53 protein-coding genes (1 of these 53 cut by a window edge) are annotated in these 57,427 nt (G+C 63.6%); 33 read left to right on the plus strand and 20 right to left on the minus strand.

From position 1 onward, the window contains the following. The 12 genes from E3T51_RS00105 to E3T51_RS00165 all read left to right on the plus strand — a co-directional run. The coding region (locus E3T51_RS00105; protein WP_134525905.1) for an STAS domain-containing protein at positions 1–590 on the plus strand (590 nt) is incomplete at its 5' end. A 312-nt stretch (positions 591–902) separates the two neighbouring features. Beyond that, on the plus strand, positions 903–2,282 hold the full coding sequence (locus E3T51_RS00110) for a heavy metal translocating P-type ATPase (protein WP_241989082.1): 1,380 nt from the start codon (positions 903–905) through the stop codon (positions 2,280–2,282). Further along, complete coding sequence (locus tag E3T51_RS00115; protein WP_134525907.1) at positions 2,275–3,567, plus strand: MFS transporter; 1,293 nt, start codon at positions 2,275–2,277, stop codon at positions 3,565–3,567. The genes E3T51_RS00110 and E3T51_RS00115 overlap by 8 nt, the downstream gene beginning before the upstream one ends. After that, positions 3,560–4,132, plus strand: coding sequence for a multicopper oxidase domain-containing protein (locus E3T51_RS16625; RefSeq protein WP_166806322.1), 573 nt, complete (start codon positions 3,560–3,562; stop codon positions 4,130–4,132). Before E3T51_RS00115 ends, E3T51_RS16625 begins: the two co-directional genes overlap by 8 nt. 52 nt (positions 4,133–4,184) lie before the next feature. Beyond that, on the plus strand, positions 4,185–4,466 hold the full coding sequence (locus E3T51_RS00125) for an SHOCT domain-containing protein (protein ID WP_241989083.1): 282 nt from the start codon (positions 4,185–4,187) through the stop codon (positions 4,464–4,466). Beyond that, entirely contained in the window at positions 4,466–5,932 is a 1,467-nt protein-coding gene (locus E3T51_RS00130) for a multicopper oxidase family protein (RefSeq protein ID WP_134525910.1), read from the plus strand. The genes E3T51_RS00125 and E3T51_RS00130 overlap by 1 nt, the downstream gene beginning before the upstream one ends. A 44-nt stretch (positions 5,933–5,976) precedes the next feature. Beyond that, positions 5,977–6,399, plus strand: a complete 423-nt coding sequence (locus tag E3T51_RS00135) for a DUF302 domain-containing protein (protein ID WP_134525913.1) — start codon at positions 5,977–5,979, stop codon at positions 6,397–6,399. 841 nt (positions 6,400–7,240) lie between these two features. Beyond that, on the plus strand, positions 7,241–7,621 hold the full coding sequence (locus tag E3T51_RS00140) for a rhodanese-like domain-containing protein (RefSeq protein ID WP_338145137.1): 381 nt from the start codon (positions 7,241–7,243) through the stop codon (positions 7,619–7,621). Between the two features lie 393 nt (positions 7,622–8,014). After that, complete coding sequence (locus E3T51_RS00150) at positions 8,015–8,587, plus strand: hypothetical protein (protein WP_241989084.1); 573 nt, start codon at positions 8,015–8,017, stop codon at positions 8,585–8,587. Beyond that, positions 8,577–9,107, plus strand: coding sequence for a hypothetical protein (locus E3T51_RS00155; protein WP_134525919.1), 531 nt, complete (start codon positions 8,577–8,579; stop codon positions 9,105–9,107). Before E3T51_RS00150 ends, E3T51_RS00155 begins: the two co-directional genes overlap by 11 nt. Beyond that, positions 9,104–9,478, plus strand: a complete 375-nt coding sequence (locus E3T51_RS00160; protein WP_134525922.1) for a rhodanese-like domain-containing protein — start codon at positions 9,104–9,106, stop codon at positions 9,476–9,478. The genes E3T51_RS00155 and E3T51_RS00160 overlap by 4 nt, the downstream gene beginning before the upstream one ends. 413 nt (positions 9,479–9,891) lie before the next feature. Continuing rightward, positions 9,892–10,794: a DUF808 domain-containing protein gene (locus E3T51_RS00165; RefSeq protein ID WP_134525925.1), complete on the plus strand. Its 903-nt coding sequence runs from the start codon at positions 9,892–9,894 to the stop codon at positions 10,792–10,794. A gap of 56 nt (positions 10,795–10,850) precedes the next feature. Here E3T51_RS00165 and E3T51_RS00170 read toward each other — a convergent pair whose 3' ends face one another. The 4 genes from E3T51_RS00170 to E3T51_RS00185 form a co-directional block, all read right to left on the minus strand. Beyond that, a complete protein-coding gene (locus E3T51_RS00170; RefSeq protein ID WP_134525928.1) occupies positions 10,851–12,467 on the minus strand; it encodes an isocitrate lyase in 1,617 nt (538 codons plus the stop codon). A 304-nt stretch (positions 12,468–12,771) separates the two neighbouring features. Continuing rightward, positions 12,772–13,926: a threonine synthase gene (locus E3T51_RS00175; RefSeq protein ID WP_134525931.1), complete on the minus strand. Its 1,155-nt coding sequence runs from the start codon at positions 13,924–13,926 to the stop codon at positions 12,772–12,774. Positions 13,927–13,951: 25 nt separating this feature from the next. Further along, positions 13,952–15,598, minus strand: coding sequence for an Ig-like domain-containing protein (locus E3T51_RS00180; protein WP_134525934.1), 1,647 nt, complete (start codon positions 15,596–15,598; stop codon positions 13,952–13,954). Positions 15,599–15,748: 150 nt separating this feature from the next. Next, a complete protein-coding gene (locus E3T51_RS00185; RefSeq protein WP_134525937.1) occupies positions 15,749–16,600 on the minus strand; it encodes an alpha/beta fold hydrolase in 852 nt (283 codons plus the stop codon). A 327-nt stretch (positions 16,601–16,927) separates the two neighbouring features. Here E3T51_RS00185 and E3T51_RS00190 point away from each other — a divergent pair, with 327 nt between their 5' ends. Then, positions 16,928–17,365 carry a hypothetical protein gene (locus tag E3T51_RS00190; RefSeq protein WP_134525940.1) on the plus strand — a complete coding sequence of 146 codons (438 nt, stop codon included), beginning with the start codon at positions 16,928–16,930 and terminating at the stop codon, positions 17,363–17,365. On the opposite strand, the gene E3T51_RS00195 is transcribed toward E3T51_RS00190, so the two are convergent. Then, positions 17,362–17,634, minus strand: coding sequence for a DUF2277 domain-containing protein (locus E3T51_RS00195; RefSeq protein WP_134525943.1), 273 nt, complete (start codon positions 17,632–17,634; stop codon positions 17,362–17,364). The genes E3T51_RS00190 and E3T51_RS00195 overlap by 4 nt on opposite strands. 85 nt (positions 17,635–17,719) lie before the next feature. On the opposite strand from E3T51_RS00195, the gene E3T51_RS00200 reads away from it, so the two are divergent. The 4 genes from E3T51_RS00200 to hutI are packed head-to-tail and all read left to right on the plus strand — an operon-like array spanning position 17,720 to position 22,699. After that, a complete protein-coding gene (locus E3T51_RS00200) occupies positions 17,720–18,526 on the plus strand; it encodes a putative protein N(5)-glutamine methyltransferase (RefSeq protein ID WP_134525946.1) in 807 nt (268 codons plus the stop codon). A gap of 15 nt (positions 18,527–18,541) precedes the next feature. After that, positions 18,542–20,212, plus strand: a complete 1,671-nt coding sequence (gene hutU / locus E3T51_RS00205) for a urocanate hydratase (protein ID WP_134525949.1) — start codon at positions 18,542–18,544, stop codon at positions 20,210–20,212. Between the two features lies 1 nt (position 20,213). Then, entirely contained in the window at positions 20,214–21,539 is a 1,326-nt protein-coding gene (locus E3T51_RS00210) for a formimidoylglutamate deiminase (protein WP_241989085.1), read from the plus strand. Continuing rightward, on the plus strand, positions 21,536–22,699 hold the full coding sequence (gene hutI, locus E3T51_RS00215) for an imidazolonepropionase (protein WP_134525954.1): 1,164 nt from the start codon (positions 21,536–21,538) through the stop codon (positions 22,697–22,699). Before E3T51_RS00210 ends, hutI begins: the two co-directional genes overlap by 4 nt. Before the next feature lie 40 nt (positions 22,700–22,739). On the opposite strand, the gene E3T51_RS00220 is transcribed toward hutI, so the two are convergent. After that, positions 22,740–24,272, minus strand: a complete 1,533-nt coding sequence (locus E3T51_RS00220) for an HNH endonuclease signature motif containing protein (protein WP_166806323.1) — start codon at positions 24,270–24,272, stop codon at positions 22,740–22,742. Between the two features lie 210 nt (positions 24,273–24,482). Here E3T51_RS00220 and E3T51_RS00225 point away from each other — a divergent pair, with 210 nt between their 5' ends. Both E3T51_RS00225 and E3T51_RS00230 read left to right on the plus strand, forming a co-directional pair. Next, complete coding sequence (locus E3T51_RS00225; protein WP_134525960.1) at positions 24,483–26,630, plus strand: S9 family peptidase; 2,148 nt, start codon at positions 24,483–24,485, stop codon at positions 26,628–26,630. 4 nt (positions 26,631–26,634) lie between these two features. After that, positions 26,635–29,322, plus strand: coding sequence for a DEAD/DEAH box helicase (locus E3T51_RS00230; protein ID WP_134525963.1), 2,688 nt, complete (start codon positions 26,635–26,637; stop codon positions 29,320–29,322). Here the strand turns inward: E3T51_RS00230 and mgrA are convergent, their stop codons facing one another. From mgrA to E3T51_RS00255, 5 genes are all read right to left on the minus strand, one after another. After that, a complete protein-coding gene (mgrA, locus tag E3T51_RS00235; protein WP_104190867.1) occupies positions 29,323–30,348 on the minus strand; it encodes an L-glyceraldehyde 3-phosphate reductase in 1,026 nt (341 codons plus the stop codon). A 401-nt stretch (positions 30,349–30,749) separates the two neighbouring features. After that, positions 30,750–32,150 carry a PIG-L family deacetylase gene (locus E3T51_RS00240; RefSeq protein WP_134525966.1) on the minus strand — a complete coding sequence of 467 codons (1,401 nt, stop codon included), beginning with the start codon at positions 32,148–32,150 and terminating at the stop codon, positions 30,750–30,752. Next, positions 32,144–32,512: a hypothetical protein gene (locus E3T51_RS00245; protein WP_134525969.1), complete on the minus strand. Its 369-nt coding sequence runs from the start codon at positions 32,510–32,512 to the stop codon at positions 32,144–32,146. Before E3T51_RS00245 ends, E3T51_RS00240 begins: the two co-directional genes overlap by 7 nt. 44 nt (positions 32,513–32,556) lie before the next feature. Then, the gene (locus E3T51_RS00250; protein WP_104190864.1) at positions 32,557–33,045 is read right to left on the minus strand and encodes a Dps family protein; all 489 of its coding nucleotides are present in this window, start codon (positions 33,043–33,045) and stop codon (positions 32,557–32,559) included. A 155-nt stretch (positions 33,046–33,200) separates the two neighbouring features. Further along, a complete protein-coding gene (locus tag E3T51_RS00255; protein WP_134525972.1) occupies positions 33,201–33,503 on the minus strand; it encodes a hypothetical protein in 303 nt (100 codons plus the stop codon). Between the two features lie 137 nt (positions 33,504–33,640). On the opposite strand from E3T51_RS00255, the gene E3T51_RS00260 reads away from it, so the two are divergent. Continuing rightward, entirely contained in the window at positions 33,641–34,198 is a 558-nt protein-coding gene (locus E3T51_RS00260; RefSeq protein ID WP_134525975.1) for an MOSC domain-containing protein, read from the plus strand. Between the two features lie 64 nt (positions 34,199–34,262). Here the strand turns inward: E3T51_RS00260 and E3T51_RS00265 are convergent, their stop codons facing one another. Next, a complete protein-coding gene (locus E3T51_RS00265; RefSeq protein WP_134525978.1) occupies positions 34,263–35,105 on the minus strand; it encodes a DarT ssDNA thymidine ADP-ribosyltransferase family protein in 843 nt (280 codons plus the stop codon). A 188-nt stretch (positions 35,106–35,293) separates the two neighbouring features. Next, entirely contained in the window at positions 35,294–35,974 is a 681-nt protein-coding gene (locus E3T51_RS00270; protein ID WP_134525981.1) for an HAD-IA family hydrolase, read from the minus strand. Between the two features lie 129 nt (positions 35,975–36,103). Between E3T51_RS00270 and E3T51_RS00275 the strand changes: the two genes are divergently transcribed. Beyond that, a complete protein-coding gene (locus tag E3T51_RS00275) occupies positions 36,104–36,847 on the plus strand; it encodes a sulfite exporter TauE/SafE family protein (RefSeq protein WP_134525984.1) in 744 nt (247 codons plus the stop codon). 25 nt (positions 36,848–36,872) lie between these two features. Here E3T51_RS00275 and E3T51_RS00280 read toward each other — a convergent pair whose 3' ends face one another. Further along, on the minus strand, positions 36,873–37,628 hold the full coding sequence (locus E3T51_RS00280; RefSeq protein WP_134525987.1) for an endonuclease/exonuclease/phosphatase family protein: 756 nt from the start codon (positions 37,626–37,628) through the stop codon (positions 36,873–36,875). Between the two features lie 223 nt (positions 37,629–37,851). Between E3T51_RS00280 and E3T51_RS00285 the strand changes: the two genes are divergently transcribed. Beyond that, positions 37,852–38,451, plus strand: a complete 600-nt coding sequence (locus tag E3T51_RS00285) for a histidine phosphatase family protein (protein ID WP_134525990.1) — start codon at positions 37,852–37,854, stop codon at positions 38,449–38,451. A 251-nt stretch (positions 38,452–38,702) separates the two neighbouring features. Further along, on the plus strand, positions 38,703–39,479 hold the full coding sequence (locus tag E3T51_RS00290; RefSeq protein ID WP_134525992.1) for an ice-binding family protein: 777 nt from the start codon (positions 38,703–38,705) through the stop codon (positions 39,477–39,479). 75 nt (positions 39,480–39,554) lie between these two features. On the opposite strand, the gene E3T51_RS00295 is transcribed toward E3T51_RS00290, so the two are convergent. Further along, positions 39,555–39,845 (minus strand): hypothetical protein, encoded by a 291-nt coding sequence (locus tag E3T51_RS00295; protein ID WP_134525995.1) that lies wholly within the window; start codon positions 39,843–39,845, stop codon positions 39,555–39,557. Positions 39,846–39,907: 62 nt separating this feature from the next. Between E3T51_RS00295 and E3T51_RS00300 the strand changes: the two genes are divergently transcribed. From E3T51_RS00300 to E3T51_RS16630, 3 genes are all read left to right on the plus strand, one after another. Beyond that, positions 39,908–40,180 (plus strand): glutaredoxin family protein, encoded by a 273-nt coding sequence (locus E3T51_RS00300; protein WP_104190854.1) that lies wholly within the window; start codon positions 39,908–39,910, stop codon positions 40,178–40,180. A 57-nt stretch (positions 40,181–40,237) separates the two neighbouring features. Further along, complete coding sequence (locus E3T51_RS00305; RefSeq protein ID WP_134525998.1) at positions 40,238–40,561, plus strand: hypothetical protein; 324 nt, start codon at positions 40,238–40,240, stop codon at positions 40,559–40,561. A 249-nt stretch (positions 40,562–40,810) separates the two neighbouring features. After that, positions 40,811–40,960 (plus strand): hypothetical protein, encoded by a 150-nt coding sequence (locus tag E3T51_RS16630; RefSeq protein ID WP_166806324.1) that lies wholly within the window; start codon positions 40,811–40,813, stop codon positions 40,958–40,960. Positions 40,961–41,037: 77 nt separating this feature from the next. On the opposite strand, the gene E3T51_RS00310 is transcribed toward E3T51_RS16630, so the two are convergent. The 3 genes from E3T51_RS00310 to E3T51_RS00320 form a co-directional block, all read right to left on the minus strand. Then, entirely contained in the window at positions 41,038–45,909 is a 4,872-nt protein-coding gene (locus tag E3T51_RS00310; protein WP_134526792.1) for an NAD-glutamate dehydrogenase, read from the minus strand. A 354-nt stretch (positions 45,910–46,263) separates the two neighbouring features. Then, positions 46,264–47,118 carry an aggregation-promoting factor C-terminal-like domain-containing protein gene (locus tag E3T51_RS00315; protein WP_134526001.1) on the minus strand — a complete coding sequence of 285 codons (855 nt, stop codon included), beginning with the start codon at positions 47,116–47,118 and terminating at the stop codon, positions 46,264–46,266. 346 nt (positions 47,119–47,464) lie between these two features. Then, positions 47,465–48,127, minus strand: a complete 663-nt coding sequence (locus E3T51_RS00320) for a M20/M25/M40 family metallo-hydrolase (protein WP_166806325.1) — start codon at positions 48,125–48,127, stop codon at positions 47,465–47,467. Between the two features lie 299 nt (positions 48,128–48,426). Between E3T51_RS00320 and E3T51_RS00325 the strand changes: the two genes are divergently transcribed. The 7 genes from E3T51_RS00325 (at position 48,427) to E3T51_RS00355 (ending at position 55,491) form a co-directional block, all read left to right on the plus strand. Then, positions 48,427–49,704, plus strand: coding sequence for a metal-dependent hydrolase family protein (locus tag E3T51_RS00325; RefSeq protein ID WP_134526007.1), 1,278 nt, complete (start codon positions 48,427–48,429; stop codon positions 49,702–49,704). Next, positions 49,701–50,525 (plus strand): IclR family transcriptional regulator, encoded by an 825-nt coding sequence (locus tag E3T51_RS00330; protein WP_134526010.1) that lies wholly within the window; start codon positions 49,701–49,703, stop codon positions 50,523–50,525. The genes E3T51_RS00325 and E3T51_RS00330 overlap by 4 nt, the downstream gene beginning before the upstream one ends. Before the next feature lie 115 nt (positions 50,526–50,640). Beyond that, the gene (locus E3T51_RS00335) at positions 50,641–51,573 is read left to right on the plus strand and encodes a transporter substrate-binding domain-containing protein (RefSeq protein WP_134526013.1); all 933 of its coding nucleotides are present in this window, start codon (positions 50,641–50,643) and stop codon (positions 51,571–51,573) included. Positions 51,574–51,632: 59 nt separating this feature from the next. Further along, a complete protein-coding gene (locus tag E3T51_RS00340) occupies positions 51,633–52,538 on the plus strand; it encodes an amino acid ABC transporter permease (protein ID WP_198417809.1) in 906 nt (301 codons plus the stop codon). Further along, positions 52,535–53,305, plus strand: a complete 771-nt coding sequence (locus E3T51_RS00345; RefSeq protein WP_134526017.1) for an amino acid ABC transporter ATP-binding protein — start codon at positions 52,535–52,537, stop codon at positions 53,303–53,305. Before E3T51_RS00340 ends, E3T51_RS00345 begins: the two co-directional genes overlap by 4 nt. A gap of 61 nt (positions 53,306–53,366) precedes the next feature. Beyond that, positions 53,367–54,578, plus strand: a complete 1,212-nt coding sequence (locus E3T51_RS00350) for a M20 metallopeptidase family protein (protein ID WP_134526020.1) — start codon at positions 53,367–53,369, stop codon at positions 54,576–54,578. Positions 54,579–54,945: 367 nt separating this feature from the next. After that, entirely contained in the window at positions 54,946–55,491 is a 546-nt protein-coding gene (locus E3T51_RS00355) for an HAD domain-containing protein (RefSeq protein WP_134526023.1), read from the plus strand. Between the two features lie 114 nt (positions 55,492–55,605). Here the strand turns inward: E3T51_RS00355 and E3T51_RS00360 are convergent, their stop codons facing one another. Next, on the minus strand, positions 55,606–57,171 hold the full coding sequence (locus E3T51_RS00360) for an HNH endonuclease signature motif containing protein (protein WP_134526026.1): 1,566 nt from the start codon (positions 57,169–57,171) through the stop codon (positions 55,606–55,608). Between the two features lie 204 nt (positions 57,172–57,375). Next, on the minus strand, positions 57,376–57,427 hold the final stretch of the coding sequence (locus tag E3T51_RS00365; RefSeq protein WP_134526029.1) for an ABC1 kinase family protein. 1,604 nt of this gene lie beyond the right edge of the window; the window shows 52 of its 1,656 coding nt (coding positions 1,605–1,656); its start codon lies off the right edge, out of view — the gene reads right to left on this strand; its stop codon occupies positions 57,376–57,378.

Genomic DNA, 57,427 nt, shown 5'->3' on the forward strand with positions numbered 1-57,427 from the left:
CCTTCCTCGCCGGCATCTTCCTACTCGTGCTCGTGCTCGGCCTCGGCGACGTGCTCGCCGTCGTGCCCATGGCCGCCCTGGTCGCCGTGATGATCATCGTGTCGTATCTGACCTTTGACTGGCACAGTATCCGCTTGTCCACGCTCAAGCGGATGCCGGGGAGCGAGACCACCGTCATGGTCGCCACGGTCGTCATCATCGTCCTTACCCACAACCTGGCCATCGGTGTCGTCGCCGGCGTGATCGTGGCGATGGTCGCCTTCGCGCGCCGTGTCGCCCACCTCGCCCGGGTCGAGCGCACCGTCGAACTCGACCAGCCTGTGCCGACCGCCTACTACACGGTGACCGGGGCGCTATTCTTCGCCTCCAGCAACGACCTGATGACACAGTTCGAGTATGCCGACGACCCCGACCGCATCGTCATCGATCTGTCGGCATCACACATCTGGGATGCCTCGACCGTCGCCACCCTCGACGCCATCAGCCACAAATACGAGCGGCTCAATAAACACGTAGTCATCGAGGGATTGAACGAGGCGAGCCACGAACTGCACGCCCGGCTCGCCGGCAACCTCGGCGGTGGGCACTAACCGGGGCAGCTGCGTCGTTACCGCGCACCGGTGCTGACGGTTCGACGGCCTGAAGACTCAGTGCGGGCCGCCGACGAGCTTCAGGCCGACATACAGCCGATCAGGCCAGGCAGCAACGCGATTTTCGGCCAAGTGCATCACCTGCAGACGGTCACCGCCCATTCAACGCTCCCCCTTCCCATGTCGAGCTTCGCACACCGCCGTAAGTTCGCCCGCGTCACGGCGGGCGAACGACGCAACCCCGCGTGTTCTGACGCTCAGGCGGACGACTCGAGTTCTGCCCACATTCTGCCCACAACTGGCAGGCAGTGTATGAGTAGTGGTGGACACCTGCGCCGCGAGCCCGGTCATCACGTGCTCTCCGGCACTGTCAATGGCACTGGCGCCCTGACTGTACAGATCACGAGCCCGGCAAGCGAGTCGGTTATTGCCCGGATGGTGTCTCTCGTTGCCGAAGCATCCGAGACGAAGTCGATCCGTGCGCTTTTCGTGGAGAAGGTCGAGCAGCGTTACTCGCTCGGCGTGGTCATCGCGACCCTTTTCATTTTCGCCCTGCCGTTGCTGTCCGGCGAGGACTTTCGCGATGCACTCCTGCGCGCGATTACGTTCATGATCGTTGCCTCCCCGTGCGCGGTCGTCCTGTCAACGATGCCTCCCCTGTTGGCTGCGATCGCCAACGCCGCCCGTCACGGCATCCTCGTGAAGTCCGCCACCGTAATGGAGGCGATGGGGCGTTCTCAGCTAGTTGCCTTCGACAAGACGGGAACCCTCACCGAAGGTGCTCCTATCCTCGTCGAGGTCACCCCCGCCGCTAGGCGTAGCGCACAGGCGGTCCTAAATTTCGCCGCTGCGGTCGAGCACCACAGCGAGCACCCCCTCGGTCGCGCCGTCGTGCGCGCTGCCGAAACAACGGTGACCCCGGCGAGTGATTTTCGGGCCATTCCCGGCCAGGGTGTTCCAGGCATTGTCGACGGACAAGTCGTGCGTGTCGTTCAAGCGCGTGGCGAGCGCGCCGACACGATCGGAACGGTCGTCGAAGTACAAGTCGACGGCCAACTCACGGGGATCCTGACCTTGCAGGACGCGCTCCGACCCGACGCCGCAATAGCGGTCGCTCGAACGGCGGCCATCACCCAGTACCCAGTGCACCTACTCACCGGCGACAACCAGCGCACCGCGGCCGATATCGCGGCCCGCACTGGTATTACCGACGTGCACTCCCGCCTGCTCCCCGAAGACAAAGCGGCCCTCGTCCGGAGGCTCGAGGGCGACGGCATCCCGGTGCTGATCGTCGGTGACGGCGTCAACGACGCCCCGGCCCTCGCGTCGGCCAGCGTAGGCATCGCGATGGGACGCCACGGCTCTGACCTCGCGCTCGAGACCGCCGACGCCGTCATCATTCGTGACGAACTCGCCGCGATCCCGAGCGTCATCGAACTCTCGCGGAAGGCGCACCGGTTTGTCGTGGCCAACCTCGTTATCGCGGGGACTTTCATAGCCGTTCTCGTGACCTGGGACCTCATCTCGACGCTGCCGCTCCCCCTCGCCGTGGCCGGCCACGAGGGTTCCACCGTGATCGTCGCCCTCAACGGTCTGCGACTACTGCGCACAAAGGCCTGGCGCCAGGGCAGCACTCCGAACCGCGCGCTAGAACAGGTGGCGACTGCCCCGGAGGAGATCCGTCATGCTTGAGGTCCTGCGCAACCGAACCTATCGCCGACTGTTCGGTGCGCAGATCGTGGCGCTCATCGGTACCGGAATGCTCACCGTTGCTTTGGGCCTGCTCGCGTTCGATTTGGCTGGCGGCGACGCCGGCATCGTGCTCGGTATCGCACTGACCATCAAGATGCTCGCCTATGTCGGCATCGCCCCGGTGATTTCCGCGCTCACCGCTCACGTGCCGCGAAAGACCCTGCTCGTTTCAGCGGATGTGCTCCGCGCGATCGTCGCACTTTCGCTACCGTTCGTCACCGAGGCCTGGCAAATTTACGTACTCATCTTCGCGCTGCAGGCCGCCTCGGCAACGTTCACCCCGGCATTCCAAGCTCTGATCCCCGAGGTTCTGCCGGAGGAAAGTGAGTACACCCGGGCCTTGTCGCTTTCCCGACTGGCGTATGACCTTGAGTCACTGCTGAGCCCGATTCTGGCGGCCGCGCTGTTGACCGTGATCAGCTACCATTCCCTTTTCGTGGGAACCGTAGTCGGATTCGTCGGTTCCGGCCTGCTCGTGCTCTCCGCCACGCTGCCGGCCCACCGACCATCCGTTCCGGCGCCCTTTTTGGATCGCCTCACCCGCGGCGTCCGCGTCTTTGGTCGCACGCCGGAACTGCGGGCCTTGCTCGCGATGAATATGGTCGTCGCCGCGTCGACCGGCATGGTCATCGTGAACACTGTCGTGCTCGTGCAGAGCCACTTTGGTCGCGCCCAGTCCGACTTTGCGATCGCCCTGGCGTGTTACGGATTCGGGTCGATGCTGGTCGCATTGGCATTACCTCGGGTACTCGACCGCTTCGCCGACCGGCGCGTCATGCTGCTCGGCTGCGCCGTTCTACCTATCGGACTCATCGCCCTGGCCCTCGTTGTTCTCGCTCCAGCGACAGTCGTGACATGGTCTGGTCTGCTCGTGATCTGGTCCGTGCTTGGCGCCGCCACCGCGCTGATCCTCACGCCGTCGGCCCGCCTGCTGCGCCGTTCCTCCGACGAGACCACTCGGCCCGCGGTCTTTGCCGCGCAGTTCTCGCTATCCCACGCCTGCTTCATTGTCACCTATCCCCTTGCCGGAGTACTGGGCGCCCAGCTCGGTCTCGCCCCGACGGCCCTTGTGCTGGCCGTGCTGGGAACGGCAGCAGCGGTTACTGCCGCCCGCGTCTGGACCCCGTCAGCACCCATTCGCGACACCGAATCACCGGCCGTGACAGCCGGACGCGACGGTCGACCCACGTTGCCCCACACAGAAGCTCAGCGCCGGGGTGTTTGACACGTCCGTCGCCGGTAGTGCGCTCAGCACTTGGGGGTACAACGGAGCCCTCAACGGGCCCGTTATCCGCGCGAAAACCGGGGACACGCTCGATGTCCTGGTCACCAATACGCTCGCGGAATCGACGAGTGTGCACTGGCACGGCCTGGCTCTGCGCAATGACGCCGACGGAGTTCTCGTTGTCAGCCAACCCGCGATCAAACCGGGTGCCAACTTTGACTATCAATTTCGCCTCAACCAGCCCGGCACCTATTGGTATCACTCACACGTCGACATGCAACGCGAACGCGGCCTCTCCGGCGCGCTCATCATCGAGGACCCGCGCGAGCCTTTGCTGTACGCACCTGCACGGACACAGCTTCCAACTGACCAACAACGGCGCATGCAAAGACACGTAATCGTCCGCCCGAAGGAAAAGGTCACCTTCGAATTCGACGCCGACAATCCGGGACAGTGGATTGCCCACTGCCACAACGCGTACCACGCTGACCGCGGCATGATCGGGCTGTTCTCTCGTACGTGCGTTAGCGTGGCGACCCCAACGCCGGTCGTCGAATCGATTTGAATGTGTGTCGCTGATATCCAGCTGAAAAAGATACCCCTAGAGGTATAATCAAATGGTCAACAATAACGAGAGGAACTACATCATGATGTGGGGCAACGGAACGATGGGGTGGTCCTGGGGATTCGGCCTGCTGGCTCTTGCAGGCGTCGCCGTGCTCATCTATGTCATTGTGCGTTTACTGTCGAACAAATCCGAGAGCGATGACACGCGATCCGCTCCGAGGCAAGCTGATTCGACCAGTGCCAGGCAAATTCTTGAGGAGCGTTTCGCTCGAGGGGAGCTCACAGCGGAGCAGCTCCGTGATCAGCTTCGGGTGCTCGAGGAGGGCCGGTAGTGCCCAATCTCAGTCGCCGCAGCGCCCTGATCCTCGGCGGGGTGGGAATTGCAGGCACAGCTGTAGGTGGAACGGGTTTCTTCGTCAATCAAAGGGTCTTATCAACTTCGTCACCGGCATCTCCGTCCGGGAGCGACCTCATGGAGCCCCCGGAGCTCCGAAGCGTCAACGGCACTCTCACCGTTGACCTCGCGTCTTCACCCCAACAGGTGACCATCGCTGGCCGTGACGTACGAGCGCTCAGTTACAACGGTGGCGTGCCCGGCCCCACACTGCGCATTCGAGCGGGAGACACCCTCAGCGTGAGCCTTCGCAATGGTCTGGCAGACCCCAGCAACCTGCACGTGCACGGACTCCACGTCTCGCCCGAGAATAACAGCGACAACATGTTCGTCACGGTCGCAGCCGGCGACTCCTTTGATTACCAATACGAGCTGCCCGCCAATCACCCGCCGGGCGTCTACTGGTACCACCCGCATCACCACGGTTTCGCGGCCGATCAGGTATTTGGCGGGCTTTACGGCGCCATCATCGTTGAAGACCCTGACCCCATCCCGGCCAGTCGGGAACGCGTCCTCGTCATTTCCGACATCACCCTCGATTCCATCGGAACAATTCCTGCGGCCACATCGATGGAGAAAATGTCTGGACGCGAGGGAGACCTCGTCCTCGTCAACGGTCAACTCTCCCCCAGCATGACTGCCCGCCCTGGCGAACAGGAACGATGGCGCATCATTAATGCCTGTGTGTCCCGCTACCTGCGGCTGCGCCTTGACGGTCAGCAAATGTCCCTTCTCGGAATCGACTCCGGACGTTTCGAAGCCGCGCGCGACGTCGACGAAGTCGTGCTGGCCCCTGGGAACCGGGCCGACCTCATCGTCACCGGCATAGCCGGCACCTCCGTACTGCGTGCCCACACCTACGACCGAGGCATGTCCGGCGGGATGATGATGGGTCGCGGAAGCTCCACTGCCGCCGCTGACATCGCGCTGGCGACTCTCACGGTAGCCGGTGACACCATCGCCACAGTCGCCGCTATACCCGGCCAACCCGTTCCACGTGACCTTCGCACGGCTACCGTAACCGCCCGACGCGAGTTCATCTTCGCGATGGGAATGGGCGGGAATATGGGCGGAGGAATGATGTCAGCCACGATCAACGGCCAGGTATTCGATGCCACCCGGATCGACACGACCGTGCAATTCGACAGCGTGGAGGACTGGTTGCTAACAAATACCAGCCGGCTCGATCACCCCATGCACCTGCACGTGTGGCCGATGCAGATCATCGAACAGTCAGGCCAACCCGTCAAAACCATCATGTGGCAGGACGTCGTGAACATCCCGGCACGCAGCACTGTACGCGTGCGCATCGCGTTTGACGACTTCAGCGGACGTACCGTGTACCACTGCCACATCCTCGACCACGAAGACAGCGGAATGATGGGAGTCATCACCGCAAACTGACCCGCCGCAACCACCAATTCAAGAAAATGAATCAGGAGAAACCAATGAACTATGCACACACCATCACGGTCTCGCTGCCCTACGAACAAGCAGTCTCCAGAGTGCGCGAAGAACTCGCCAACCAGGGCTTCGGCGTTCTGACCGAAATCGACGTTCACGCGACCTTCGAAACGAAACTCGGCGTGGAAAGCGCGCAGTCACTTGGCGAGTACCTGATCTTGGGCGCGTGCAACCCGGCCCTCGCCGAACAAGCACTCACCGCAGAGCCCGACATGGGACTGCTGCTTCCGTGCAACGTCGTCGTCCGACGCAGCCCCTCAGCGAATACGACCACGATTCAAGCTATCAACCCGCAAACCATGGTCCAGCTCAGCGATTCCTCAGGGATACAGAACGTTGCTGGTCAAGCCGATGAACGCCTTCTCGCCGCGCTAGCCGCTCTCCAAGGAGAAAGCAGCAGCAACTAGTGCGCGGTCTCGCCCGCCAGAGCACGGTGAGGACCGTGTCGCTGATGCTGCGCAAAACAATGCGCGGTGGCGCTCTTTCTGACATGAGCGCTGCGCACATACCCGACCGCGGAACGAGGATGTCCTCGCCCCCGGCCGTGCGCTGTCAAGCCTCGAGAGCAGGAGCGGTTACCACCGTTAGCGCCCGAGTAGCCGGGACCAGAAGGAGCCGGTCGACTTTTCTTTGACGTGCCCGGCACATTGCTGGTTGCGTGGCACGCCGCGCATGACCTGATCAATGTGCTGACCGCAGCCCGCCCACGTTGTTTTTTGGCACACTTTGCAGGTGACGGAACGACACATAATAAATCTCCATTCAATAAGGTGGACTGCTAAAATAAGTATACCCCGGGGAGTATTTTATCTACACGGAGTCAGGGATGTGTTCTTGTGACCCTGCCGTGAGCGGTCTTGCGGTTTCTTCAGAAGCGTGGGGTTTAGCTGGCGGCGATACTGGCGCGCACGTCGTCCATCGACGAATACCTCGCTGATGCCCAGGCGAACAACCTGACCATCGTCGGCGTAATCAACACGCGTTTCCACGCTGACTTGGGGCCTTGGCCATTCGGACGTCACCGACCTCATCGGCGGCTACAACGCATGGGCCGCCCGATATGCAGTGAAAGCCTGATAGAGATAACGCCGCGGCTGAGCACCTATTCAATGCTGGTTTCACGGCAGACACAATCGTCAGCGGCCTGCCTCAGTGGCGGGCCGCAAGGCTGCCCAGCATCGCTCCGCTCCCGCACCAAACTGAAACGAATCTACTATCTGTGATACCACGCGCACCGTCAGCCCAACTTTGCCACCGATCGGGGCAGACGAAGTCCACCGATGGGTTCTCAGTCATGACGACTTGATGATCATCGATGTGAGGGATGGCGCCGAGTTTGAAACCCGGCATATCCGGGGTTCGCATCACGTGCCGCTCCACCCGCTCAAAGAACTCACTGAAGAGTTTGCGGCGCAGATGGCCTCCCGGGTTGTGCTGGTGTGCCAGTCGGGTCGACGCGCTGAAGAAGCGCGAAAGAATCTTGACGCCGCTGGCCTGACCGGTGCTCGGGTGTTGACCGGTGGCGTCGCGAGCTATGCCGCGGCCGGCGGCGACATCGTCACCGGCCGCTTCGCGATCCTTGTGCCCTGCATTGCCGTGTACGTCGCGGTACGCGCCCTCGTGGGCTAGCAACCGCGAGCGGGATCAGGCGAGGGAGAGAAAAAGTTTTTCAAGCTCATTGACACTGAGCTGCTTTTTTCTCCATCGGCACCGTCGTCAATGAGACACTCCTTCATTGCCGACGAGATGATCGTGAACCCTGCCCGGTCAATGGCGCGGCACGACAATCAGCGCCGGACTCGACGGCGGTGATGACGGCGCCGAGTTGCCCCCGTGCATGCTTGAGTCGATTGGGGGTCTTGCGCAGGTCATCGCTGGCGTGGGTCGCGGGTTCGATAGTTCCCATACGCGTGTACTCCTGTTGATAGGCGGATGCGCGACTGGTTTCACTGGGGAGCAAGATACCCCTTAGGGTATCAGTGTACTTAGATGAGGCAGCAAGCGTTTCACCATGAAAAGTAAATGAGGGCTATTCAAATGCGTGACCAGCGCACCAGCAGGGACGAATCACGGCGTGCGCCGAGGCGCGGCACGCTGGCCGGGCTCGGCGCGGACCTGCGTCGCTGGCCCGCCCGTCGCTGGTGGGTTGCCCTGGCGACAGCATTATTTACGGTGGTCTTCATTGCCATCCCGACGGACTTGATTGACACGCCATTCTTCTCGAGAGAAATACCGCCGACCGTGTGGTCGTGGCCGGTGCTCACCCTCAGCGCGGTCTTAGCGGGCCTGGTCACCGCCACCTATGTGGCGCACCCGGAAGGCGCTTCCTTCGGCCGAGCGGCCGGACGGGCGGGCATGGCCGGCTGGCTGGTAACGTTTTTCGCGGTGGGATGCCCCGTCTGCAACAAATTAGTTCTCCTCGCTCTCGGGACAACCGGAGCGATGCAATTCTTCGAACCGGTCCAGCCGTATCTGGCCGCTGCGTCGATCGTCTTGCTCGGCTGGGCTCTCTATGCGCGCATGACTCGAGAAAATTCTTGCCGGCTCCCCGCTCGGGCCGACGCCGAGGCGGAAGCCCTGGATCGTGTTCACTGACCTCCGAGCCTGGCCCGCGCGACGCTGGATGATCGTGGCCGCCGTTGCCGCAGGCGCGTTCATGACTCTTGCCACCGGCTACGCACACAGTGCGGGCGGCGCAGGTGGAGCGCCCTGGTGGACGGTCGCGGCTACTGCCCTCGGAGCGGGTCTGATCGGCTTGATCGTTGCTAGTTATATCGGCACCCCCATCGGCGCCGACGCAACTCTCTGTGACGCGCGGTGGCCGGCTCTGGGTCTGATTGCGCTCTATCTGACCACCGAAGTCCGCTCCCTCGACCCGGTCGTGACCGGTGCTGCTCGCCCGGTCCTGGCCGCTGCCGCCATCACCCTGTTGATCTGGGCTCTGCGCGAACGACTGGCCAGCGAACGCCGAGCCACCACCCGCAGTAAATCGTCAGATTCCGACGGTGAAGTCTGCGCCACCTGCACGCCTTTGTTCCCTCGCTTCCCGAAAGTCACCCCCGAGCTGACTACACGGCCACCCTCGTCCCGCAGCGTTCAGGAGACCCAACCATGAAGAAAACACTCACCGCCATCACAATTGCCGTGGCGGCACTGCTCAGCATGGCGGCCTGCGCGAGCCCCGCGCAGGCGCCCTCCATCGCTGTCACCTCGAGCACGGTCATCATCGATGTGCGCACCGCACCAGAGTATGTCGGTGGACACCTTCAGGACGCCATCAATATCGACGTGCAATCTCCGGACTTCAACACGCTGATCGCGACACTGCCACTCGACGGGGACTACATCATTTACTGCGCTACCGGAAACCGATCCGCTGCAGCCGTCATTCGCATGGGTGACCTCGGGTTCACCACGCTTACCGATGCTGGCGGCGTCACGGACGCGTCTGCCGCCACCGGACTGGCCATCGTCGTCGACAAATAAGCTTCACCTGTACAGTGCTGAAATATACCCCATAGGGTATACTGAGGACTTCAGCTTGACCAGCTAAGGAGTCACTATGTGCAATCCCATACGATGCGACAATTGCGGAAAAACCACGTGGGCCGGCTGCGGAATGCACGTCGACGAGGTTATGGCCGACGTCCCAACGAGTCAGCGCTGCACCTGCACGCCCCGCTCAAATTTCTAACCATCCGCAGGCGTCGCCAAGTTCTTCGCTAACTAGCAATAGATCTTGTTGATCCGGCGTTAGACGCTGATGTGGGCGGCGCCCGAAATCGACCTTCCGTTGATCGTCCACGTGCACAGAAATCTCCCGCTCGCGCAGCGCAGTATTGTGAATACCATTGCCGTCGCCCTGAATCAGGACGACGCCCCGATCCAAGGAGAACCAGATGTCGGTCGGCCTGCTCGCCGTAGTCGATGACATACTCACCGCTGCCCTCAAAGCGAGCGTGAAAACGGCGGGAGTCGTCATCGACGATGCTGCCGTTACCCCGCAGTACGTCCAGGGGCTTTCACCGGCGCGCGAGCTTCACGTTGTCTGGCGGATCGCCCTAGGCAGCTTGTTCAACAAGTTCATCATCATCATCCCGCTGGCACTGCTCCTGTCAGCATTCGCGCCATGGGTGTTGCCGTGGTTACTGATCCTTGGCGGCACCTACCTGTGCTTCGAGGGTGCCGAGAAAGTCACCGAATGGTTCGGCGTTCACCGTAAGGCTGACGAGACTGAAGCGCGGGATGAGCGCAAGCTCATCTTCGGTGCTATTCGCACCGATCTTATCCTCAGCACAGAGATCATGCTCATCTCGCTGGCAGGCCTTAATCCTGATTTCGAGATCTGGATGACGCTCGGCGCTCTAGTGGTGATCGGCCTCGGCATGACGGTGCTGGTCTACGGCGCGGTCGCGTTGCTGGTCAAGATCGACGACGTCGGACTGACGTTGATGGAGAACTCAGCACGATGGCTGCGACGCACCGGCGCAAGCATCGTGCAATCAATGCCCACCGTGTTCCGGGTGATCGGCATCATCGGGACGGTCGCTATGTTGTGGGTCGGCGGCCACCTCGTGATCGCAAACCTGGCCGACACGTTCTGGCACGCGCCGTACGACGTGCTGCACGCAGCCACCCAGGCCGTCGAAGCTGCCGGACCCATCGTCATCTGGGTCATCGACACTGCCTTGTCGGCCGTGTTCGGCCTTGTTTTTGGTCTGATCATTGTCGCAATCGTTTTCGGAACATCGCGCCTGCTCAAGCAGAAGCGGCCAGAGCGCGATTTGTCCGAACTTATCTGACACGAAGAAGCCCCAGTCGATTGACTGGGGCTTCTTCGTTATTCACTCCGTTGGAGTCAGTGGCTGCTCAGAGCCGGTTCATCGAACTGGTTACTCGTGTTATTAACGCCGCCTGCCTTCAGCGCGGCATCGCCGGCGAAGTACTCCTTGTGGTTGTCACCCAGGTCAGAACCGGACATATTCTGGTGCTTGACCGTGGCGATTCCCTCGCGAATTTCGCGGCGCTGCACGCCCTTGACGTAGGCGAGCATGCCCTGGTCGGCGAAGTAGCCCTTGGCCAGGTCATCCGTTGAGAGAGCGGCTGTGTGATACGTCGGCAGGGTGATGAGGTGGTGGAAGATACCCGCCTCTTTCGAGCTGTCACGCTGGAAGGTACGAATCTTCTCGTCAGCGTTGAGGGCCAGTTCGGTCTCGTCGTAGTCGACGCTCATGAGCTTGGCGCGGTCGTATGCGGAGACGTCCTTGCCTTCGGAGAGGAGTGCGTCGTATGCCTGCTGACGGAAATTCAAGGTCCAGTTGAACGACGGGCTGTTGTTGTAGACCAGCTTGGCATTCGGGATGGCCTCGCGAACCTCGTTCATCATGGCCGCGATCTGGCCGATGTGCGGCTTCTCGGTCTCGATCCAGAGCAGGTCGGCACCGTTCTGCAGCGACGTGATGCTATCGAGCACGCAGCGCGCTTCGCCGGTTCCGGCTCGGAACTGGAACAGGTTACTGGCCAGGCGCTTCGGGCGCAAAAGCTTGCCGCCCCGCTTAATGACGACATCGCCGTTACCGAGGTCAGCCTCGGTGATTTCGTCCACGTCGAGGAAAGAGTTGTACTGGTCGCCGAGGTCCCCAGGCGTGTAGGTCACGGCGAGCTTCTGCGTGAGGCCGGCACCGAGCGAGTCGGTGCGGGACACGATGATGCCGTTTTCGATGCCGAGCTCGAGGAACGCGTACCGAACGGCGTTGATCTTGGCGATGAAGTCTTCGTGGGGAACCGTGACTTTGCCGTCCTGGTGACCGCATTGTTTTTCGTCGGAGACCTGGTTTTCGATCTGAATGGCGCAGGCGCCGGCCTCGATCATTTTCTTGGCCAGGAGGTAGGTGGCTTCGGGGTTTCCGAAACCAGCGTCAATGTCGGCGATGATCGGCACGACGTGGGTCTCGAAGGCGTTGATCTGTGCCAGGAGGCGGGTGATCTTCTCGTCGTCTCCGACGATGCGGGCGTTGTCGAGGGCGGTGAAGAGCAGGTCCAGTTCGCGGGCATCCGCCTGGCGAAGGAAGGTGTAGAGCTCCTCGACGAGCGCGGGAACGGCCGTCTTCTCGTGCATGGACTGGTCGGGGAGCGGACCGAATTCGCTGCGCAGCGCGGCAACCATCCAACCGGACAGGTATAGGTAGCGCTTATTGGTGGTCTTGAGGTGCTTCTTGATCGAGATCATCTTCTGCTGGCCGATGAACCCGTGCCAGACGCCGAGCGACTGGGTGTAGATCGAGGAGTCAGCGTCGTACTCCCCCATGTCCTTGCGCATGATGTCTGCGGTGTACTGAGCGATCTCCAGGCCGGTCTTAAACCGGTTCTGGGCCCGCATACGGGCGACCGACTCGGGGTTGATGGCGTCCCAGCTGCTTCCGACCTGCTGCTTGAGGGCTTCGATGCCCTCGATGTCTTTCTGGTACACAGTCATGTTAATTCCTTCGACGTCTGAGTTGGGCTGAGCCGGGACAACTGACTCAACTGGCCGGTATCGGCTGCTAAATCCAGATTGGCGCAAGAACAACTGGTCTTCTCGGGAAAGTGGCGCAGAAGAAACACGATTCTTCTGCAAATGAAAAGTTATTGCTAGGAATTCATCTATTCCGACCACAGGCCGGGTACCAGGATGACCAGCCGGCATCGTGGGCACCGATGACAGGATTCGAGACCTTCAGCGGTGTCGACGCCGTCCTCCATCATCTCGGTGCCGCAGGCGGGACACAGGGGGAACTCGTTCACCGTGCTGGCGATTTCAGGCCGGCACCGCACAGCGGCACGACCACCGATCCGGCCGTGAGCAGACTCGCGGCGACCGCCCAAGTGGGGCTGGCGGCGTCGAACGTCTGGTCGACCGCGGCTCGCACAGCGGCGTACGAGACCGCCGAGGTCGGCTCGACGAAGAGTCCTTCGTCTGCGAGCTCCTGGCGTGCAGCCGCGGTTTGCTGGTCGGTGACGGAGACGATGGTGCCGCCGGTGGCACGTACAGCCGCCAGGATCTGTTTGCCCCGCGGCGGGGCCGCGATGGCGATGCCCTCCGCGATCGTGTCGCCGTTCTGAGCGGCCACGGGCGCGTCAAGCCCCTGCGCCATGGCCTGTTCGAGCGGCGAACAAGCGGATGCCTGTACCGCGCAGAGCCGCGGCATCCGCTCGGCAAGACCCGCGGCCACCAGCTCGCTGAAGGCAAGGTAGCAGCCGAGCAGCATCGTTCCGTTGCCGACCGGGACCACCACCGTCTCGGGCAGCGAGCGCCCGCGTTGCTCCCAGATCTCGTAGCCGTACGTTTTCACGCCGTGCAGAAAGTACGGGTGGTAGACATGGCTCGCGTACATAACGCCGTCCTGCCCCGCCGCCTGCAGGGCCGCCGCGGAGGTGTCCGCCCGCGAACCGGGTACCAGCTCAACCGTCGCGCCGTGCGCGCGCATTTGCGCGAGTTTGCCAAGCGAGGTGGATTCGGGAACGTAGACCGTGCAGCTGATGCCGGCCCGACCGAAGTAGGCGGCCATCGCCGTGCCGGCGTTTCCGCTGCTGTCAACCATGGCCCGTGTGACGCCCAACCGTTTGGCGAGGGTCGCGAGCACGACCGCGCCGCGATCTTTAAACGAAAGCGTCGGCAGCAGAAAGTCGAGCTTGAGCTGCACGTGAGGGAGCGCGCGGGAGGGCACGAGGGGCGAGAAACCCTCTCCCAGGGTGACCGTCGGGTCTACCGCGATCGGCAGGGCTTCCGTGTAACGCCAGAGCGAAGCAGCGCGGCCGGGCAGAGCCGCGGCATCCATCGTCAGCGCGAAATTGACCACGTCGAGGATACCGCCGCAGCTGCACTTCCAGGTGAGGCTCTCTACCGGGTAGATTGCAGCGCACTCGGAGCAGACAAGGTCAGGTAAAGCTGGCATCGCTTCAGACTAACTTGCCCCGCCACTAACTTCCCGTGGTGAACTTCCAGGTGCTCGTCGAGACGGGGTTGCCAGCCAGGTCACGCACCATCGCGGTACCGCCAGTAACCGTGACGGTGAAACTGGTCCTGGCCGCGAGCGTGGAACTGGGGTTCAGGATCCACGTGTTGGTCGTGCCACTACGTGACACAACGCCGGCGATCGGAGCGCCGGTCACGGCATTCTTCAGCGTGAAAGTGGCTGCGGCGACTCCAGCCATCCCCTCACTAAACGTCGCCGAGACGCTCTCGGTACGGCTGGCGCCCGTGGCCCCGCTGGCCGGGGTCCGGGTGGTGATCGTGGGCGCCGGCCCGGTCGTGAAGCTCCACCCGGCCGACGCGAGCGGATTACCCGCTGCGTCACGGATCGCCAAGACTCCCCCGGTGAGGCTGACAGCATATTTCGTGTCGGGTGCATACGCTGTTGTGGAATAGAGCGTCGCGATCCGCGTACCTGTGCGGTAGCTCACCGTGCCCGGCAAAACCCTGCCGGCGGGATCCTTGATACGCATGGTCGTCGTCGATACTCCCTGCATATCCTCGCTGAACGTGACCGTCGGGTTTGCCGTCAGTGCCACCCGCGTAGCCAGACTCACCGGAAACTTCGTCACCACCGTGGGACGGATCGTATCGCTGGCAGTTCCGGTGACGATGAGGTCGTCGAGCTTGGCCGCATCGTTCTTGCTGCCAAAGCCGACCTTACCGCTGGCGAACGTAGAGTCCGTCGCCTTGGCAACCAGGGCTGTGCCGCGAAAAACACGAATGGCCGAACCTTGCCGTTCGATGCGAATGGAGTAGTAGGTTCCGGCCGTGATGGTCGTGGCGATGTCGGCGATCTGGGTAGCGGTGCCGTTCACGACGCGAAACAGACCGTTGCTCGCGGCATCCTGCCTTTCGCTGAAGTTCACAAAATAGTAGTTGGAGGCATTCTGGTAGTCAAAGATGACCGAGAAATCGTTCCGAGGCGACGAAGTTGCGACGGTCGATCCGGTGGCCATGACGGAGAAGCTTCCGGACATGACTGTCTTCTGGAGGGCGAGGTTGGCATTCGGCACGGCTGTAGATGACGGAGCGGTGAGCGAGTACCGGCCCGACGCGACAGTCCAGGTGCCGCCGTGGATTTCGGTGAAGTTCGCAGCCGTCGCGGTGAAGGATTCGCGAATGGTCGCTGCCTGCGGTGTCACCGTATTCGGTGGGGAAACCACGGCGCTGGTCCCACTCGCGGTGAACGCGCGCAGAGTGATGGCGTAGGTCTGGCCGTTGACCAGATTGCTGAACGTGGTGGTCGTATCCGTACCGCTCCAGTAAAATTCGTCGGCATTCACACCGCGCAAGACCACCTGGTAAGAGTCGGTCGGCCCCGTCCCCACCCACGATACAAACACCCGCGCGTCACCGGCGATTGCGCGGACTTCGGTGGGTACGGGTGGCGGGCTCACAGCAACGACCGGCGTCAGAAATCCACTGTTGGCCGTGTTCCAGTGGGTGGCGAGATAGCTCGACACGGGCGGCGTGCCCGGGTAATAGTAATCCTCGCTGTGACAGTCGACGGCCGAGGCGAGCCCCGCACAGGTGAAGGTCAGCCGGCCCCCGAGGGTGAAATAGGGGCCGCCGCCGTCGTCGTCGTAACACATGAGGTCGTCCTCGTCGAAGCAATGGCCCGAGTGTTCGACGAATGATGCGGGACGGCATCGGAGCACGAACGAATTTCATCCTCGTGTCCTTCCGATGCTGGCCGCGACGTGATCGTCACCATAATGCGGTTCATCCGACCCGATAAGGTTTCAGAAATCTGCGGAGTGCTCGCGCAGCCAATCCATCGCGACCGCGCAGGCATCCAGAACGGCAATGTGCCCGTCTCGAGGCCGCAGCCACAACTCCGCCTCCGGCGTGTTCTGCAGCAGCCAGGTAGCGTGCGCGGGCGGCACCACACGGTCCCGACCCCCCTGCGCGTAAAGCACAGGGGTCACGATGTCGGAAACGCTGAAACTCCACGGCTGGACGAAGGCCAGGTCGTCATCGACGAGACCCTCGGTTCCTGCGGCGGAAGCGAGGCCGACATCTACTCCCAAGGATGCCCACGTGCCCGCCAGCGCCGCATAATCCCGATCAACAAAGCTCTCGGGGTCGAATTCGGCCGTCAGTTCGTATTCTTCTCGCGCGGCCCGGCCGACCATCGCAGCGCGCAGCGACTCACCGTCGGACGCCATACCGTCGAACCAGTCGAGGCCGTCGGCTTGCAGCGGGGCCAGGCTCGCGAGGCACGCCGTGGCCGACACTCGCTCAGGCAGCAGCGCGGCGCAGGCCAGTGCGTGCGGTCCCCCGCCCGACGCTCCCATCACGGCGAACCGGTCAAGGCCGAGCTGATCGGCCAACTGCACCACGTCGGCCGCTGCCGAAGCGACGCTGCGCCCGCGTTGCCCGGTCGATCCGCCGTAGCTGGGCCTCCCATACGCCAACAGACGGATGCCCCGCGCGGCCGCCGCCACCACCAACGGCTCGAGCAGTGCCCCGGTCTGGGGCGAGCCGTGATGCCAAAGCACTGTGAAGGCATCCGCTGGACTGTGAGCATCGGCACTGTCGTGCACTCGCAGCGTGCGACCATCGAACAGAAGCAAATCGCGTGGGGATGCCATGTGACCAGAGTAGGCCGCTCGGACGCAGCATCGTCGGTGACACCCGCGCTGATCGCCGGCTCCGGTTCGGTCGGCGGCCTCGACCGGGCACCCCACGAAATCATCGGACACTCGCACGGTCCTGGCCGCTCTCGGTGCGGCCGGCGGCGGGATGAGTGAGGAGATCGTATGGCGATTGTGCAGGAGATGATTGGAAACGGCGGTTGGTCCTACCTGCTGGTCATATTCAGCGCGGTAGGGCTGAGCGACGCGGGCGCACCCGCCCGGAACGAGTTGAGCATGCGCTCCCCCGCGCCTGGGTGGACTTCTAGACCGTAGGGTGAGCACATGGTTATTCGGCGCTACTGGCGCATCGCGGTGTTTGCACCGTTCGTGGGGTTTCTCCTCGCGGCGGGCGTGGCGGTCGTGATGACCAACGCCGGCAGTGGAGAAACCGAATTTCGGTTCTGGTTCGTCGTGCGCTCCATGGCGAACTACGGGGCGATTGGCCTCGTCATCGGGGCTGTCGCGCTACTGGGCGGACTCGCCGCAGTGGCGATTGCCGATCGGCACCTGGCCAAATCGCGGCGCCTGCGCGTCACCGTGGCCGCATTGGGCGCGATGGGCGGTGTGGTGTTGCTGTCCGTGGCCATCGCGGCTGTGCTGTCGCTGATGGACGACGGACTGTATGCCGGCATCACCATTGCATTCGGCCTGGCGTTCGGTGCGGCGGCCAGCGTCGTCGCGGCCGTCATGGTGCTCTACGCAGAACGGCTAAGCCGCTAAGCCGCAGCGAAGCGCTTCTGCGAGCGCGCTTTGGCCTTCTCCGCTTCGATCTCCCTGTTTTTGGGGGGTGCGGCGCTCACGAGGTCTTGGAGCAGGTGCTGGGAGATGTGCGTGATCTCGTGCACCGCGCGGTCGAAAGCCTCCTCATTGGCCTTCGACGGGTGCGTCGCTCCGCTGATCTTGCGCACGTACTGCAGCGCGGCTGCGTACACCTCGTCGTCGGTCGCGGCGGGTTCAAAGTTGCTTAAGACATGAATGTTTCGGCACATGCCTTCAGGGTAATCAAGGCTTGTGCACCCTTCAAGACCCGGGCGTAGGATGCCCTTGCTTCGCCGGCTTCGACAGGAGACGTCCATGCCAGCACCCACGGCCGACCTGATCAGGCGGCTGCGCGCTGCCGGTTGTGTCTTCGCCGAGGAGGAGGCCGGGCTGTTGCTCTCAGTTCAGCAGTCGCCGGACGAGCTCAACGCCATGATCGACCGGCGCCTCGCCGGATTACCTCTCGAGCAGATTCTGGGCTGGGCCGAGTTTTGCGGCCTGCATGTTCTGCTCGATCCGGGTGTGTTCGTGCCGCGTCGGCGCACCGAGTTTCTGGTCACACAGGCACTGGAACTCTGCCGATCCGAGGCGGTCATTGTCGATCTTTGCTGCGGATCGGGCGCGGTGGCCATGGCGCTGGCCACCGCGTTGCCGGATGCGCGACTGTATGCAGTCGATATTGATCCGATCGCCGTTGCCTGCGCCCGCCGCAACGTGGCGAACCGCGGGGAGGTGTTCGAGGGGGACCTGTTTGCGCCGCTGCCCGCAATGCTTCTGGGTCGGGTTGACATCATCGTGGCGAACGCGCCCTACGTGCCGACCGATGAGATCAAGCTAATGCCCTTGGAAGCCCGCGCCCACGAGCCGCCCGCATCGGCCGATGGCGGCGACGACGGTCTCGATGTTCAGCGCCGCATTGCCGCCGCCGTAGCACCGTGGCTATCACCCGGCGGATGTTTGCTCATCGAAACCGGGCAACGCCAAGGCGCACAGACGGCCGGGATCTTCACCGAAAGCGGTCTGCTCCCCCGCGTTCTGCGAAACGAGGATCTGGACTCGACGCTGGTAATCGGCCTGCCGGTGTCGTGGGCGGATAATCTCAGTGATCGGGTAAGTCTGTAATCGAGGGAGATACGCATGACGACGAGCACCACCCACACCGCACGCCCCGTTCGCGCCGCACGCGGCACCGAACTCACCGCGAAGAGCTGGCAGACCGAGGGGCCACTGCGCATGCTCATGAACAACCTCGACCCGGAGGTCGCCGAGCGGCCCGATGACCTCGTCGTCTATGGCGGCACCGGCAAAGCCGCCCGCAACTGGGAGTGCTATGACGCGATCGTACGCACCCTGGAAACGTTGGAGAAGGACGAAACCCTGCTCGTGCAGTCCGGCAAACCGGTCGGCGTCTTTCGCACCCACGAGTGGGCGCCACGCGTACTCATCGCCAACTCCAACCTCGTCGGCGATTGGGCGACCTGGCCCGAGTTTCGCCGGCTCGAGCACCTCGGGCTCACCATGTACGGGCAGATGACCGCTGGATCGTGGATCTATATCGGTACCCAGGGCATTCTGCAGGGCACCTACGAAACCTTCGGCGCCGTCGCCACAAAAAGTTTCAAGGGTACCCTGGCCGGCACCCTCACGTTGACCGGCGGCGCGGGCGGTATGGGTGGCGCGCAGCCACTCGCCGTCACCATGAACGACGGTGTCGTGCTCATTGTCGACGTCGACCCGGCGCGACTGCAACGCCGGGTCGACCACGGCTATCTCGACGAGATGACCGACGATATCGACGAGGCGATCGACCGAGTGCTCGCAGCCAAGTCGGAACGCCGCGCCCTCTCCGTGGGCCTGATCGGCAATGCCGCGACCGTGTTTGCTGACTTGCTGGCCCGCCGGGTGCCGATTGACATCGTCACCGACCAGACCAGCGCGCACGATCCGCTGTCCTATCTGCCCGAGGGTGTCAGCGTCGAACAGTGGCACGCTTATGCGGCCGAGAACCCCGAAGAGTTCACCGTGCGCGCCCGGGCCGCGATGGCCAAGCAGGTGCAGGCCATGGTCGAATTTCAGGATGCCGGCGCCGAGGTGTTCGACTACGGCAACTCCATCCGCGCCGAGGCGAAGCTCGGCGGCTACGAGCGAGCTTTCGAGTTTCCGGGGTTTGTACCCGCCTATATTCGTCCGTTGTTCGCCGAGGGCAAAGGCCCCTTCCGGTGGGTGGCGCTGTCCGGTGACCCGGCCGACATTGCGGCCACCGACAGGGCCATTCTCAAGCTGTTTCCCAACGATAGAGGGCTGCACCGCTGGATCACCAAAGCCCAGCACAAGGTGCAGTTCGAAGGGCTGCCGGCGCGCATTTGCTGGCTCGGTTACCAGGAACGGCACCTCGCTGGGCTGAAGTTCAACGCGATGGTCGCCTCCGGTGAACTGAGCGCGCCGATCGTGATCGGCCGCGACCACCTCGACTCCGGCTCGGTTGCCTCGCCCTATCGCGAGACCGAGGACATGAAAGACGGTTCCGATGCGATCGCCGACTGGCCGCTGCTGAACGCGTTGCTCAACACCGCCTCGGGCGCGACCTGGGTCTCAATTCACCACGGCGGCGGCGTCGGAATTGGCCGAAGCATCCACGCCGGGCAGGTGATCGTCGCCGACGGTACCGCATTGGCCGCCGAAAAGATCGAACGCGTGCTCACCAACGATCCGGGCACCGGGGTCATGCGGCACGTCGATGCGGGCTACGAGCGGGCCGAGGAGGTGGCCCGCGAGCGCGGTCTGCGCGTACCCATGTGGGAAGACTGAGGTGTCGGCCGGGTACTGGTGCGAGTCCCTGCTGATCGACGGAACGGCCAACGCGGGGGTGCGGCTGGAGGTTGACGCGGCTGGGCGCATCGCTCGGGTTCAGCGCGGGGTCGCGGCGGAGGCTGCGGACATCCGCTTGGGAACGGTGCTTCCGGGGTTTGGCAACGCGCACTCGCACGCCTTTCACCGCGCTCTGCGCGGTCAGACTCAGGGTGACGGCGGTGATTTCTGGCTCTGGCGCGAGCGGATGTACCGGATTGCCACGCAGCTGGACCCGTCGAGGTACCAGGCCCTGGCGACGGCGGTCTTCGCCGAGATGCTCGTGAGTGGCTACACGACCGTTGGCGAGTTTCACTACGTGCATCACCGGCCGAGCGGTGAGCCGTACACGACCGAGCACGCGATGGAACTGGCGCTCGCGGCGGCGGCGCGGGAGGTCGGCATCCGTCTGGTGCTGCTCGACACCGTGTATCTGCAGGGCGGCATTGGGAGGGAGCTGTCGCCGGAGCAGCGCGGGTTCGGCGACGGTGGCGCGGCTGGTTGGCTAGCCCGGTGGCGGTCCCTGCGTGCACGGCTTGCCGGCGACGAGCTCGTGACGCTCGGCGCCGCCCTGCACTCGGTACGGGCCGTGCCGCCCGATGCGATGCGTGAGGTGTTACACGGGCTGCCGCCGGAGGTCCCCGTGCACATCCATCTATCGGAGCAGCCGCAGGAGAACGAGGATTGTCTAGCGGCGTACGGCCTGACGCCGACCGGGCTGCTCGATTCGCTAGGTGCTCTTTTGCCGCGGCTGAGCGTCGTGCACGCGACGCACGCGACGGACGACGACAGAAACCTACTCGGTGACGCCGGGGTGACCGTTGTGATGTGTCCGACCACCGAGGCGGACCTGGGTGACGGCATCGGCCCGGCGCTCGCGCTGGCGTCAGCGGGCGCTTCGATTGCGCTCGGTTCCGATCAAAACGCGGTTATCGATCCGTTTCTGGAGATGCGCGGCCTCGAAATGGGTGAGCGGCTCGCCGCCCAGAAACGCGGTCGCTTCGCCCCCGCCGCGCTGCTGGCCGCCGCATCGAGTGCGGGCTATGCCGCCCTGGGGCTTGGACGTCACCGTCTGCAGCCGGGCGACCCGTGCGATCTTGTCGAGATCAGCACGATCAGCATGCGCACAATCGGGTCCGTGCCGGGGCAGCTTGCGCTGACCGCGACGGCTTCCGACGTGGTGCGCGTCGTCGTTGGCGGGCGTCTGGTGGCCGAGTGCGGTCAGCTCGTCGGCGGTGCTCGGCCGGCAACACTGATCGCCGACGCTCTCGCTAGGCTCAGCACATGAACGGCACCGAACTGGTCACCGGAATCGGCGAACTGACCACGCACGATGAATCGGGTGAACGCCTGCACAACGCCGCCCTCGTGATCGGCGAGGGCCGAATCCTGTGGATCGGTCCGGCTGCCCGGGCGCCCGCTGCCGATCGTCGAACGGATGTCGACGGTCGCGCCGTTCTACCCGGCTGGGTCGACACACACACCCACCTCGTGTTCAGCGGGGACCGCTCGGCGGAGTTCGAAGCCCGGATGGCTGGCCAGGCCTACGCTGCTGGCGGCATCAACACGACCGTCACAGCTACCCGGGCAGCGCCCGAAGAGCAGCTCGTGGCCACGGCTCGGAATCTGCGCCATGAGGCAGAAACCCAGGGCACCACCTTTCTCGAAACGAAGACCGGGTATGGGCTCGATGTGGCGAGCGAAGAGCGTTCGGCGCGCGCGGCAGCCAACGTCGCCGATGTCGTGACCTATCTCGGTGCCCACATTGTGCCCGCCGGAATGGATCGTCGTGCCTACATCGACCTCGTGACCGGACCGATGCTCACTGCTGTGCTTCCCTATGTGCAGTTCATCGACGCATTTTGCGAGAAGGGCGCGTTCGACGTCGAGGAATCCCGCGAGGTGCTGTTGGCCGGTCGTGCCGCCGGTTTGGAATTGCGGGTGCACGGCAACCAACTCGGTTTTAGCGGCGGCGTGCGGCTGGCCGTCGAGCTCGGCGCCGCGAGCGTCGACCACTGCAACTACCTCGAACCCGCTGATATCGATGCGCTGGCAGTCGGGACGACGGTCGCCACCCTGCTGCCGGCTTGCGATCTGTCGACCCGGCAGCCCTTTGCGCCAGCCCGACGGTTGCTCGACGCCGGTGTGGTCATCGCTCTGGCGACCAATTGCAATCCGGGCACCTCCTATACAACGTCGATGCCATTGTGTGTGGCGACCGCAGTGCTGCAGATGGGCCTGACCGTGCGCGAAGCCGTCTGGGCCGCGACGCGCGGTGCCGCCCGGGCCCTTGGCCGCGATCGGGGAGCGGATGCCGTCGGCTCACTGTTTGTCGGCGGCCGCGCCGACCTGCAGGTTCTAAATGCTCCGTCGATTTCGCACCTGGCCTACCGCGTCGGGGTTCCGCTGACCGCTGCGGTCTGGCGGAGCGGTGTGCGCGTCGATTGATCTGCACCTCGACCCCCACGACGCTCCACGCGATATGAACCTACGTGCGCCAGGGTGGATCCGCGCTGGGGATGTTGGCGCGGTGGCTGTGGGCGGGTCGCCAGGTTTGGGTGGGGTCCCAGAGCAGTGGGCCGCGTATCTGGGGTCGTCCGCGGACCATGCGGATTTTCCATCCGGCGGTGTCGATGGTGTGGTGGTGGTACCAGCACAAAAGTGTTCCGTTGTCGATGTTGGTGGGCCCGTTCTGCTGCCACGGGATGACATGGTGTACTTCGCACCAGCGGGCCGGGATGGTGCAGCCGGGAATGACGCAACCCTCGTCACGGGCGGCGATCGCCGCGCGCTGCTTAGTGCTGAAGCAACGGACTTTGTCGCCGAGGCAGAGCACGTCGCCGTTCTCGCCGAGTAGTACCTGTTGGTACCCGCCGGCGCAGATGAGTTCGCTCACTCGGCGGAAGCTGATGGGGGCTTCGACGCCGTCGATCCAACCCACGCCACGGCCCTGTTCGAGGTCGACCGCATTGATGTGCACCATCACAGTGGGGGCGGCTCCGCCCATGGTCGGTGTGTGTGGGTCGCGTGCGGCGGATTCGAAGATGGAGCGGAGGATGTCAGCGCGTTTCTCCCCGCCCGTGCGGCGGTCGCCGTCGAACCGGGTGTCGCCGCTGAATGGTTCGTCGCTGAACGGCTCGGTGCCGGTGCCAAGGCCGGTGCCGGTGCCAGCCGTGCCGTCGAGCATCTCAGTCGGCACAAACCGCGGCGTGGTCGACCGGGCCGACAGGTGCGTGTCAAACAGGGTGTCCATGATGCCGCGGAGTTCTGGGGTGACGTCGGCGCGTAGTGGGTAGAGCCCGTTGCGGAGCAGCCCGAAGGTGAGAGTGCTTTTCGCTTCGACGGCGTCGTCGTTGGGGGCGACGCCGTCGGGGTCGAGCCGGCCCTGCCATTCCAGTGCCTGCGCCCGCAGCAGGTCGGGCGCGAAACGGATCCCCGCGCCGGGTAGCCCGGCCGTTTCCGCAGTGATGGCGCCGGTTGCCGACGCGACGAGGGCGCGTTCGACCCGGTCAAGGTCGTCTTGCCCGACCCGTCCCTGCAGCGCGGTGAGCGTGGTGGCGATGATCTCCGCCGACTCGAGACCGAGCTCACCGCTGCTGAGGCCGTCGGCGATGGTCGAGTAGCGGGCGGGCACAGGCAGTCCGAGGGGGGTGCGTTCCACGGCGGTCTCGCCGAGTTTGAGGCGGCGTTTGGCTTCGCGGGCGGAGATGCCGGCGAGTTGGGTGATGAAATCGACCCGGTTGCGGCATCCGTTTTTGTAAGCCAGCGACCCACTGCCGAGGTCGGTTTCGGCGCGGGCCCCGATGTCGGTGGTGGCTCGTAGCCTTGCACCATCAACCTTGCGACCGAGACCCTCAAGGGCCGCCAGCACCGCGACGGCTTCGGTGTCGTCAAGCTGACCAAACCGAACGCCGTCCACAACCGAGGCCAACAACGCACCGGCCTGAACAATGACCTCGACCCGGGAAAACGATGGCTCCGGCACAGAACCGGATGCGGCGGGCGGGGCGGTGAGGGTCATGGCGGCGGTGCCTCCTTCACCCATAATTTTACCCCGAATCACCTTCAAAAGCGAGAGAACCTCACAATTCAATTGAGATTCTTTAAGAGTTGTCTACGATTTTTGAAAGCAGGCAACCGGTCGATTCGACATACCCGGAGCAAGCGTGTGCCCGCCGCCACGGAGCAAACGGGCGCGTGGAGTGTCGGCCTCACAAACTACGCTGGAGCCATGACCTCTGGCCCGATCACTCCCCCCGTCGCAGCCCCGCACACCGCCCCCCTCGCGGCAAAGAAGCCGCACCGGCGCGAGCACCACAACGACGTCTACATTGACGACTACGAGTGGTTGCGCGATAAGGACAGCCCCGAGGTCCTCGCCCATCTCGAGGCCGAGAACAGCTATACGATGGCCCGCACGCAGAACCAGGAACCGCTCCGGCAGCAGATTTTCGACGAGATTAAATCCCGCACCCAGGAGACCGACCTAAGTGTTCCGGTGCGCCGCGGAAACTACTGGTACTACACCCGCACGGTCGAGGGCCAGGAGTACGGCATTCACTGTCGCGCGCCGATCAACGACCAGGGCGACTGGGCCGCGCCACTCATCAGCGGCGACCAGATCGGCCTGGCCGGCGAGCAGATCCTGCTCGATGACAACGTCGAAGCCGAAGGCCACGACTTCTTTTCGCTCGGCAGCTTCGACCTCAGCGACGACGGCACTCAACTGCTCTACGCCGTCGATATCGAGGGCGACGAACGCTATACGATCCGGATACGCACCATCGCGACCGGCGAGAACCTGCCAGACACTATTCCGAACACGAGCGCCGGCGCCCTGTTCGACCCGAGTGGACGCTACCTCTTCTACACCACCGTCGACGACGCCTGGCGCCCCGACACCGTGTGGCGGCACGAAATCGGCGCCGCACGAGACACCGACACCAGCATCTTTCACGAACCCGATGAACGGTTCTGGGTCGGCGTCGGCATCACTCGCAGCCGCAAATTCCTCGTGATTGAGGCCGGCTCGAGCGTCACCACCGAATCCTGGCTGCTCGATGCGAGCGACCCCACCGGTGACTTCACCGTGGTCTGGCCCCGGCACGACAACACCGAATACGATGTTGAGCACGCCATCATCGACGGTGAAGACCGCCTGCTGATCGTGCATAACGGCGGCGGCGCGGTCAATTTCGAGCTGGTCAGTGTTGCAGCACGAGATCCGCAGGGCACCCAGCGCATGCTGCTGCCGCACGACCCACAGATCCGCCTCGAAAGCGTCGACGCGTTCGCTGACTTTCTCGTCGTGGAGTACCGCAGGGACGGCCTTACCCGCCTCGCCATCGACCGGCACGACGCGAAAGGACTCACCGAGCTTGAATTCGACGAGCCATTGTTCGCCGTCGGCTCCGCCGGCAACCCGGAGTGGACGCAGCCGACCATTCGATTCGGTTTTACGAGCTTTGTCACCCCGTCAACGGTCTACGACCTCGTCGTGGCTACCGGCGAGCGCCGCCTGCTCAAGCAGCAGCCGGTGCTCGGCGGCTATGACCCGACACTGTACGAACAGCGCCGCGAGTGGGCGACCGCAAAAGACGGCACCCGGGTACCGATTTCACTGGTCTACCGCCGCGACCTCGTCACGCCCGGCACCCCGGCGCCGACGCTGCTCTACGGCTATGGATCGTACGAGCACAGCATCGACCCCGGATTCGGTATCGCCCGGCTCAGCCTGCTCGACCGCGGCATGATCTTCGCCATCGCGCACGTGCGCGGCGGCGGCGAACTCGGCCGAACCTGGTACGAAACCGGCAAAACCCTGACCAAGCGCAACACCTTCACCGACTTCGTGAGTTGCGCCCGGCACGTCATCGACGCGGGCTTCACGACCCCAGACCAACTGGTCGCCGAGGGTGGCAGCGCCGGCGGACTGCTCATGGGCGCCGTCGCGAACCTTGCGCCCGAGCTGTTCGCCGGCATTCTCGCCGAGGTTCCATTCGTCGACGCTCTTACCTCCATTCTTGACCCGTCACTGCCGCTAACCGTGATCGAATGGGACGAGTGGGGCGATCCCCTGCACGATGCCGAGGTGTACGCCTATATGAAGTCATATTCTCCGGTCGAGAATGTGCGCGCCGTCGCCTACCCGCTAATTCTCGCCGTGACCAGCCTGAACGACACCCGCGTTCTCTACGTCGAGCCGGCCAAGTGGGTGGCTAAGCTGCGCGAAGTCGGAGCGGATGCCCTCCTCAAGACCGAGATGTCGGCCGGCCACGGCGGAGTTTCCGGTCGCTACAGTGCGTGGCATGAGCGCGCGTTCAACTACGCCTGGGTGCTGGGCGCCGCTGGCCTGAATCCATCTGAGAGCGACAGCTAGGGGAATGCCGAACGGGCCAGACCTGACCCCGGCATGGAAGCGGCTGGTGCAGGCGCCGGAGCAGCCAGCATCCGCTCTGCCCCGGATCGGTAATTTCGGGCAACCGCGACCGCCGGCCACCGGCCCGAAAGTGCCGATGGGGCTGCAGTTTGAGCTGCGCGAGCAGACTCCGCGCACGAATGACCGCTGGCGTGGGCCGACCGCCAAACCGGTGAAAGCGCTCGAGTCCGGCCACGGCGAGTTTCGGCTCGGCGTGCGGCCGGTCATTCACAATGCGAACGGCAACTGGGTGCGCAGCAACGTCACCTGGAGCCACCTCACCTTTCAGCTGAACCGGTTCAACCTCGACCCCGAACACCACCGCTGGATCTCGCAGTTCGCCGCACTCTACAAGGCCGTGCGCGAGGTGTACACGAGCCAGGAAACCGACTGGATCTACCTCGACAACTTCACCAGCCCGCTGCTCTGGCCGCTGCTGCGGGAAGCCGAACAGCTCGGCATCGGCTTTGTCGGCACCAAAAAGAACGTCGTCGTTCGGGTCGGTTCGGTCGCCGAGATCAGCCTCGACGCCTCTCGAACGGATGCCGCCGGCCCGGTAACCCTGCAAGCCCGCCTCCACATCGATGGGGAGAACCATCCGCTCGAGGCCGCCGGAATCATCGCCGGCCACGGCCTCTACAGTGTGCGGTTCGGCCTGCCGACCGTGTTCACGCTCGCACCGACCGCCGGCCCGCTGAACCGCGAGCAGCGGCACCTCGTCGGGCAGGTCGATGCGGCCAGTGTTCCAGCGGCCGACACGACCGAGTTTCTCGGCACCATTTACCCGACGCTGCAGCGCACGGTCGCCGTCACCAGCACGGATGCCTCGGTACGGTTTCCCGAGGTACTGCCCGACAACTTCGAGCGCACCGAAACGCCGCACCTCGTGATCACGACGGTGGAGACCGACCAGCGTGACTGGTTCGACCTTGGCGTGATCGTAACGGTCGGCGCGATCACCGTGCCCTTCGGCCCGCTGTTCAAAGCGCTGGCGAAGGGGCAAACCCGCCTGAAGCTGGTCGACAACAGCTATCTCCCTTTGCAGAGCCCCGAGTTCAAGCAGCTGCACGAACTCATCAACGAGGCCCGCGCACTGCAGGAGTGGGAAACCGGCCTGCGCATCAGCCGGTACCAGGCTAGTTTATGGAGCGATTTCGAGGATCTCGCCGACGAGACAGTGCCGGCGGTGTCCTGGCGGGCGGCCGCCGCGGGCCTCAAAGATCTGGCCGGCATTGACCCGACTCCACTTCCGGGCGGCGTCCGCGCCACCCTGCGCCCTTACCAGGAGGAGGGGTTTGCCTGGCTCGCATTTCTCTGGAAGCACCAGCTGGGCGGGGTACTCGCCGACGACATGGGGCTCGGTAAAACACTGCAGACCCTGGCGCTGCTGGTGCACGCGAGAGTCTCGGGGCCGGGGCCATTTCTGGTCGTGGCGCCGACATCCGTTGTGGCGAACTGGCGAAACGAGGCGACTCGATTCGCCCCCGGACTGCGGGTGCGAACCCTCACAGCAACGGAGGTGAAAAGCGGCACGCTCATAGCGGATGCCGCCACCGACGTTGACGTGCTCATCACGTCGTACGCGTTGTTCCGCCTCGATTTCGACGCGTACCAGGCGGTGGCCTGGGCCGGCCTCATCCTCGATGAGGCGCAATTCATAAAGAACCGCACGAGCCGTGCCTATGCCTGCGCGAAGGAGCTGAACACACCGTTCAAACTGGCCATCACGGGCACTCCGCTCGAGAACAACCTGATGGACCTGTGGTCGCTGTTCAGCGTCGTCGCACCGGGCCTGTTTGCATCATCCCGCAAATTCATCGAGGACTACGTTCGACCGGTGACCCGGGGTGAAAACCCCGAGCGGCTCGCGAAGCTGCGACGACGCATCCGCCCGCTGATTCTGCGCCGCACCAAAGACGTCGTGGCCCGTGACCTGCCGCCCAAGCAGGAACAGGAGCTGCAGATCGCGCTGAACCCGGCGCACCAGAAGCTCTACGATACGTTTCTGCAGCGGGAACGGCAGAAGCTCTACGGTTTGATCGAAGAACTCGACAAGAACCGGTTTATCATTTTTCGTTCGCTCACCCTGCTGCGGCTGCTGAGCCTCGACGCCTCCCTTGTTGACAAGAAGTATGCGGGCGTGCGTTCGAGCAAGCTCGACGCCCTGTTCGAACAGCTCGACGACGTCATCGCCGAGGGACATAAGGCCCTCATCTTCAGCCAGTTCACGTCATTTTTGAAGCTCGCCGCCGCCCGGCTCGACGCGCAGGGCATTCCGTATTGCTACCTCGACGGGTCGACGCTGCGGCGCAGCGAAGTGATCGACCGGTTCAAAAACGGTGCGGCTCCGGTGTTCCTGATCAGTCTCAAGGCCGGCGGCTTCGGTCTCAACCTGACCGAAGCCGACTACGTTTTTCTGCTCGACCCGTGGTGGAACCCGCAAACCGAGGCGCAGGCCATCGACCGCACCCACCGTATCGGCCAGACCCGCAACGTCATGGTGTACCGGCTCGTCGCAACCGGCACTATCGAGGAGAAGGTCGTGGCGCTCCAGAAGCAAAAATCACAACTGTTCAGCGCTGTGCTCGACGACGACGCCATGTTTAGCACCGCGCTCACCGCCGACGACATTAGAGGCCTGCTGGAGCCCTGACTAGACCGCGCTCGACGCCGCCCACAGGTTGATTCCATTGTCGACGGCGTGCTCGTCGATGGCGGTCAGTTCCTCAGCGGTGAAGTCGAGGTTGTGCAGCGCCCCCACATTCGCCTCGAGCTGCGCCACCGACGACGCCCCAATCAGGGCGCTCGTCACCTCGGAATTGCGCAGCACCCAGGCCAAGGCCAGCTGGGCCAGTGACTGTCCACGACCGGAGGCGATCTCGGTCAAGGCGCGGATATGGGTCAGCGCCTCCGCGGTCACCATGGATTTTTTCGCCGAGCCCTCGCGCGCCACGCGCGAGTCCGCCGGGATGCCCCCGAGGTACCGGTCGGTGAGCAGCCCCTGGGCCAGCGGCGAGAACGCGATGCAGCCCGCGCCGATGTCGTCGAGCGTGTTGAGCAGATCGTCCTCGACCCACCGGTTGAACATCGAGTACGAGGGCTGGTGAATCAGCAGCGGGGTGCCGAGGTCGGCCAGAATCGCGGCCGCTTCGCGGGTGCGTTCGGGCGAGTACGACGAGATTCCGGCGTAGAGGGCGCGACCGCTCGTGACAGCGGTGTGCAGTGCCCCCATCGTCTCTTCGAGCGGGGTGTCGGGATCGGCGCGGTGGGAGTAGAAGATGTCGACATAGTCAACGCCCATGCGCGAGAGCGACTGGTCGAGGCTCGACAACAGGTATTTGCGGCTTCCGAAGTTTCCATACGGGCCCGGCCACATGTCGTAGCCGGCCTTGGTTGAGAGCACGACCTCATCACGGTGCGCCGCGAAGTCCTCGCGAAACAGCTGGCCGAAGTTCGTTTCGGCCGAACCATAGGGCGGACCGTAATTGTTGGCCAGGTCGAAGTGGGTGATGCCGAGGTCGAAGGCCCGGCGGAGAATAGCTCGCTGCGTTGCGAGCGGCTTGTCATCGCCAAAGTTCTGCCACAGACCAAGCGAAATGGCGGGAAGTTTGAGGCCACTGCGCCCGGCGCGACGATAGGGCATGGACTCGTAACGGGATTCATTCGGAAGATAGGTCATCTGATTATGATCCCACTTTTCTTTTCCACATCGACGTGGTCTCGTTGATAACCGGCAAAGCTGCCCAGATGTCAGCACCGGAATCAGCGCGGTAGCAGTCGGCCCGTACCCCAGCGCTTGCCGAATGCCCTCGCGACGAGCCACACCAACGGCTTCGGCGTTAATCTCCAGGCGCCGGAAGGCACTCCAGTTCGCGGCGACCCGTGACGACAGGTCGGTGCAGTGATCGAGCACCAGAAGCACACCCACTCGTGGTCGTTCCGGCTCGGGTACGGCGCACAGTTCGTCGATCGCCGCGCTCAGCGCATTCAAACAGCGCGGCAACAGCACCTCTTCATCGCGCACGGGCACGACGATCCCCAGATCTTTGATCCGCGCAGCTTCGATGCTCGACGCACCGGTCACGGCACCAGCCCGTCACGCTGAGCCACCGACAGGGCTGGCCGCTGCTCGTAGACTTCGAGGACGAAATCACGTTCCAGGTGATGCACCGTGCGTTGCAGCCCAACGACGTGGGTGAGCTGCGCGTGCACCGCGTCTCCGGTGAGCGGATAATCCACCACCGGATGCCGCCAGTGACAGGCCACAAGCGCACCCCCCGGGGCGAGACTGGCTCGGCACCGTTCGAGCAGTCGGCGCAGGTCAGCAGCCGAACAGTAATATCCCACCTCCGACAGCACGATCAGCCCAAATTCCCCCTGCGGCCAATCCCCCGGCAGCCCTCGGCGTTCAAAACTCACTCCGGGCCGGCCCGCCAGTCGTTGCCTGGCGATGCCGAGAGGCTGCTCCACCAGGTCGATTCCCAGCACGGTGTCACAACGCTCGGCCAGCTCGGCGGTCAGCACGCCGGTAGAGCATCCCAATTCGAGTGCTGCACCAAACCGTTGCCGGGGCAGTGCTGCGAGAAGGGCCGCCCGCTTGCGTTTTTCATACCACCGCGTCTCGAAACCCCACGGGTCCGAACCGGACGAGTAGACGGTGTCGAAATACCCGGCTCGGAGGCTCTGGTTCGGGTCAGCGTGGGCATCCGGTTGCGGTTTCGGCCGAACACGCACCTCAATGAGCGTTTCGAAGTCTCGCGCGAAGTGCGCCCGAAAGCCGGCCGGAACGATGGCTTCATCGCCCGGCGATTCCGACAAGGGCCGCACTTGGCTGCGATGCAGCGCGAGGGCTCGAGCTTTGGCCTCACGTTCGGCCGGGTTCAGTTCGAAAACCCGCACGGTTTCGGCAGACCACACCGCGTCATCGGGCGTCGACCAGTGCCAGGCCCAGATCGGGTATTCGAACAGCCGTGCTCGATGTGTGCGCACCGCCCGCTCTGCTGCCGAACTCGCCGCAGCATGATCGGGATGCCCGTCGGCTCGCCACGGCGCCACCACCCAAGTCGAGTCGCCCGCATCGCCAATAGCCTCGTTGATCGCCCCCTCGGCAATATCCACGTTCTCCGTAAGTTTGCCGTCGGGGAGCTCTAACAGGCGAACCTGCGCGTCGGGGGCGAGGTGGGCGAGGGCATCCGTCACTTCAATGCGGCGAAGCTGTGCGAGACGAGCCGGGTCGTGGGTCGACGAGTTCGGGTGCGACGCCTCACCGTTGCTCAGCACTATCACAATGATCGGCAGTCCTAGCCCGGCCACATGAGCGATGAGTCCGCCGACCCCGAGGCTCTCGTCGTCGGGATGCGCCGACACAACAATCAAGCGTTCCAGCCCGCTGACGCCGAGCGAAGTGCACCGATCGGGCAAGTGGGCTGCCTGCCAGGCCTTCTCGGGCGTTCCGCTGTCGGAATGATTGAACGTCACCATGGTGCACTCCCCCTCGTAACGAGCATCCGGCCCAAGACCGCATCGTCGCGTGCGGCATGGTGTTGTCGCACATACAGTTGCTGGTCGGCCACCCGCTGGGCGTGCCAAGCGACGATTCCCCGCACGCGCGCGGCGAGCAGGGAGCCGGCAGCATTGACGACTTCCCCGGCTTCGATGGCGGAAGCGGCCTCCGTGAGCGCAGCCTGCGCCCCGGTCACGGCTCGGTCGACCGCGCCGAGATGGGCGAGGGCGATCAGGTCGGGGGCACGGCCCCGAGTGGAGTCACCGTTGACCTCGGCGGCAGCGAGGTCACCACGCGCACTAAAAAGTTCAGCTGGCCGCGGGCTAGCTTCACGCTTCATGGCAACCCTCTCGACTCACAAAGCCTTGGCGGGTCGAGCGAGTGTCAGGAAGCGCGGTGCGGGGATTTTCCCGAGGAGCGCTTGCGCGGCTTACGATTCTCCGCGCTGACCATCCAGGAATACTGCTCGAGCTTCTCGATGAAAGCGTGCAGAAGGTCGGCACTGGTGGGGTCTTCCTCGTCGACCTCATCGTGCACCTTACGCATCGTGTCGACCGTGGCGTCGAGCCGTTCGGTGATGAGCGTGACCGTCTCGGTCGTGTCGACTTCGCCGTCGGGAAACTTCGGCAGGTTGGTGGTTTTGGTGACCGTCTCGCTGCGGCCATCGGGCATCGCGTCGAGTGCGCGCATCCGCTCGGCAACTTGGTCGGAGAATTCTCGCGCATCGAGGATGATCTCGTCGAGTTGCAGGTGCAGGTCGCGAAAGTTCTTTCCGACGACGCTCCAGTGTGCCTGTTTGCCCTGCACGTGCAACTCGATCAGGTCGACCAAAACGGACTGCAGGTTGTCGCTGAGTGTTTCGGAGGCGTGCATGGTGTCCTTCCAATCGGGGAGAATTTGCCTCGAGACCATATCATGGCCGCGCAATCTGGGCCACAATGTAACCACCCGACCGCGGGCCGCAGACCCGACGTGCGGCCCCCGGGCTTCCCGGGCGCGCGGAGCCTGGCACGGCCTAATCTCGCCCTTTACTCGTCATTGGGGGCGCGTGGCGGGCGCGGCTTGCTGTACTTCTTGTGTGCGGTCTGCGGGGCGGTACCGAGGATGCGTGCGATATCGGCCCAGGAACAGCCGCCGTCGCGCATGGCGTTGACCGCGGCGGTGACCCGCAGGGTGACTTCGACGCGATCGCGCACCGCGCGTTCCAACTCGCGCTCCAGAGCCCGGTAGGGCCGGGCGATGTGCGGGGCGGATTCGTCTGCCGGCGGTGGCACTGGTTGCGCGATACCCCCATCCGCTTGGTCGTGACTGTCGGGGGCAACACTGGTCATCGGCAACCTTTCCACTGATGAAATGTAGGCCCAGCGTGCTTGTGCGTCAACCACTTGACGCAGACATTTTGACGTCTGCGCAGTCGGCGTTGTATGCGTCCCCTCGAACGTGCGTGCGCTATGGCAGAATCGGTGGCATGGCAATCGAGGGACGTCCCGGCGCGGTCGTTTCCGTCAGCCGCGATGACGCGCACCGCTTCAGCAAGCCGGTGGTCGCAAGCATACGTTTGCTCGCTGGAATCGGTGTCGATGGTGATGCTCACTCGGGCGCCACTGTGCAGCACCGCTACGCCAAAAAACGTAATCCCACGGCGCCCAACCTCTGCCAGGTTCACTTTATGGCTGCAGAGTTGTTCGACGACCTCATACCGACCGGGTATACGGTCGCACCGGGCGAGCTCGGCGAAAACGTGACGACTATCGGTATCGATCTAATGACCCTGCCGCTCGGAACCCGCCTGCACCTCGGCAGCGAGGCCGTGGTCTCGATCACCGGTATGCGCAGCCCGTGTTCGCTCATCAACGGCTACCGGAAAGGCCTGATGAAGCAGCTCATCAAAACAGATGCCGCCGGCGCAGTTCAGCGTCGCGGCGGAATTATGGGCGTCGTGCTGACCGGCGGCATCGTGCAACCGTGCGACCGGATCCGCGTGGAGCTGCCCGTCGGTGAGCATCTCCCGCTCGGCGTCGTCTAGGTCTAATTTCACCCCCAGGCCAGACCCCGGGCCCACTCTCTGGGCCCAGGCCCGAAAAAAAGCGCTACTGGGGGTCAGCGGAGGTGTGGAACCACGGCGGATAGACCGCAACCTTGGGCTTATACGAGCTTGCCTTCAGGATGCCGCGCACAGTTTCGCGCACATTGTCATTGCACACACCGATCAGCGTGATCAGGTCCATCGGCACGGCGTCGGGCACGAGCAGCTCGGCTTCAAGCATCATCGCGCCGTCTGCTTCGGCGCGAAGGGTCTGCAGCATACGCTCAGCGGTGGCCGGCGTTGCGCCGAACCTGGTCAACGCTCCGGCAGCGTCACCGTTGGTGACGGCGACCACGCTGGAAACGAACGGGGCTGGTTCCGTTGCGGCGTCAGCATCCTGCGCGCTTTCAGCTGCGGCACGCGCCGCAATCCCATCGTTGATCTTCTTGACCGTACTCACGAGCATGACGAAGTCGAAGGCCTCGGAGCCGTGGGCATCGAGTGCCAGGCGCGGGTCAGCGGCTTCGGCGCGCACGCTCTCCCAGACGGTCGCGTTCGGCGACAGAAAGAAGGGCACGTACTCCGCAACACTGCGACCGTCGCCGGAGACGTGAGCAGCGCGGCGCAGGTCGCGAGTGGCCGGTGCGGAGATGTCGACGGCGGGCCGCGCGGTGAGGGCGCCGTTGGCGAGCAGGCGTCCGTCCTTCAGAATCGCACTGAGGTTGCTGATGTGGGTGAGATGATACACGCGCTGCTCGTCGACGTTGTCGGTCGAGACCGCCTCCGCTCGCACCGGGCGAGGTGCGCCGGCGACGCGAACCGGGCGAGCTGCGCGCGCCACGGGCATGGCCGCGGTCGGCAGTGGATCGCGCAGGGAGGACAGCTTCGGGGCGCGCGTCTTCTTCACCGGAGTGAGGGGCTCAGTAACAATTTTGGGAAAGCACAGAGCGCACAATTGGCCCTCGAGTCCGTGGATGCATTCGTCGTCCAAGAGGGAAAAACCTTTCGTTACGCGGCTCGCGCCACTCGGAAAAGCCGAACGCGCATACCGCTTATTAACGTTACGTTCATTTGTGTGGCAGCGCTGACCGTTCTCTAGTTTTTCGGCAACTCGACGCGAACAATGAGTCCATCGTCAGTGGATTCGATGCAGAGATGGTCGAGCCCTGGCACGATCAGGTCGGCCTCAAGTTCGGCCGCCGGATAGGTTCCGGCGACTCCGATTGTGGTGCAGCCAGCGGCGCGGCCAGCCTGCAACCCGGCAGGCGCATCCTCGATCACCAGACACCGCCCCGGGTCGACGCCGAGCCGGGCGGCTCCCTCCAGAAACGGTTCAGGGAACGGCTTACCACGCGGGGTGTCATCGATGGTCACGATCACGCTCGATGCCACCAAAGCGGATGCCGCCAGCCGGGCGACCGCCAGTGGCCGCGCGCAGGACGTGACGATGGCCCGTCGACTCTCCGGCAGGCTGTTCAGGAGCGCTGCGGCGCCGGGCAGCACGGTGATGTCATTGGTGTCGGCGGTTTCGAGAGCGAGAATGCGCTCGATCGCCTCGTCGACGCGGGCGGCTGGCACGAGTTCGGCGATAATGTCGCGCGCCGGGCGACCGTGGGCGGTTTCGTCCTTGGCCACGCCCCATTCGTTTGCCCAAGCGGCCCACGAACGGTTGACCGCCGGCGTGGAATCAATGAGGGTGCCGTCCATATCGAACAATACGGCGTCGAAGGTGCGCCCCTGCAAAACGTTCTCGGTGACAAAACTGGGGTCAGGCATCCGTTGTCCTTTCGTCGCGCCGGCTGGTTGCCGATGTTTCAACGGTAGGCCACCCACGATTGCCCATGCCATTGGGTGCGGCCGTGGCCGGTATCGTGGACAGCAACAACCGAGCTGGGAGACCTTGACGTGTGGACGACCGTTTTGGTGATTGCGGCCGTGCTGGTGGGCTCGAGCATGCAGCGCATCACGGGCATGGGGTTCGCCCTGGTAGCGGCGCCCTTCTTGGTTCTACTGCTCGGGCCGGTTGATGGCGTAATAGTGATTAACGCGTGCGGGGCACTCACGGCGAGCATTATCCTGATGCGAGTATTTCGCCAGGTTGACTGGCGGCGCTACAGCCTTTTGGCGGTCTGCGCCGTCGTCGGCATCGTGCCCGGCTCCTACATTCTGCAGTTCGTTTCGGTAGCCTGGCTCGAAATTTCGATCGGCGTCCTCGTGGCGGCCGGTCTGACCATATCGGTCAGCCTCGGCCGGGTCGTAGTGCGCGACCGTCTGGGTTTTCGCGTCATGGCCGGCCTGACCAGCGGGTTCATGAATACGACGGCCGGCGTCGGCGGTCCTGCAGTGAGCATTTACGCGATTGCCACGGGGTGGCCGCAGCGGTCCTTTGCCGCGACCATGCAGCCGTACTTTCTCACGATCGGGCTGGCGTCCCTAGCCTCAAAATTTGGGCTGGGATCGGCCGACCTGCCCCAGTTGCCCGTGCTGGTCTGGGTGTTCATCGGGTGCGCCTGCATCGTGGGGCTGATCGTCGGTGACCGGCTGTCCACTGTGATCGAGCCGCACGTCGCCCGACGCCTACTCGTGGTCGTTGCCTATCTGGGATCGTTCGCGACCATCGTACGCGGAGTACTCGAGCTGCTCGTTTAAGGCGGCCGGAGGTTTACCCATCAGCTCAGATGATGAAGTCGGCGCCCTCAGCGGAGACCGACTCGGACCGGTGGGCACCGTGCTGCGCGGCATCCGTCTGCATCTTGTTCTCGTCGGAATAGGTAGCCGTTACCAGGATGGGCATGTGATCTGAGGTGCCCTGTGGGAGGGTCTCGACATTGGAGACCATCAGTCCCATCGAGGTCGCCAGGTCGAAGTGTCCGCGAAAGAACTTATAACGGGTGTAGGTGCGCGTGTCGCTGAGCGTGAGATCGTAGCCGGACTGGTTCACCTTATTGCCGAGCTTGCCCTGGAAGATCGGGTAGTTGTAGTCGCCGACCATGAGGGTCGGCAGGCCAGGTCCGAGCAAGCTCAGTTCTTCGTGGGCGGTGCGAATTTGGTTGCGGCGCAGGGAATTGAGCGCGGTCAGCGGCGCGGCGTGGAACGATGCGACGACGAACTCCCGATGGGCGACATTATCAACGAGGCGGGTGGCGATCAGCCGCTCGTGCGCTGGCGCGGCGAGATGATCGTGCAACGACTTCTTGAGCGCAAAGGCCTGCGTTTTGACCGCGGTGAAGCGGTCCTTGTTGTAGTAAATGGCGAGGCCGAGCCGGTTGCGCCGGGTGGAATCGGCCAGGTGCAGGTTGCCGACCTCGGCCGGCAGATCGATCGTGTTGCATTCCTGCAGGCAGAGAATGTTGGGACTGTAACGTTCTGCCAAAGCGACGAGTTCGCCGCTGGCACGGTTCTTGCGGAGGTTGTAACTAATGACCCTCATGGCACCCGTCTCAGACTTGATGGCTGTGCCTCCAGCCTACGACTCTCGACGGGGTCGAAATTGAACATCCGGGGTCAGTTGACACATGCGCAGGTGGCGTCCAGCCTGCCGGCTTCTCCAAACGAAGGCGACGCCGAGGCATTCCTGCTCGGAGCTGCTCCAACCGCTCGAAACGTAGACTTGACCGGCCGCCGCGTTCCTGCGGCGCACGCGAGGGAGCCGCATGACCCAGAACGACATCGTTCTCATTCGCCACGGACAAACCGAGTGGAGCATCTCCGGCCAGCACACCGGGCGCACCGACGTTCCGTTGACCGATTTCGGGCGCCAACAAGCGGATGCTCTCGGCGAGATGCTCGACGGTCGACACTTCGATCGGGTCTACTCGAGCCCCCTGGTGCGTGCCTGGGAAACCATGGAACGGGCCGGTTACGGCGCGCAGGGCGTGGCGACCGATGACGTGCTGGAGTGGGATTACGGAGTGTATGAGGGACGCCGGACCGTGGACATCCGCTCGGAAATTCCCGGCTGGACCGTGTGGGGCGATCCGATTGTGGGTGGTGAATCCGTGGAGGAAGTGGGCGCACGGGCCGATCGCGCCATCGACGCCTGCCTCGCAGCCGAGGGCCGAGTGGCCATCTTCGCCCACGGCCACTTTCTGCGCATCATGACCGCACGCTGGATGGGCTTGCCCGCCGTCGCCGGCAAGAGCCTGAGCCTCGGCACCGCAACCGTGTCAACGCTCGGCTGGGAGCGCGAAAACCGGGTGTTGCAAATGTGGAACGACTCCTCGCACCTGAGCTCGATGGACCCGATCGTTTAGTCGTACTACAAACGGCCGGACTACCCCTAGTCTGGGGTTAGACAGATTCTTTTCGTTGGAACTTTTGTCGTGGGGGCGCACGAACGAATGTGCGGATTGCGCCCGGAGGGCACGACAGTGGGGGCTTGGGGCGTCATCTACTCGCGAGCCCGGTCAACGGGAGAACCCGATGTGCAACATCGGCGGCCACGCCAGCACGTGGCCCTGTCCCGACTCGCATCGTGCGGGTCTTTCGAAAAAGGGGAAAAAACATGAGTTCGTTCACACAGCTTTCACCGTCGCGCAAGCGACTTCTTGGCGCCCTGCTGGCCTTCGGCATCATCGGAGTCGGCAGCATCGGAGTCGGCGGAGCCGTCGCCGCCGAGCCCACCCCGCGCGCCGCGGTCGACCTCGGAGAGGCCGGCACCTTTGCGATCCTCTCGAAGTCCGGCATCACGGATGTCTACGCATCCGCGATCAGCGGGAACGTCGGAGCGAGCCCGATCACGGGAGCCGCTATTCACGTCACCTGCCCGGAGGTGACCAACGGCACGATTTACAGCGTCGACGCCGAGGGCCCCTCCTGCATCGTGACCGATGACACCTACCTCACCGAAGCGGTCAGCGACCTTGAAATCGCCTACACCGATGCCGCCGGGCGCACTACTCCGGACTTCATCAACCTGGGCGCCGGCGAAATCGGTGGCCTGACCCTCACCCAGGGCCTCTACAAGTGGGGCACCGACGTGAACATCTCCACCGACGTCACCCTCACCGGCACCGCGGATGACGTCTTCATCTTTCAGATCTCCAAGGATCTGGAACAGGCTTCAGCTCAGGACGTGATTCTCGCCGGCGGCGTGCAGGCGAAGAACGTGTTCTGGCAGGTTGCCGGATCCGTCGCCATCGGCACCACCGCGCACTTCGAAGGCACCATCCTCAGCCAGACGATGATCGCCATGAAGACCGGAGCAACCATCAACGGCCGACTCCTGGCCCAGACGGCCGTCACGCTGCAGAGCAACACGGTCACCGCGCCCGTCGAGTAGCTTCGCAAAAAAGCACACCGGTGCGGGCGACTGTTGTCGCCCGCACCGGTGTGCGTTAACGCACGAACCTCAAGTTCAGTGCACGGGCACCCAGGTTCCCTTGACTCGCTCGGTGACCAGCGACGCCCGCAGCTCGGCAACAACCCGCAGATCTGCCACAACGTGGGCGCCGATCTGTAGGGCCGACGCCGCGTCATCCGCTGTGAAACGCACGACGACTCGGGCTGCTCCGGCGACGATCGTGAGGTCGGAGGCTTCCACCGTGGTGAATTCGGCGACGGCCGCGGCTGCCCTCGGCACGACTGTGGCGGGCGCGGTTCCCGAGTGCAGGGAGTCGATACTCATGGTGACGCGATAAGAAGGCATGGATTCAGGGTACGGGTACTGCCCCACCGAGACACTCAGGTGCGCCGCCTAGAGTTGCGGTTATGACTGAAACGACTGCTCCTGCGCCGCGCATCACGATGTATGGAGCGCAGTGGTGCAGCGATTGCCGTCGTTCCAAGTCATTGCTCGACCGCCTCGAGGTTGACTACGACTACGTCGATCTGTTGCTCGTCGAGGACGGCGCAGACCGCGCCCGCGCGATCAGCGGGCGCACCAACATTCCCGTTATCGTATTTCCCGACGACACGCACCTGGTCGAGCCGAGCGACGCCGAGGTACGCACCCGGCTCACCCAACTCGGCTGTATCAGCTGACCCAGCTTCACCCCCGTGCTACTCTCAGAAATCGCAGGCACTAACGGGGGTCGCATCATGCACGCAACAATCACCACGTCGACGCGACCCATTCCCATTTCGCTTTGGATCAGCGCGGCACTGTTCGTCGTCTACTGCGTGCCAGGCGTGGCAGTGAGCTTGTCTGTGCGCGACGTGCCGCTCAACATTCTCGTGCTGCTCATGGTGTCTCCGCTCATGTTTATCGGCATGGTCATCTCGGTGGTCGATATCGTGCGCACCCGCAATCGCGGCAACATCAACGTGGCGTACGCGCGGCTGCAGTGGGTCGGCCTCGGACTCATGGTTCTGGCGATGCCGCTCTGGATGGCCGCCGCCATCGTAATTGTCTCCCTGACCTAGCCGACCAGCTTCGCTCCTGCGCAGAGATTCCCCAACTTTTCTGCTGGAGAGTTTTTCTACCGTTAATAATGGAGCTATTGATGTTTAGTCACTTCTACGCGTAACGTCGAAGTGTTACCCCGGACCCCGGTAGCAGTTTTTGACCGCACCGAGTCAGGGGTCCTAATGTTTCACACGTTCCTACATCCAATCAGCAGGCTCTCCGGCGAGGCATCGACTTCCGGTGGAATAGCCCTTTTGCCAACGACTGTGACCATCCTTCCGGTCGTCGATTTCGATCAGCAATCATCGTCTCGCGTTCCGCCAGCGCACGGAACCCCGCGCGGTGGCGGCACGATTACTTCGGTCTCGCTCGAGGACTGGCTCGACAATCTCCCGGCGCGCGGCTGGGATACCTGAGCGCCGTTGTCGCGACAGCCGAAGACACCAGTCGGCAGTGTTGGCAACGGGTGAGTTATTCCCCCGTCACCCGTTGCTTAGCGGCGCACGATGGAACGCAGCAGGCGCACGGCGACCGAGAGCGACGCCATGTCGTCTTGGGCGAGTGAGTTGACCTCTTCGAACACGCTGCGAGCCCGGCCGAGCTGTTCGGCGTTGAGTTCTTCCCAGGCGAGGAGGCGCTCGTCGGCAGCACCGGTATCCGTTTCGCCCAGCACGGATCTGGTCATGTCTGCGACGGTTGAGTAGAGGTCGTCGCGCAGGGCTGCGCGGGCGAGAGCCTGCCAGCGGTCCTTGCGCGGCAGCCTGGTGATGCGCTCGAGCAGATTGTCGACGCCGAAACGGTTGTAGATCGTGTAATAGATTTCGGCGACCCGGGTGACCTGCACATTTGCCGTGGCCGCGATCTTGGCTACGTCGAGCAGCGCGTACGCCTCGAACAATTCCGACCAGCGACGACCGAGATCGTCGGGCAGACCCCACTCCCTGGCCTTTTCTTCCTGCGCTTCGAGGCGCCCACGATCGGCGCCTTGCAGGTAGTCACCGAGGTGCGCGCGCAGGAGCGCGATCTGCGGCTCGTACTTGGCAATGACCGCGCCGACGGGCATGTTGGTGCCATGATTGACTTCCCAACGCACGGCACGGTCGAGCAGACGGCGAATGTCCAGGTGGATCGCCGTCCATTTCTCGGTAGGGAACGACGACGGCAGCGCGTTGAGTTCGTCAACCATCGAGTCGAGGTCGTACACCTCGCGCAGAGCCACGAAAGCTCGCGCGATCGTCGCTGAGTTAGCCGAGGTCTCCTCCATCGCGCGGAAGGCGAAGGTGATGCCGCCGAGGTTGATCATGTCGTTCGCGACGACCGTTGCGATGATCTCCCGGCGAAGCGGATGCGTGTCCAGCTCGGCATCGAAACGTTCTGACAGGTGCGTCGGGAAGTATCGGCGCAGTGTGCTGCCGAACCACGGGTCGTCGGCCAGATCGCTGTTGCGAAGTGCGGTGGCCAGCTCGATCTTGGCGTAGGCGGCGAGCACGCTCAGCTCGGGGCTGGTCAGCCCCTGACCGCGGTCGAGACGCTCCCGTAACCCGGCCGTCGTCGGCAGAGCTTCCAGTTCGCGTTGCAGGTCGCCCGACTTTTCGAGCCAGTTCATCAGGCGCTCGTAGCTCGGGCTCCAGTTTTTCACTAGCACCCGGTCGTTGAGCAACAGAATGTTCTGGTCGACGTTGTCGACCAGAACCAGACGCCCGACCTCGTCGGTCATCTCGCCGAGGAACTCGGCCCGCTCCGCCGGGTCGAGTTTGCCGGCGGCGACCATCCGGTCCACGAAAATCTTGATGTTGACTTCGTGATCGGAGCAGTCCACGCCAGCCGAGTTGTCGATCGCGTCGGTGTTGAGGATGACTCCGGCGAGCGCGGCTTCGATGCGCCCTAGTTGAGTGAACCCGAGGTTGCCGCCCTCCCCGACGACCTTGACCCGCAGGTCCTTGCCGTCGACCCGAATGCCGTCGTTGGCTTTATCGCCGACCTGTGCAGCCGATTCACTGCTCGCTTTGACATAGGTGCCGATTCCACCGTTGTAGAGCAGGTCGGTGGGCGCAAGCAGAATCGCCCGCAGCAATTCAGGCGGGCTCAGCTGGGTGGTCCCCGGTGGCAGTCCGAGCACGACCTGCACCTCGGTCGAGATCGGAACGACCTTGACTTGGCGCGGGAAGACGCCGCCACCGGCGCTGATCAGGTCGGCCCCATAGTCGGCCCAGGATGAGCGCGGCAGTTCGAACAACCGGGCACGTTCGGTGAAAGAGCGCGCCGGATCGGGGTTGGGGTCGAGAAAAATGTGCCGGTGGTCGAAGGCCGCGACGAGTTTGGTGTGCTTGGACAGCAGCATGCCGTTGCCGAAGACGTCACCGGACATATCGCCGACACCGACAACGGTGAAGTCTTCGGTTTGCGTATCAATGCCGAGTTCACTGAAGTGGCGCTTGACCGACTCCCAGGCCCCCTTGGCGGTGATACCCATCTCCTTGTGGTCGTAGCCGACCGAGCCACCGGAGGCGAAAGCATCGCCGAGCCAGAAACCGTACTCGGCGGCCAGGCCATTGGCGATGTCCGAGAACGACGCTGTGCCTTTGTCTGCGGCGACGACGAGGTAGCTGTCATCGTCGTCATGCCGCACCACCCGGGGTGGTGCGACGACGTGTTCGCCATCGGCCGCGGCCACCAGGTTGTCGGTCAGGTCGAGCAGCCCGCGAATAAAGGTCTTGTAGCTGTCGATGCCCTCGGTCATCCAGGCCCCACGGTCAAGACCCGGGTCGGGAAGCTTCTTGGCGAAGAACCCGCCCTTGGCCCCTGTCGGCACGATCACAGCGTTCTTGACCGTCTGCGCCTTGACCAGGCCGAGCACTTCGGTGCGAAAATCTTCGCGGCGGTCCGACCAGCGCAGCCCGCCGCGGGCCACCTTGCCGAAACGCAGGTGCACGCCCTCCACCCGCGGCGAGTACACCCAGATTTCGTACATGGGCTTGGGCGATGGCATTTGCGCGATTTGTGACGGGTCGAGTTTGATGCTCAGGTACGGCTTGTACTGAAAGAAGTTCGTGCGCAGTGATGCCTCGATCAGGGTGATGAGCGTGCGCAGCACGCGGTCGGCGTCGAGGGTGGCCACCTGCTCCATCGCGACCCGCAGCTGTTCACGCACGTCGGTGAGGCGCAGTATCCGCTCATCGTCGGTCAGGTCGGGGTCGAAACGGGCCTCGAACAGGGCCACCAGCCCGTTGGTGACGGTCGGGTTGGCGAGAAGAACGTTTGCGATGAAGCCGTAGGAGTTGGTGTTGCCGATCTGCCGCAGGTACTTGGCGTAACTGCGCAGGATGACGACGCGGTGCCAGGGCATGCCGTCTTGCAGTACCAAGCGGTCGAGGCTGTCGGATTCGATGGCTCCGCTGATGGCCGCGCCGAAAGAATCGGCGAGCAACGTTCCGGTCGCGACCGGGTCAACTCCGGCCGGGTAGTGCAGGCCGAGGTCGTAGAGGTAGAAGCGGCGTCCGTCAGAGGTCTGAATTTCGAACGGCACCTCATCGAGCACCTCGATGCCGAGGTTCTGCAGATACGGCAGAATCTGGCTGAGGCTTTTCGGTTCGGTCATGTAGAGCTTGATGCGGGCGTCTTCGCCCGGGTCACCAGTCGTTCTGGGCAGGTATACGTGCAGCCCGGGGCGGGTGTGCGCTTGCGCGGATGCCCCCACCTCCGCGGCACAGGCCTCGAATCGCCCAATGTCTTCCAGCGCGTCAGTAATTTCGTAGTCGACCCGATAGCTGTCGGGAAAAGCGTCGGCCCACACGCCGGCCAATCGCTCTGCTTCTTCAACCGAGTGTGTCTTGCACAGTTCGTCGCTGACACCCTCGGGCCAGGATCGAACGGCTCTGGCCAGGCGCTGCTCCAGCGCGGCGATATCGACGGAGTCCGCCACAGCATCTTTGGGCAAACGGATGCGGTAAAACAGTCGCGCGAGCGCGGACTCGGTCATACGTGCTTCAAAATCGAGCGACTCCGCGTTGAACGTCTCCTGGAGTTCTTTCTCGATGCGCAGTCGTACGCCGGTGTTGTAACGGTCACGCGGAAGGTAGACCAGCGCCGACATGAACCGGCCGTAAATGTCAGGGCGCAGGAACAAGCGGGTACGACGACGCTCCTGCAGACGCTGAATGGCGAGCGATGCCGTGACGAGGGCGGGTACCTCGATCTGGAACAGCTCGTCACGAGGATAGGTTTCCATGATGCCGAGCAAGTCTTTTCCGCTGTGCGACTCGGGCGGAAAACCGACCTCGGTCATGACGGCCCTGACCTTCTCGCGCAGCACCGGAACTGCGGTGACCGAGCTGGTGTACGCGCTCGCGGCGAACAGGCCGATGAAACGCTGCTCACCGTCGACCTGACCGGCGGCATCGAAGCTCTTGATTCCGATGTAGTCGAAGTAGGCGGGACGGTGCACGGTGGACCGTGAGTTGGCCTTGGTGATCACCAGGGCGGTGCGTTCCCGCGCCTTCTGACGGCCGGCATCTGTCAGGTGCTGAACCTGGTGGCGGTCGTCGGCAAAACGAAGCAGGCCGAGGCCGCTTCCCTCGATCAGAGTGAGCACGTCCTCGCCGCCCTGCGTTTCGAGGTTGTATTCGCGGAAGCCGAGAAAGGTGAAGTTGCCCTCGTCGAGCCAGTGCAAAAGCTGCTGGGTCTGGTGAAGGTCTTTGATCTGCTCGGCACCAACGATTGTGTCGAGCGCTTTGGCGATCTGCATGGCCTTGGTGCGCATGAGCGGCCAGTCTTCGACCGCGGCCCGCACGTCTTTGAGTACAGCAGTAAGCCCGGCGAGGAGGCTGGCCTGCTCGTCGTCGCTCGCGCTGTCGATCTCGATGGCGATCCAGGACTCAAGGTGTGAAGCATCATCACCGGTAGCGATGAGGTGGGCGATATTGGGCATGGCAGAGGTATCACCGCTGGAGACGCCAGCACTGGAGACGCCAACGCTGGCCGGGATGCGGTTGATGTCGACGAGGTCGTTCGTGGACTTGCTGCGAGCGACGATGAGCAGGGGGTGCACGACCAGGTGGATGGCGGAGTGCTGGCGCACCAGCTCGGCCGTGACCGAGTCAACGAGGAAAGGCATGTCGTCGGTGACGATATAGACGACACTGCGACCGGCTTCACTGTGAATCTCGACGGTCGCGGTCTTCGGCACCCGGCGCTGCGCGACCTGCCAGTGGGCCCGCGCCCGAGCCTCGAGAAGCTCGGGGGTATAGTTCGCCGCATCTTCGTCTGTTAGATGCTCGTAGTAATCATCTATGAACGTTTCGAGCGTTGGGTCTAAGGGGAATAGACCCGCTGGGGACAGACCCGTTCGGGTGAAACCAGACGACATCGAAAAAACGCCTCCATCAAATTCATCGCCGTGCGGGTGCGGCTTGTTCACGCTCACAAGCTACCGGTCACCGCCGACATTCCCGGGTGGGAATCTGGCACGGCAATGACCGGAAACCTGCGAACAACAACCAGCGCACTGTGCACACAAACGAACTACTTGTGCGGGCTCCTGCGACGGGCACGTCGGTGTGCCTCGCCGAACTCAATCATGGAAACCCTTGCCCGCCTATCGTAGCGTCGGGCCCTGCCCTCTGGGACGTCGTCGCAGAACCTGCGGCCGGCCACCCGGAAATAGACAGCTGCTCGTCGATTCGGTCGTGACCGGCACATAAACGGACAACACGTACCGCTTTTAGTACCAACCGACAGACTGCGAGTGCGCCCAGGCTGCGCACGGCGTTCCGTAAGATGAGGCCTTGATGTAGCCAAGGCCCCAGCTGATCTGCGTCGTGGCGTTGGTCGCCCAGTCGTTGCCAGCCGACGCCATCTTGCTACCGGGAAGTGCCTGGGGAATTCCGGTCGCACCACTGCTGGAATTGAGGGCCGCGTAGTTCCAGCCGGATTCCTTCTGCCACAACCGATCGAGGCAGCTGAACTGGTCCTCGGCCCAGCCGTACTGCGAGGCGGCCATCGAACGAGCTGTAGCGCGCGCACCGTCGATGGAATTGCCGCCCACGAGGGATTGCATGCGAGCGGCTTCGGCAGCTGCTTGCGCTGCGGCTTGAGCCGCTGCTTCAGCTGCCGCAGCGGCTGCGGCAGCGGCTGCGGCAGCCGCAGCAGCTTCGGCGGCGACGCGGTCGACCTCAGCCGTGGCGGCAGCGACCGACGCGGTCTCTGCCTTCGCCTCGGCCGTGAGCGACTCCACCCGTTCGATGGGCAGGATCGCGTAGCTGGCCAGCGAGCTGACTACCGAGCTGAGAGTGGTGGCGTCCACTTTGCTTTGGCTGGCAGCGATGACGACGTGGGCCTCGCTGAGCGCAGCGGATGCGTTATCGCGCGTGAAGGTCTCACCGCGCTGCACGTAGAAGTCGAGCTGATCGCTCTGTAGGCCCTTACTTTCGGCGAGTACGGCCGTGGCAGCGACGCTGCCCTGCCTGGCATCGGCCGATTGGGCGACGAATCCGCTGCTGGCGACCAGGCCGGCAATGACAAGTACGGTACCGATCGCTACGGCAATCTCATGTCGGCGGGTTCGTGGTTTGCGCATCTTACGGTGAATTTGAGTGTTTGGGAGGGCAACGTGGGCTTGGGGCGTTTCCGTGTGTTTTGGGCGCATGTCCTTCATCTGGCGCGAATGATGGACGCTAGGTACGCCCGTTCGCTGGGTTTTTGGCCCGTGCACTTCGGGGTGGCGCGGGCGAGGCCGCCAGCATGCCCGGTCTTATTGAACAAAACCTCACGATTTTCTGCGAAACCCCTGATTATCGGTCACGTGTGTTCTGTCGTGGCATACTTTGCGACTGCTGACCGGTCAGTCACCGGCGCGACGGGGTGTTTAGCCTGATCACCGTCGTATCGATCGGCCGGAGGACGGAGTAGAGCGCGGATTCAGGCTAAAAAATACCGAGGATGGTGGCAAATATTCTCATCTCGTCTGTGAATCGCGACAGGTCGAAGTTCTCGGGCAGCAGCCCGCCGAGGCTTCCAGGGTGCGCCTCCCGGTTCGCCCCACGGGTGCGCAACTCAACGCCGCGCTGTCCGCGAGTGCCGAGCACGAGCTGCGGAGTACCGTTGCGATGCACAGCACTTTCCGAGGTAATGACGAGATCGGCCGCCAACAAGTGCCGGTTGTCGCGGACGAGTTCGGCCAGATGCGGGCTTTTAGTCTCGTCCTCGCCTTCAATGAGCACCTTGACATTAACGGGAAGCTCGCCGGTGCCACGCCCGAACACGCGACCGGCTCGAATGGTCGACTTGAACGGATCGTCATGCCAGCGCGCATCAAAATCCCCCGGTTGCACGTCGTAGTGCCCGTAAATGAGTACGGTCGGCAGACCGGGATCGACGACGCGTTCGCCGTACACCGCCGGCGGTCCATAGCCCTCGATCAGGTGCACGCGCAGACCACTCGTGCAGACACGGTTCAGCACGATCTGGGCGCACACGGCAAGGTCGTCTGTGGGCTGAGCACTCACGCCGGCGGTGCGAACGAGACAGGCGAGTTCGTCGAGCGCCGCGGCAAACCCGGAATCAATGTGGGCGTAGACATCGTCCATGGTCATAATGTCACTGGCCCGGCACACCGGCGTGGCCTCGCCTTTGCTGCACCGCTTCCACGACCAAGAAAAACCTCCCGGTCAGCTTCGGTCATCAACATTTGGTAGCCCCTCACGGCGAATGTCACTGGCCATTTCTGTTCATCATATAGATGTCCTGTCTATGCAGCGATACAATTTGAAAACTGTCTGTCTTACGAACTTCCGCGACGAATCTGGAACCATGCGGCGGTCGGCGCTGGCGAGTGCGCGAGGCCCGCGCCTCTACCCTTCTTTCAACCTCCCGAAACGAGCCCGTCATGACCCCCCAGCTGCGTGCCCTTGTCAACGCTCGTCTCATCGATGGCACCGGTGGCCAGGCCCGCGAACGGTCGACTGTGATTATCGATGGCGAACGTATTGTCGAGGTGACCGACGATCGCCCCCTTCCCAGCACGGTCGAGGTCGTCGATCTGGGCGGTGCCACCCTGATGCCCGGCCTTATCGACTGCCATACGCACCACGCCGGGTGGGCGCAGAGCCTGGTCGCGCACCCGGAACCGCTTGGACTGCTGGTGTCCCAGACCGTGGCTGCCCTGAAGGTGACGGTGGAGGCGGGAATCACCACGGCCCGCGATCTCGGGGGTTTGGAACGCGGGTTCGTCGAAGCCGTTGACCGCGGAGTCATTCCCGGTCCGCGTTTGCAGACCTCGCTGATCATTGTGTCGCCGACGAACTCGCTGATGGATCACCACCCGGTGTCGGGCGGCGCGATCAATTCCCGCGGGCGGTACGAGATCTGGCCCGGCCTGCCCGAACCGTGGTGCGACGGCCCGGTGGCTGCCCGGGCCAAGGTCCGGGAGGTTATTCGCATGGGCGCCGACGTCATCAAGGTTGCCATGTCGGGCAGCATGACGTTCGCCGCACGACGACAGCACCGCCCGCTGTTCACCGAGGAAGAACTCGCAGCCATCGTGGACGAGGCGCACATCGAGGGGATCCCGGTGTGCGCACACGCCCACGGTGACCCCGGCGCGATCCTGGCCGTGCAGGCTGGCGTCGATACCATTGAGCACGGAACCTATCTCACCGAAGAGTGCGCGCTCGAAATGGCTGATCGCGGCACATGGTATGTTCCAACAATGTGCATCTCCAACTGGCACAGCACCCTGTCCCAGGCAAGCGTGCGCGCCCACACCGCCGACATGCCTGCGCGCCATCGAGAGAGCATTGCTCGGGCCGTGCGACTCGGCGTGCGCATCGCGGCGGGCACCGATACCAACCCGTTCCACGGATTCGGGCGCACCGGGATGGAATTGGAATTGCTGGTCGAGGCCGGAATGACCCAAGCAGAAGCGATCGCGGTCGCCACTGACCAGTCCAGCCAGTGCTTGGGCATGTCAGCCAACGTCGGTACCGTCGCGGCGGGCAAATTCGCCGACCTGCTCATCGTGGACGGCGACCCTTACCTGGACATCCGCTTGCTACAGGATGCGAGCCGTCGTACCGCCGTTCTGAAAGGTGGCCAGTTCATGAGCGGTTCACCTCTTTCTATAGCGGATGCGCGCAGCCGCCGAACGATCGCGGTAACCGCATGACGACCGACACCGCCGACACCCCGGAGACGTCGACGGCACCGCCCGTGGCAGCAGGCCCGGCCACCGACTACATGATCGGGCCGGTCGCCGCGGCACTCGACATCATGCTCGAGTTCGAGAGCGGGCAAAGGGAACTGCGCGTCGCCGACATCGCCCGGAGAATTGGCGTGACCCGAAACAAGGCGTTCCGACTGATTAAAACCCTCGAATCACGCGGTTTTCTCCAACGCGTAGGCGACCACTACCGGGTGGGCAGTCGATTGCTCACCCTCGGCGAAGTGGCGGCCCAACCGATCGAGGCATTGCGTGCCGCCGCGCAGCCCGAGCTGGACGCGTTGCAGGCGCAGACCAATGAAACGGTCTACCTGCTGGCTCCGTTGGGCATGGAAGCGATCTGCATCTCCCGCATTGAGAGCACCCATTCCCTGCGCATCTCGGTGAATGTCGGCCAGAAACGACCACTTACTGCGGGGGCGGGGCAGAAAATGCTGCTCTCCGGCCAGGACCAGCAACGCCTGACCCAGGTACTCAAACATCGGGGGCCAGCGTTCACCGAACACACCATCACCGACGAGGGCGAGTTACGCCGACAATTAGAGCAAATTCGCCAACGCGGCTACAGCCTCAGTCTTGGCGAGGTCGATTCCGGGGCCGGGGCCGTTGCCGCGCCTGTCTACGACTATTCTGGTGACATGATCGCGGCCTTGGTAATTGGGGGTGCCATGTCGCGGGTGTCGGGCAATGTCGAGGGTGCGTGGAGGGATTCGGTCGTCAGCGCCGCCCACCGCATTTCTGCAACGCTCGGCCACCACCAAAAATAGCGGCGCTTCTACCGAGCAACTCCAGCGCTCCGTCGCCAATCGCTTGCAAAACACACCACATTTCACGCAGGCGTGTTGAGTTCAGCCCAATCAACTACAGCAACGGAGCCCGTCAATGAAGCGTATCCAGATCGCGAAAACTCTCTGCCTGGCCCTCTCGGTCTCGCTCCTGGCCGGTTGCAGCGCAGCGGTCGAACCGGCAGAACCCGCAGTTTCCACTCGCTTGGACCAGGCCATTCACGACGCCCTGCCCCAAAACGTTCTGGACGCCGGCGAGCTCACTGTCGTCACGAGCGGTGCAAACCCGCCCTGGTGGGTAACGACGCCCGGAAAAACCGGCGAGTACACCGGCGCCGGTGCCGAGCTGATGGACGCCATCGCCGAGGTGATGGGCGTGGATATCGAGATCGCCACCGTGCCGGACATTTCCGGCGCGTTCGCCGCGATCAGCGCCGAACGTTACGCCTTCGGTTTCTTCCCCTACGCCGACTCGGTCGGCGGGCCGAAGGAGCGCCCAGGCGCCGAATTCGTTGACGTTCTGCAGGAGGTCGTACCCTTCCTGGTCGAGAAGGGCAACCCCAAGAACGTCACCAACATGGACGAACTGTGCGATGTCACAGTGGCAGCACTCGCCAACGCCGCTACGTACAAAGTCGCCGAGGCTCAGGCAGTCAAGTGCCAGGAGCAGGGTAAGAATCTCACCGTGCTGAGCGTAGCGAGCGTTCCCGACGGCGTGCTTGCCTTGCGATCAGGGCGAACGGATGCCTTCTTCACCGGCGGCGCCTCGCTGTTCTACGCGGCCAGGGAATCAAACGGCGAGTTGGAAGTCGTCGGCGACGAGTTCGCCAACGGGTTCGCCGGTCAGTTCATGGGAGCTCTGCTCCCAAAAGGTTCTGCGCTCTCTGACCCCCTGCTCGCGAGTTTTCAGGTGCTCTTCGACAATGGTGACTACGAGAAGATCATGACCAAGTACGGTCTCGATCGAGAGATTATCGAACAGCCCGGCATCAACCTCTACGCCGACTGGCTCGCCGCGAACCCGCAATAGTCATGGCTACCCTGCCGAGTAACCAGACTGACTTCGAATTGCCTCTCACGCAACACCCCGTGAACGTCGCACACGCCTTGGCTCCCCGGCGGCCCGCTACCTGGGTACTCTCCATAATCACCGTGGTCGTCGCCGCGCAAATCGTGCACCTGTTCCTGACGAACCCCAACTTTGAATGGGACGTCGTCGGGCAATACCTCAACAGTGAAACCGTGCTCCAGGGCGTTGTGATGACTCTCTTTCTCACGATGACGGCGATGACGATCGGTCTGGTTCTCGGCGGCGTTCTGGCGGTGTGCCGGCTGTCAGACAACACCCTGTTACGCGTGCTCGCTTCGTCGTACATCTGGCTCTTCCGGGGCACACCACAGCTCGTGCAACTGATCTTTTGGTTCAACATCGGCCTGCTCGTGCCGGTCTTGAGCATCGGGATTCCGTTTGGTCCGACATTTGCCTCCATCGACTCCAACACTCTGGTGACGCCGCTGTTGGCGGCCATAGTCGGTCTTGGTCTGCACGATGCCGCCTATCAGGCGGAGATCTATCGCGCTGGGCTGATCTCGGTCGACGAGGGGCAGCTCGAGGCGGCACAAGCACTGGGCATGAAGCCGATTCGGGTCTTCTTTCGAATCCAGCTGCCCCAGGCCATGCGGTTCATCGTTCCGCCCACTTTCAACTCCATCATCGCGCTGGTGAAGGGAACTTCGTTGGTGAGCGTGATCGGCGGAGCCGAGCTGTTGTTCTCGGTCAAGGAGATCTACAGCCAGACCTATCAAACCGTGCCACTGCTGATCGTCGCGAGTATCTGGTACCTGTTCATCACGACCGTGCTCAACGGCGTGCAGTTCTTCATTGAGCGTCACTATGGCCGGGGGGCCAGCCGCAAGAGCAGTTCGTCTCTGGTCGCCAGGTTTTTCGATCGACGAGCCGCCGAGCACACCCTGAATCGAGGTATGGAATCGTGACTCAGCCCCTTCTGCGCATCAGCGAATTGCGCAAGCAATTCTCCGGGGTCGAGGTGCTCAAGGGCATAAATCTCGAGGTGCACGTCGGCGAGACGGTCGCGATTCTCGGTGCGTCAGGGTCGGGAAAATCCACCCTGCTGCGCTGCGTGAATTGCCTCGAGGTTGCCAGCGGCGGGTCGATCTGGGTAGGCGACGAGCTGATGGGCTATCGGCAAGAGTCTGGAGAGACCGTGCGCAGGCTCACCGAAAACCAGATCGCCGTGCAGCGTCGCAACGTGGGAATGGTTTTTCAGAACTTCAACCTGTTTCCGCACTGGACCGTGCTGCAGAACATTGCCGACGGCCCCCGCTCCATTCTCAAATTGAGCAAGGCCGACGCCATCGAGCGCAGCATGACACTGCTGACCCGGGTTGGATTGGCCGATCGCGCCAACGCCTACCCGCGCCAGCTCTCCGGCGGGCAGCAGCAACGCGTCGCCATCGCCCGGGCACTGGCCCTCGAACCCGCTCTGCTTTTGTTTGACGAACCGACGTCGGCCCTCGATCCGGAAAACGTCAGCGAAGTCACCGATGTGATGGCCGCGTTGGCGGCCAGTGGCGCCACCATGCTCGTGGTCACCCACGAGTTGAGCTTCGCTCGGGCAGCCGCCGATCGGGTCGTCTTTATAGACGGCGGCGTCATTCTTGAGCAGGGGTCGCCGACCGAGGTCTTCGACCACTCGCAGCAGCCGCGCACCCGGGAGTTTCTGCGCAAGACCGTGGTGTGATTCGACAACTCTTCCGTTGCCGCTCACACTGGAACCACCAGTCGCCTTCAAAGGAGAAACCGTGACCATACTCTCAGATGCCCGTGAACTTGCCGGAGCCATCACCGACCTGCGCCACCGACTGCACCAGGAACCCGAAATCGGGCTGCAGCTGCCACGCACGCAGGAGAAGGTACTCGAGGCCCTCCAGGGCCTTCCGTACGAGATCAGTCTTGGTACCGACACGACCTCGGTGACGGCGGTGCTGCGCGGAACCGGCGTCGGGGCATCCGCTTCACGGCCCGTGGTGTTGCTGCGCGGCGACATGGACGCGCTCCCAGTTCAGGAACGCACCGGGCTGGAGTTCAGCTCGCGCATTGACGGCGCCATGCACGCCTGCGGTCACGACCTGCACACCGCCATGCTCGTGGGCGCGGCGACTCTGCTCGCCCACCACCGTGATCAACTCGCCGGAGACGTCGTACTCATGTTTCAGCCCGGCGAGGAGGGCTACGACGGGGCGGGAGTGATGATTAGCGAGGGCGTGCTCGACGCTGCCGGCCGCCGCGCCGATGCCGCCTACGGCCTGCACGTCACGTCGGCCGGCGCATCCAACGGGCAATTCTCCAGTCGCACCGGAACCCTGATGTCGGCCAGCGATGGCCTCACGGTGACGGTGCACGGGGCTGGCGGGCATGGCTCTGCCCCGCACCAGGCGCAGGATCCGGTGACGGTGATTGCCGAGATGGTCACCGCCCTGCAGGTGATGGTCACCCGTCAGTTCGACATGTTCGACCCGGTGGTGCTCTCGGTCGGGGTGCTGCAGGCTGGCACCAAGCGCAATATCATCCCCGACTCCGCGCGACTTGAGGCGACCGTGCGGTCATACACTCCCGAGTCGCGCGCCAAGCTGGCGCGCGTAGTGCCCCGGCTGCTCAAGGGAATCGCGGCCGCGCACGGCGTTGAAGTAACGGTGGACTACGTCACCGAATATCCGCTGACCGTCACAAACGAGGGCGAAACCGGCCGGGCCGAGCGCGTCGTCGGCGAACTCTTCGGCGAAAAGCGGTTCACACGCATGGTCAATCCCCTCAGCGGCTCCGAGGACTTCTCACGCGTATTGCAACAGGTACCGGGAACCTTTGTCTTTCTCTCGGCCGCGCCGCGGCAAGCGGATGCCCCCGCTGCCTTCAACCACTCCCCCGCGGCAACCTTTGACGACGGTATCCTGGCCGACGGCACGGCCCTGTACACGCAGCTAGCGCTGTCGCGCATGGCCGAACTGGCAGTTTAACGTCCGGGTCCGCTTCGGCGCAGGCATCAACCTCGGATTTGGACTTGGCCTTGGCCTTCCGGCCGCTGTCACAGTCGATGCGCCCACCACGTCGTCAGGGTTCGCGCAAGTAGTCGCTGCGCGCTCGAAAGCGGATGTTTGTCATACACACATGCCATGAATAAGCCGCGCGACACGGCACTAAAGTTCACCCAGTTCGCGGGGAGGCGCATCTCGCCCGTGCGTGCTTAGCTGGAGGCAGAAGCTTTTTTGGGAGTCTGACAATTTATAATTTCACGCTTAGCAGCGATACCACCAGGGCCAGTATGGCCGATCGAGCACGCATCATCGATGTGGGCAGCGCCAACCGCCACGATGGGCAGGCAGAATGACCGTTCCAAGACTCTATCTTTCTGTTAACGGGTGCCTGTGCCCCCGTTCCGAGCCAGACCCGGCCTGGGGCGACGTGGCCAAGGCATCGATCAACATCGAGTACGGCGACGGTCACGCTTCCACCCGTGACGTGCGCTGGGCTCCCCGCCTGATCACGGCTCTCGACTCCCTCCTGATGCAATACGGAGTAGAACTGGTCTGGCTCACCTCCTGGAACGAGTTCGATGCCACCCGGCAGCTGCTCGTACCCGAGCTGCACGGACTGGCCGGCGGGCGCATGCTCGACGTGACGACCCCTCCGAAACGCCCCGGCCGAACCGATGGCGAGACGGGGCTGTGGAAGTCCCAGCGCATCGAAGAAGATCAGAACGTGCCTGCACCGTTTATCTGGATCGACGATGCCGACGTGGAACTTCACGGACAGAAGGTGCTCAACGCCACGCTGGAGACACCGTCGCTGCTCATTCCGCCGCACTCCGCGGTAGGCATCACCGTTGACGACATCGCCCTGATGCGCATCTGGCTTGAGCAGCTGCCCTAATTTAGCTCGCGCACTCGCCGTGCCGATCTTGCTCTTGCCACGACTGAACACAGTGCGGCCACGTACAACTAGCTGCGCAGGTTCGACAGGTTCAACTATTTGCGCCAGCTTCGACTAACTACGCCAGGGTGGTTCGGGGCTGGGGGTGTTGGCGCGGTGGGTGTGGGCTGGCCGCCAGGTTTGGGTGGGGTCCCAGAGGAGGGGCCCGCGTACCTGGGGTCTGCCGTTGATGATGCGGATGTTCCAGCCGTTGGTGTCGATGGTGTGGTGGTGGAACCAGCAGAGGAGGGTGCCGTTGTCGATGGTGGTGGGGCCGTGTTTGCGCCAGGGGATGACGTGGTGGGTTTCGCACCAGCGAGCGGGGATGGTGCAGCCGGGGATGATGCAGCCTTCATCGCGGGCACTGATCGCGGCTCGTTGTTTGGCGGTGAAGCAGCGCACCTTCTCGCCGAGGTAGAGCACGGCACCGTGGTCGCCGAAGATGACGGTTTGGGCGCCGCCGGAGCAGATGGTTTCTGTGACTCGGCGCATCGAGACGGGCGCTTCGATGCCATCGATCCAGCCAACCCCGCGGTCCTGGTCGAGGTCGGTGGCGTTGACGTGGATCATGACGGTGGGGGCGGCGCCGCCCATGGTCGGGGTCTTCGGGTCGCGGGCGGCCGATTCGAACACCGAGCGGAGGATGTCGGCGCGTTTCTCCCCGGCGCTGCGGCGGTCTCCGTCATAACGGACGTCGCCGGTGAAGGGGTCGGCGCTGAAACGTTCACCATCCACGCTCGAGTCGCCGACATCTAGGCCGTCCAACTCAGTGCCCGTGACAGTGCCAACGCCTGTGCCGTCGCCGGGTTCGGTGGGTTCAAACCGGGGCGTGCGGGACCGGGCCGAGAGGTGGGTGTCGAAGAGGGTGTCCATGATGCCGCGCAGTTCGGGGGTGACGTCGGCCCGCAGCGGGTAGAGCCCGTTGCGCAGTAGTCCGAAGGTGAGCGTGCTTTTCGCTTCGGTGAGGTCGTCGGTGGGGGCGGTGCCGTCGGGGTCAAGGCGTCCCTGCCATTCCAGGGCTTGCGCGCGCAGCAGGTCGGGCGCGAAGCGGATACCGGCGCCGGGCAGCCCGGCCGTTTCGGGGGTGATCGCTCCGGTCGCCGACGCGACCAGTGCACGTTCCACCTGGTCGAGGTCGTCCTGCAGGACTTTCCCGTGCAGCGCGGTCAACGTGGTGGCGATGATTTCTGCCGACTCCACCCCGAGGTCGCCGCTGCTGAGTCCGGCGGCAATGACCGGGTACCGGGCCGGCACGGGCAGACCCAGCGGCGTGCGTTCGACCGTGGTCTCACCCAGCTTCAGACGCCGTTTCGCTTCGCGGCCGGAGATGCCGGCGAGTTGGGTGATGAATTCGACCCAGTTGCGGCATCCGTTTTTGTAGGCGAGGGACCCGGTGCCGAGGTCGGTTTCGGCACGCACGCCGATGTCGGTGGTGGCTCGTAGCCTGACACCATCAACCTTGCGACCCAAACCCTCCAAAGCTGCCATGACCGCGACAGCTTCGCTGTCATCGAGCTGACCAAACCGCACCCCGTCAAACGCCAAAGCCAGAATCGCACCAGCCTGCGCAATGGCCAAAACCCGAGAACCCTCGGGTTCCGGCACAGAGCCGGCTGCAGCGGGCGGGGCGGTGAGGGTCATGGCGTCAGTGCCTCCTTCACCCACAATTATAGCCCAAAACACCCTCAGAAGCGAGAAAATCTCAGTACAATTATGAGTTGCGTTCAGAAGTTTCTTCTCATCAGCGAGAGCGGTTAAATGGTTGATTCAACCACGCTTAAGCAACCGTTCGTCCGCTCTGGTCAGCAGTCTCCACGGTGACGGCGAGGGCTGCATGCCCCTCGTTCAGAACCCGCGGCGACCCGCGAACAGGGCGTGCAGCAGGGGGGCGACCGAC

Origin of the sequence: Cryobacterium serini, from assembly GCF_004404025.1 — a bacterium.
GTDB lineage: Bacteria > Actinomycetota > Actinomycetes > Actinomycetales > Microbacteriaceae > Cryobacterium > Cryobacterium serini.

What these genes read in the sequence shown, in the direction of transcription:
- E3T51_RS00310 (WP_134526792.1), bottom strand. Translation starts at nt 45,909, where the DNA reads ATGTCGTCTGGTTTCACCCGAACGGGTCTGTCCCCAGCGGGTCTATTC.
- E3T51_RS00330 (WP_134526010.1), top strand. Translation starts at nt 49,701, where the DNA reads ATGACGACCGACACCGCCGACACCCCGGAGACGTCGACGGCACCGCCC.
- E3T51_RS00280 (WP_134525987.1), bottom strand. Translation starts at nt 37,628, where the DNA reads ATGAGGGTCATTAGTTACAACCTCCGCAAGAACCGTGCCAGCGGCGAA.
- E3T51_RS00150 (WP_241989084.1), top strand. Translation starts at nt 8,015, where the DNA reads ATGAGGGCTATTCAAATGCGTGACCAGCGCACCAGCAGGGACGAATCA.
- E3T51_RS00195 (WP_134525943.1), bottom strand. Translation starts at nt 17,634, where the DNA reads ATGTGCCGAAACATTCATGTCTTAAGCAACTTTGAACCCGCCGCGACC.
- E3T51_RS00305 (WP_134525998.1), top strand. Translation starts at nt 40,238, where the DNA reads ATGCACGCAACAATCACCACGTCGACGCGACCCATTCCCATTTCGCTT.
- E3T51_RS00320 (WP_166806325.1), bottom strand. Translation starts at nt 48,127, where the DNA reads ATGGACGATGTCTACGCCCACATTGATTCCGGGTTTGCCGCGGCGCTC.
- E3T51_RS00115 (WP_134525907.1), top strand. Translation starts at nt 2,275, where the DNA reads ATGCTTGAGGTCCTGCGCAACCGAACCTATCGCCGACTGTTCGGTGCG.
- E3T51_RS00110 (WP_241989082.1), top strand. Translation starts at nt 903, where the DNA reads ATGAGTAGTGGTGGACACCTGCGCCGCGAGCCCGGTCATCACGTGCTC.
- E3T51_RS00315 (WP_134526001.1), bottom strand. Translation starts at nt 47,118, where the DNA reads ATGCGCAAACCACGAACCCGCCGACATGAGATTGCCGTAGCGATCGGT.
- E3T51_RS00220 (WP_166806323.1), bottom strand. Translation starts at nt 24,272, where the DNA reads ATGACCCTCACCGCCCCGCCCGCCGCATCCGGTTCTGTGCCGGAGCCA.
- E3T51_RS00260 (WP_134525975.1), top strand. Translation starts at nt 33,641, where the DNA reads ATGGCAATCGAGGGACGTCCCGGCGCGGTCGTTTCCGTCAGCCGCGAT.
- E3T51_RS00175 (WP_134525931.1), bottom strand. Translation starts at nt 13,926, where the DNA reads ATGCCAGCTTTACCTGACCTTGTCTGCTCCGAGTGCGCTGCAATCTAC.
- E3T51_RS00255 (WP_134525972.1), bottom strand. Translation starts at nt 33,503, where the DNA reads ATGACCAGTGTTGCCCCCGACAGTCACGACCAAGCGGATGGGGGTATC.
- E3T51_RS00190 (WP_134525940.1), top strand. Translation starts at nt 16,928, where the DNA reads ATGGTTATTCGGCGCTACTGGCGCATCGCGGTGTTTGCACCGTTCGTG.
- E3T51_RS00285 (WP_134525990.1), top strand. Translation starts at nt 37,852, where the DNA reads ATGACCCAGAACGACATCGTTCTCATTCGCCACGGACAAACCGAGTGG.
- E3T51_RS00200 (WP_134525946.1), top strand. Translation starts at nt 17,720, where the DNA reads ATGCCAGCACCCACGGCCGACCTGATCAGGCGGCTGCGCGCTGCCGGT.
- E3T51_RS00250 (WP_104190864.1), bottom strand. Translation starts at nt 33,045, where the DNA reads ATGCACGCCTCCGAAACACTCAGCGACAACCTGCAGTCCGTTTTGGTC.
- E3T51_RS00325 (WP_134526007.1), top strand. Translation starts at nt 48,427, where the DNA reads ATGACCCCCCAGCTGCGTGCCCTTGTCAACGCTCGTCTCATCGATGGC.
- E3T51_RS00240 (WP_134525966.1), bottom strand. Translation starts at nt 32,150, where the DNA reads ATGGTGACGTTCAATCATTCCGACAGCGGAACGCCCGAGAAGGCCTGG.
- hutU (WP_134525949.1), top strand. Translation starts at nt 18,542, where the DNA reads ATGACGACGAGCACCACCCACACCGCACGCCCCGTTCGCGCCGCACGC.
- mgrA (WP_104190867.1), bottom strand. Translation starts at nt 30,348, where the DNA reads ATGACCTATCTTCCGAATGAATCCCGTTACGAGTCCATGCCCTATCGT.
- hutI (WP_134525954.1), top strand. Translation starts at nt 21,536, where the DNA reads ATGAACGGCACCGAACTGGTCACCGGAATCGGCGAACTGACCACGCAC.
- E3T51_RS00160 (WP_134525922.1), top strand. Translation starts at nt 9,104, where the DNA reads ATGAAGAAAACACTCACCGCCATCACAATTGCCGTGGCGGCACTGCTC.
- E3T51_RS00180 (WP_134525934.1), bottom strand. Translation starts at nt 15,598, where the DNA reads ATGTGTTACGACGACGACGGCGGCGGCCCCTATTTCACCCTCGGGGGC.
- E3T51_RS00165 (WP_134525925.1), top strand. Translation starts at nt 9,892, where the DNA reads ATGTCGGTCGGCCTGCTCGCCGTAGTCGATGACATACTCACCGCTGCC.
- E3T51_RS00225 (WP_134525960.1), top strand. Translation starts at nt 24,483, where the DNA reads ATGACCTCTGGCCCGATCACTCCCCCCGTCGCAGCCCCGCACACCGCC.
- E3T51_RS00270 (WP_134525981.1), bottom strand. Translation starts at nt 35,974, where the DNA reads ATGCCTGACCCCAGTTTTGTCACCGAGAACGTTTTGCAGGGGCGCACC.
- E3T51_RS00185 (WP_134525937.1), bottom strand. Translation starts at nt 16,600, where the DNA reads ATGGCATCCCCACGCGATTTGCTTCTGTTCGATGGTCGCACGCTGCGA.
- E3T51_RS00335 (WP_134526013.1), top strand. Translation starts at nt 50,641, where the DNA reads ATGAAGCGTATCCAGATCGCGAAAACTCTCTGCCTGGCCCTCTCGGTC.
- E3T51_RS00125 (WP_241989083.1), top strand. Translation starts at nt 4,185, where the DNA reads ATGGTCAACAATAACGAGAGGAACTACATCATGATGTGGGGCAACGGA.
- E3T51_RS00135 (WP_134525913.1), top strand. Translation starts at nt 5,977, where the DNA reads ATGAACTATGCACACACCATCACGGTCTCGCTGCCCTACGAACAAGCA.
- E3T51_RS00245 (WP_134525969.1), bottom strand. Translation starts at nt 32,512, where the DNA reads ATGAAGCGTGAAGCTAGCCCGCGGCCAGCTGAACTTTTTAGTGCGCGT.
- E3T51_RS00290 (WP_134525992.1), top strand. Translation starts at nt 38,703, where the DNA reads ATGAGTTCGTTCACACAGCTTTCACCGTCGCGCAAGCGACTTCTTGGC.
- E3T51_RS00360 (WP_134526026.1), bottom strand. Translation starts at nt 57,171, where the DNA reads ATGACCCTCACCGCCCCGCCCGCTGCAGCCGGCTCTGTGCCGGAACCC.
- E3T51_RS00300 (WP_104190854.1), top strand. Translation starts at nt 39,908, where the DNA reads ATGACTGAAACGACTGCTCCTGCGCCGCGCATCACGATGTATGGAGCG.
- E3T51_RS00355 (WP_134526023.1), top strand. Translation starts at nt 54,946, where the DNA reads ATGACCGTTCCAAGACTCTATCTTTCTGTTAACGGGTGCCTGTGCCCC.
- E3T51_RS00230 (WP_134525963.1), top strand. Translation starts at nt 26,635, where the DNA reads ATGCCGAACGGGCCAGACCTGACCCCGGCATGGAAGCGGCTGGTGCAG.
- E3T51_RS00295 (WP_134525995.1), bottom strand. Translation starts at nt 39,845, where the DNA reads ATGCCTTCTTATCGCGTCACCATGAGTATCGACTCCCTGCACTCGGGA.
- E3T51_RS00170 (WP_134525928.1), bottom strand. Translation starts at nt 12,467, where the DNA reads ATGACTGTGTACCAGAAAGACATCGAGGGCATCGAAGCCCTCAAGCAG.